General features: G+C 44.3%; 53 protein-coding genes and 13 tRNA genes (1 of these 66 running past the window's edge). 51 read left to right on the top strand and 15 right to left on the bottom strand.

Annotation, left to right across the window (positions count from 1 at the left end; translation table 11 throughout):
- Positions 1-192, bottom strand: partial view of a M48 family metallopeptidase gene (locus tag B9A22_RS10980; RefSeq protein WP_084575770.1) — the 5' portion only. 537 nt of this gene lie to the left of the window's left edge; only the first 192 of its 729 coding nucleotides appear in the window; its start codon is at positions 190-192; its stop codon lies off the left edge, out of view.
- A gap of 220 nt (positions 193-412) precedes the next feature.
- Between B9A22_RS10980 and B9A22_RS10975 the strand changes: the two genes are divergently transcribed.
- Together B9A22_RS10975 and B9A22_RS10970 are read left to right on the top strand one after the other, a co-directional pair.
- Positions 413-497, top strand: a tRNA-Leu gene (locus B9A22_RS10975).
- A 312-nt stretch (positions 498-809) separates the two neighbouring features.
- Positions 810-1,631 carry a hypothetical protein gene (locus tag B9A22_RS10970; protein ID WP_084575769.1) on the top strand — a complete coding sequence of 274 codons (822 nt, stop codon included), beginning with the start codon at positions 810-812 and terminating at the stop codon, positions 1,629-1,631.
- Between the two features lie 230 nt (positions 1,632-1,861).
- Here B9A22_RS10970 and B9A22_RS10965 read toward each other — a convergent pair whose 3' ends face one another.
- Both B9A22_RS10965 and B9A22_RS10960 read right to left on the bottom strand, forming a co-directional pair.
- The gene (locus tag B9A22_RS10965) at positions 1,862-2,320 is read right to left on the bottom strand and encodes a hypothetical protein (RefSeq protein WP_084575768.1); all 459 of its coding nucleotides are present in this window, start codon (positions 2,318-2,320) and stop codon (positions 1,862-1,864) included.
- 15 nt (positions 2,321-2,335) lie between these two features.
- Positions 2,336-3,016: a hypothetical protein gene (locus B9A22_RS10960; RefSeq protein WP_217805935.1), complete on the bottom strand. Its 681-nt coding sequence runs from the start codon at positions 3,014-3,016 to the stop codon at positions 2,336-2,338.
- Between the two features lie 348 nt (positions 3,017-3,364).
- Between B9A22_RS10960 and B9A22_RS10955 the strand changes: the two genes are divergently transcribed.
- From B9A22_RS10955 to B9A22_RS10935, 5 genes are all read left to right on the top strand, one after another.
- Complete coding sequence (locus tag B9A22_RS10955) at positions 3,365-4,465, top strand: BMP family lipoprotein (protein WP_084575766.1); 1,101 nt, start codon at positions 3,365-3,367, stop codon at positions 4,463-4,465.
- Positions 4,466-4,642: 177 nt separating this feature from the next.
- Positions 4,643-6,163 (top strand): ABC transporter ATP-binding protein, encoded by a 1,521-nt coding sequence (locus tag B9A22_RS10950; protein ID WP_084575765.1) that lies wholly within the window; start codon positions 4,643-4,645, stop codon positions 6,161-6,163.
- The gene (locus B9A22_RS10945) at positions 6,164-7,213 is read left to right on the top strand and encodes an ABC transporter permease (RefSeq protein WP_245823954.1); all 1,050 of its coding nucleotides are present in this window, start codon (positions 6,164-6,166) and stop codon (positions 7,211-7,213) included.
- A gap of 113 nt (positions 7,214-7,326) precedes the next feature.
- Entirely contained in the window at positions 7,327-8,271 is a 945-nt protein-coding gene (locus B9A22_RS10940; RefSeq protein WP_084575764.1) for an ABC transporter permease, read from the top strand.
- Between the two features lie 30 nt (positions 8,272-8,301).
- Positions 8,302-8,853: a GDSL-type esterase/lipase family protein gene (locus B9A22_RS10935; protein WP_084575763.1), complete on the top strand. Its 552-nt coding sequence runs from the start codon at positions 8,302-8,304 to the stop codon at positions 8,851-8,853.
- On the opposite strand, the gene B9A22_RS10930 is transcribed toward B9A22_RS10935, so the two are convergent.
- The 4 genes from B9A22_RS10930 to B9A22_RS25830 all read right to left on the bottom strand — a co-directional run bounded on the left by B9A22_RS10930 (position 8,827) and on the right by B9A22_RS25830 (position 13,213).
- Entirely contained in the window at positions 8,827-10,065 is a 1,239-nt protein-coding gene (locus B9A22_RS10930) for an LL-diaminopimelate aminotransferase (protein WP_084575762.1), read from the bottom strand. The two genes, B9A22_RS10935 and B9A22_RS10930, sit on opposite strands and share 27 nt — an antisense overlap.
- Positions 10,066-10,093: 28 nt before the next feature.
- Complete coding sequence (gene lysA / locus B9A22_RS10925) at positions 10,094-11,362, bottom strand: diaminopimelate decarboxylase (protein WP_084575761.1); 1,269 nt, start codon at positions 11,360-11,362, stop codon at positions 10,094-10,096.
- 64 nt (positions 11,363-11,426) lie between these two features.
- A complete protein-coding gene (locus tag B9A22_RS10920) occupies positions 11,427-11,900 on the bottom strand; it encodes a MarR family winged helix-turn-helix transcriptional regulator (protein ID WP_245823953.1) in 474 nt (157 codons plus the stop codon).
- A gap of 71 nt (positions 11,901-11,971) precedes the next feature.
- Positions 11,972-13,213 (bottom strand): hypothetical protein, encoded by a 1,242-nt coding sequence (locus B9A22_RS25830; RefSeq protein WP_217805934.1) that lies wholly within the window; start codon positions 13,211-13,213, stop codon positions 11,972-11,974.
- A gap of 244 nt (positions 13,214-13,457) precedes the next feature.
- Here B9A22_RS25830 and B9A22_RS10905 point away from each other — a divergent pair, with 244 nt between their 5' ends.
- Positions 13,458-14,462 carry a DUF3231 family protein gene (locus B9A22_RS10905; protein WP_084575760.1) on the top strand — a complete coding sequence of 335 codons (1,005 nt, stop codon included), beginning with the start codon at positions 13,458-13,460 and terminating at the stop codon, positions 14,460-14,462.
- 124 nt (positions 14,463-14,586) lie between these two features.
- On the opposite strand, the gene B9A22_RS10900 is transcribed toward B9A22_RS10905, so the two are convergent.
- The gene (locus B9A22_RS10900) at positions 14,587-15,753 is read right to left on the bottom strand and encodes a twin-arginine translocation signal domain-containing protein (RefSeq protein ID WP_217805933.1); all 1,167 of its coding nucleotides are present in this window, start codon (positions 15,751-15,753) and stop codon (positions 14,587-14,589) included.
- A gap of 200 nt (positions 15,754-15,953) precedes the next feature.
- Here B9A22_RS10900 and B9A22_RS10895 point away from each other — a divergent pair, with 200 nt between their 5' ends.
- Genes B9A22_RS10895 through B9A22_RS10880 form a run of 4 tightly spaced genes read left to right on the top strand, consistent with a single transcriptional unit; the run spans position 15,954 to position 20,240 of the window.
- Positions 15,954-17,768 (top strand): alkaline phosphatase, encoded by a 1,815-nt coding sequence (locus B9A22_RS10895; protein ID WP_084575759.1) that lies wholly within the window; start codon positions 15,954-15,956, stop codon positions 17,766-17,768.
- A gap of 18 nt (positions 17,769-17,786) precedes the next feature.
- Positions 17,787-18,317, top strand: a complete 531-nt coding sequence (locus B9A22_RS10890) for a hypothetical protein (RefSeq protein ID WP_084575758.1) — start codon at positions 17,787-17,789, stop codon at positions 18,315-18,317.
- A gap of 29 nt (positions 18,318-18,346) precedes the next feature.
- A complete protein-coding gene (locus tag B9A22_RS10885; RefSeq protein ID WP_084575757.1) occupies positions 18,347-19,045 on the top strand; it encodes an ABC transporter ATP-binding protein in 699 nt (232 codons plus the stop codon).
- A complete protein-coding gene (locus tag B9A22_RS10880) occupies positions 19,020-20,240 on the top strand; it encodes an ABC transporter permease (protein WP_084575756.1) in 1,221 nt (406 codons plus the stop codon). Before B9A22_RS10885 ends, B9A22_RS10880 begins: the two co-directional genes overlap by 26 nt.
- Positions 20,241-20,693: 453 nt before the next feature.
- Here the strand turns inward: B9A22_RS10880 and B9A22_RS10875 are convergent, their stop codons facing one another.
- The 3 genes from B9A22_RS10875 to B9A22_RS10865 form a co-directional block, all read right to left on the bottom strand.
- A complete protein-coding gene (locus tag B9A22_RS10875; RefSeq protein ID WP_084575755.1) occupies positions 20,694-21,491 on the bottom strand; it encodes a polysaccharide deacetylase family protein in 798 nt (265 codons plus the stop codon).
- An 11-nt stretch (positions 21,492-21,502) separates the two neighbouring features.
- Positions 21,503-21,838 (bottom strand): GNAT family N-acetyltransferase, encoded by a 336-nt coding sequence (locus B9A22_RS10870; protein ID WP_176215486.1) that lies wholly within the window; start codon positions 21,836-21,838, stop codon positions 21,503-21,505.
- Positions 21,839-21,910: 72 nt separating this feature from the next.
- Positions 21,911-22,171 carry a DUF2164 domain-containing protein gene (locus B9A22_RS10865; RefSeq protein ID WP_084575753.1) on the bottom strand — a complete coding sequence of 87 codons (261 nt, stop codon included), beginning with the start codon at positions 22,169-22,171 and terminating at the stop codon, positions 21,911-21,913.
- A 227-nt stretch (positions 22,172-22,398) separates the two neighbouring features.
- Here B9A22_RS10865 and B9A22_RS10860 point away from each other — a divergent pair, with 227 nt between their 5' ends.
- The 27 genes from B9A22_RS10860 (at position 22,399) to B9A22_RS10730 (ending at position 48,233) form a co-directional block, all read left to right on the top strand.
- Positions 22,399-24,003: a sigma 54-interacting transcriptional regulator gene (locus tag B9A22_RS10860; RefSeq protein ID WP_084575752.1), complete on the top strand. Its 1,605-nt coding sequence runs from the start codon at positions 22,399-22,401 to the stop codon at positions 24,001-24,003.
- Between the two features lie 156 nt (positions 24,004-24,159).
- Complete coding sequence (locus tag B9A22_RS10855; protein WP_084575751.1) at positions 24,160-25,542, top strand: tryptophanase; 1,383 nt, start codon at positions 24,160-24,162, stop codon at positions 25,540-25,542.
- A gap of 108 nt (positions 25,543-25,650) precedes the next feature.
- A complete protein-coding gene (locus tag B9A22_RS10850) occupies positions 25,651-26,235 on the top strand; it encodes a MerR family transcriptional regulator (RefSeq protein ID WP_084575750.1) in 585 nt (194 codons plus the stop codon).
- A gap of 484 nt (positions 26,236-26,719) precedes the next feature.
- Complete coding sequence (locus tag B9A22_RS10845) at positions 26,720-27,862, top strand: two-component system sensor histidine kinase NtrB (protein ID WP_084575749.1); 1,143 nt, start codon at positions 26,720-26,722, stop codon at positions 27,860-27,862.
- 210 nt (positions 27,863-28,072) lie between these two features.
- Entirely contained in the window at positions 28,073-29,185 is a 1,113-nt protein-coding gene (locus tag B9A22_RS10840) for a L,D-transpeptidase family protein (RefSeq protein ID WP_176215485.1), read from the top strand.
- Between the two features lie 207 nt (positions 29,186-29,392).
- On the top strand, positions 29,393-32,032 hold the full coding sequence (polA, locus tag B9A22_RS10835; protein WP_084575747.1) for a DNA polymerase I: 2,640 nt from the start codon (positions 29,393-29,395) through the stop codon (positions 32,030-32,032).
- A gap of 14 nt (positions 32,033-32,046) precedes the next feature.
- The gene (gene mutM / locus B9A22_RS10830) at positions 32,047-32,871 is read left to right on the top strand and encodes a bifunctional DNA-formamidopyrimidine glycosylase/DNA-(apurinic or apyrimidinic site) lyase (protein WP_084575746.1); all 825 of its coding nucleotides are present in this window, start codon (positions 32,047-32,049) and stop codon (positions 32,869-32,871) included.
- Positions 32,872-32,886: 15 nt separating this feature from the next.
- On the top strand, positions 32,887-33,498 hold the full coding sequence (gene coaE / locus B9A22_RS10825) for a dephospho-CoA kinase (RefSeq protein WP_084575745.1): 612 nt from the start codon (positions 32,887-32,889) through the stop codon (positions 33,496-33,498).
- Positions 33,499-33,561: 63 nt separating this feature from the next.
- Positions 33,562-34,131: a lytic transglycosylase domain-containing protein gene (locus B9A22_RS10820; protein WP_084575744.1), complete on the top strand. Its 570-nt coding sequence runs from the start codon at positions 33,562-33,564 to the stop codon at positions 34,129-34,131.
- Positions 34,132-34,170: 39 nt separating this feature from the next.
- Positions 34,171-35,808 (top strand): peptide ABC transporter substrate-binding protein, encoded by a 1,638-nt coding sequence (locus B9A22_RS10815; protein WP_084575743.1) that lies wholly within the window; start codon positions 34,171-34,173, stop codon positions 35,806-35,808.
- 145 nt (positions 35,809-35,953) lie between these two features.
- Positions 35,954-36,039 (top strand) — tRNA-Leu (locus tag B9A22_RS10810).
- Positions 36,040-36,140: 101 nt separating this feature from the next.
- Positions 36,141-36,226: transfer RNA gene (locus tag B9A22_RS10805), tRNA-Leu, on the top strand.
- Between the two features lie 75 nt (positions 36,227-36,301).
- Positions 36,302-36,387 (top strand) — tRNA-Leu (locus B9A22_RS10800).
- Positions 36,388-36,499: 112 nt separating this feature from the next.
- Positions 36,500-36,585 (top strand) — tRNA-Leu (locus tag B9A22_RS10795).
- 202 nt (positions 36,586-36,787) lie between these two features.
- Complete coding sequence (locus tag B9A22_RS10790; protein WP_084575742.1) at positions 36,788-37,306, top strand: YeeE/YedE thiosulfate transporter family protein; 519 nt, start codon at positions 36,788-36,790, stop codon at positions 37,304-37,306.
- Positions 37,303-37,830 carry a DUF6691 family protein gene (locus tag B9A22_RS10785; protein ID WP_084575741.1) on the top strand — a complete coding sequence of 176 codons (528 nt, stop codon included), beginning with the start codon at positions 37,303-37,305 and terminating at the stop codon, positions 37,828-37,830. Before B9A22_RS10790 ends, B9A22_RS10785 begins: the two co-directional genes overlap by 4 nt.
- A gap of 319 nt (positions 37,831-38,149) precedes the next feature.
- Complete coding sequence (locus B9A22_RS10780) at positions 38,150-39,106, top strand: aspartate carbamoyltransferase catalytic subunit (protein ID WP_084575740.1); 957 nt, start codon at positions 38,150-38,152, stop codon at positions 39,104-39,106.
- Positions 39,090-40,379 (top strand): dihydroorotase, encoded by a 1,290-nt coding sequence (locus B9A22_RS10775; RefSeq protein ID WP_084575739.1) that lies wholly within the window; start codon positions 39,090-39,092, stop codon positions 40,377-40,379. Before B9A22_RS10780 ends, B9A22_RS10775 begins: the two co-directional genes overlap by 17 nt.
- Positions 40,376-41,452, top strand: coding sequence for a glutamine-hydrolyzing carbamoyl-phosphate synthase small subunit (gene carA / locus B9A22_RS10770; RefSeq protein ID WP_084575738.1), 1,077 nt, complete (start codon positions 40,376-40,378; stop codon positions 41,450-41,452). The genes B9A22_RS10775 and carA overlap by 4 nt, the downstream gene beginning before the upstream one ends.
- Positions 41,453-41,454: 2 nt before the next feature.
- On the top strand, positions 41,455-44,676 hold the full coding sequence (carB, locus tag B9A22_RS10765) for a carbamoyl-phosphate synthase large subunit (RefSeq protein ID WP_084575737.1): 3,222 nt from the start codon (positions 41,455-41,457) through the stop codon (positions 44,674-44,676).
- Positions 44,669-45,436 carry a dihydroorotate dehydrogenase electron transfer subunit gene (locus B9A22_RS10760; RefSeq protein ID WP_084575736.1) on the top strand — a complete coding sequence of 256 codons (768 nt, stop codon included), beginning with the start codon at positions 44,669-44,671 and terminating at the stop codon, positions 45,434-45,436. Before carB ends, B9A22_RS10760 begins: the two co-directional genes overlap by 8 nt.
- Positions 45,433-46,356, top strand: coding sequence for a dihydroorotate dehydrogenase (locus B9A22_RS10755; RefSeq protein WP_084575735.1), 924 nt, complete (start codon positions 45,433-45,435; stop codon positions 46,354-46,356). Before B9A22_RS10760 ends, B9A22_RS10755 begins: the two co-directional genes overlap by 4 nt.
- Before the next feature lie 29 nt (positions 46,357-46,385).
- Positions 46,386-47,105, top strand: coding sequence for an orotidine-5'-phosphate decarboxylase (gene pyrF, locus B9A22_RS10750; RefSeq protein WP_084575734.1), 720 nt, complete (start codon positions 46,386-46,388; stop codon positions 47,103-47,105).
- Positions 47,105-47,677, top strand: a complete 573-nt coding sequence (gene pyrE, locus B9A22_RS10745) for an orotate phosphoribosyltransferase (protein WP_084575733.1) — start codon at positions 47,105-47,107, stop codon at positions 47,675-47,677. Before pyrF ends, pyrE begins: the two co-directional genes overlap by 1 nt.
- Before the next feature lie 316 nt (positions 47,678-47,993).
- Positions 47,994-48,070: transfer RNA gene (locus tag B9A22_RS10740), tRNA-Asp, on the top strand.
- 9 nt (positions 48,071-48,079) lie between these two features.
- A tRNA-Gly gene (locus B9A22_RS10735) sits at positions 48,080-48,154 on the top strand.
- Positions 48,155-48,157: 3 nt separating this feature from the next.
- A tRNA-Trp gene (locus B9A22_RS10730) sits at positions 48,158-48,233 on the top strand.
- 42 nt (positions 48,234-48,275) lie between these two features.
- Here the strand turns inward: B9A22_RS10730 and B9A22_RS10725 are convergent.
- The 3 genes from B9A22_RS10725 to B9A22_RS10715 are packed head-to-tail and all read right to left on the bottom strand — an operon-like array spanning position 48,276 to position 50,954.
- Positions 48,276-49,076, bottom strand: a complete 801-nt coding sequence (locus tag B9A22_RS10725) for an ABC transporter ATP-binding protein (RefSeq protein ID WP_084575732.1) — start codon at positions 49,074-49,076, stop codon at positions 48,276-48,278.
- Between the two features lie 23 nt (positions 49,077-49,099).
- Positions 49,100-49,846 (bottom strand): ABC transporter permease, encoded by a 747-nt coding sequence (locus tag B9A22_RS10720; protein ID WP_084575731.1) that lies wholly within the window; start codon positions 49,844-49,846, stop codon positions 49,100-49,102.
- A 31-nt stretch (positions 49,847-49,877) separates the two neighbouring features.
- The gene (locus B9A22_RS10715; protein ID WP_084575730.1) at positions 49,878-50,954 is read right to left on the bottom strand and encodes an ABC transporter substrate-binding protein; all 1,077 of its coding nucleotides are present in this window, start codon (positions 50,952-50,954) and stop codon (positions 49,878-49,880) included.
- A 235-nt stretch (positions 50,955-51,189) separates the two neighbouring features.
- On the opposite strand from B9A22_RS10715, the gene B9A22_RS10710 reads away from it, so the two are divergent.
- The 7 genes from B9A22_RS10710 (at position 51,190) to B9A22_RS10680 (ending at position 52,857) form a co-directional block, all read left to right on the top strand.
- On the top strand, positions 51,190-51,852 hold the full coding sequence (locus B9A22_RS10710) for a hypothetical protein (RefSeq protein WP_084575729.1): 663 nt from the start codon (positions 51,190-51,192) through the stop codon (positions 51,850-51,852).
- A 36-nt stretch (positions 51,853-51,888) separates the two neighbouring features.
- Complete coding sequence (locus B9A22_RS10705) at positions 51,889-52,251, top strand: response regulator (protein ID WP_084575728.1); 363 nt, start codon at positions 51,889-51,891, stop codon at positions 52,249-52,251.
- 148 nt (positions 52,252-52,399) lie between these two features.
- Positions 52,400-52,476 (top strand) — tRNA-Asp (locus tag B9A22_RS10700).
- Positions 52,477-52,484: 8 nt separating this feature from the next.
- Positions 52,485-52,560 (top strand) — tRNA-Phe (locus tag B9A22_RS10695).
- A 5-nt stretch (positions 52,561-52,565) separates the two neighbouring features.
- Positions 52,566-52,640 (top strand) — tRNA-Gly (locus tag B9A22_RS10690).
- Positions 52,641-52,647: 7 nt separating this feature from the next.
- A tRNA-Cys gene (locus tag B9A22_RS10685) sits at positions 52,648-52,722 on the top strand.
- A gap of 46 nt (positions 52,723-52,768) precedes the next feature.
- Positions 52,769-52,857 (top strand) — tRNA-Leu (locus B9A22_RS10680).
- Positions 52,858-52,985: 128 nt separating this feature from the next.
- Here the strand turns inward: B9A22_RS10680 and B9A22_RS10675 are convergent.
- Positions 52,986-53,177: a hypothetical protein gene (locus tag B9A22_RS10675; protein ID WP_084575727.1), complete on the bottom strand. Its 192-nt coding sequence runs from the start codon at positions 53,175-53,177 to the stop codon at positions 52,986-52,988.
- A 62-nt stretch (positions 53,178-53,239) separates the two neighbouring features.
- Between B9A22_RS10675 and B9A22_RS10670 the strand changes: the two genes are divergently transcribed.
- The 5 genes from B9A22_RS10670 to B9A22_RS10650 form a co-directional block, all read left to right on the top strand.
- Positions 53,240-53,686 (top strand): MarR family winged helix-turn-helix transcriptional regulator, encoded by a 447-nt coding sequence (locus tag B9A22_RS10670; RefSeq protein WP_084575726.1) that lies wholly within the window; start codon positions 53,240-53,242, stop codon positions 53,684-53,686.
- A 127-nt stretch (positions 53,687-53,813) separates the two neighbouring features.
- Positions 53,814-54,230 (top strand): DoxX family protein, encoded by a 417-nt coding sequence (locus tag B9A22_RS10665; RefSeq protein ID WP_084575725.1) that lies wholly within the window; start codon positions 53,814-53,816, stop codon positions 54,228-54,230.
- A 242-nt stretch (positions 54,231-54,472) separates the two neighbouring features.
- A complete protein-coding gene (locus B9A22_RS10660) occupies positions 54,473-55,519 on the top strand; it encodes a Fe(3+) ABC transporter substrate-binding protein (protein WP_084575905.1) in 1,047 nt (348 codons plus the stop codon).
- Between the two features lie 114 nt (positions 55,520-55,633).
- Positions 55,634-57,217, top strand: a complete 1,584-nt coding sequence (locus tag B9A22_RS10655; RefSeq protein WP_217805868.1) for an ABC transporter permease — start codon at positions 55,634-55,636, stop codon at positions 57,215-57,217.
- A gap of 17 nt (positions 57,218-57,234) precedes the next feature.
- Positions 57,235-57,671, top strand: a 437-nt coding sequence (locus tag B9A22_RS10650) for an ABC transporter ATP-binding protein (protein WP_176215373.1), incomplete at its 3' end; no start/stop codon positions are given.

The raw sequence follows: 57,671 nt of genomic DNA, 5'->3' as shown, positions 1-57,671 counted from the left end.
TTTGTCAAGGCGGGCAGTAAGCCATTTTTTCTTTGTAGTAAAGATATGCTCAATTTCATCACTTGTTAGTTTTCCGGGTGTAACAATCTCCACAGTGGCAGTCGGAAGTACCCGTATCTGAATGGCTTTTCGGCGTCTATCTAACCGTATCGTGTAAAGAAGGTTTTGTCCATTGAATTTGATTGTTGGCATTATGTAGTTCCATTCCTTCGTGTTTTATTAAGTTAGCCGTACCAACCCATCGTCATTGCGAGCATTAGCGTGGCAATCTCTATTCATCAGAATATATTTGCCAACAATCTATATTATCCTTTTAGCGTACTAAAAATTATCGATATAAAACGTACTTGACAATAATGAGAACAAATGATATCATAATTAATGTCCGCTACAGGATGTAAACTTAATAAATGCCGGAGTGATGGAATGGCAGACGTGCTTGACTCAAAATCAAGTGTCCTCGTGACGTGTCGGTTCGAGTCCGACCTCCGGCACCATCAGAAAGCATTTGTAAGCCTTATTGTTGAAAAAACAGTAGGGCTTTTTTGCTTTTAACGAACTTGATACCTGTCAACTAACGTTAGGAGGGTATTTAAGTGACAATTGAGCAGGCTATTTCGAAAGAGACGCGGAAAGAGACGCGTCTTTCTTTTTTTGCTACACAATTAATGTTATAGAGCCGGAGAAGATGACGTAATAAACATATTTTATATACATATTATGGGAGGATAATATAGTTGCATAGCGAATGGTAAACAATGATAAATGAATATTCGAAGAATACATAAGACAAAATGGAGGGAATTACCATGAAGAGAATTTTATTAAAGGTATTAACTGGGGTTATATTTATGGCTTTTTTACTTTTCTGTCATACGGCAAGTGTTGATGCGGCGCGATATACCAAAACTTTAAATGAGAATATAAGAATATCGCCGCCTGGAGTCATAGTGTCAACCTGGTCTAATATACCTAAGTTTAAGAAAGGAACCGTTGTTATCCTTAATGAGTATGGTGAGGTTCTTGAGGGCATATTAGCTGAAACCATAAGCTTGCCATATGAAACTGGTACATCCCAGGATTCTATCAGGTCAGCATCATATACGCCTGTTCCATTTTATGTTTACACTAATACAGTTAAGGAACCAACAAACAGGGATCTCCCTTTTAAAGGTGGCACAAAAGTTACATTCAATGATAAGGGTGAAGTTATTAAGGGTATAATAAGTGGTTCTAATAAAAGCATCGACCTAAATCAAGCAAACCATATACTAGTATCTGATGGCGAAATAAGTTTTCATAAAAATGGGATGTTAGCAACTTGTACGTTATCCAGTGATTCCTATCTACGGCCCGTCGGGTGGCTACAAATTCTAACTGAAAACTATACTGATAACTCGGCATGTCCGGGGTTTGTTGAATTTAAGGCTGGGAAAGCAATTGTTCTAAATGAGAAAGGCGAAGTAGTCAATGGTACATTAAATAAAGACACCAAGTTGCTTACAGTGCCGAGCGTACTTCGGCCTGACAGTAGTGGTATTAAAGTTTATGAAGCGGGTACAACTGTAGAATTTGATGATAAAGGCATTGTTGTAAAAGCTTCGAAAAGTAGTACTAGCGCAGTCAATTAGTATTGTATGATAGTTACAGTAATCTAGGCTGAATACGTTTTGTTCAACAATTAAAAGATATTGAAAATAATAACTTGATAATCACTAAGGGGCTGATTTATTGGCCTCTTTTCTTTATGCTTTTGTGACCGCTAAGCAGAACCACCGTCCCGTGCGCCAAGAGATATTGTTGCACTCACTCCGCCAGAGTTACACAAAAGCATTGGTATAGCCAAAAATGAAGTCGTCTTTTAGGATGGCTCCGGAACTCGGCCCACTGTTAGAATCCGATATTCCCACATAGTCTCCATAACCGGGATAGACTGTTCTTCCAAGCACTGGACGATGATAGTGATTTCGGGTAATTTTTTCGGAAGATGCCGGTGCGTGCCCTTGTTGATGAGAAGATATATTCCAAAAGCGATAGTAAAGCCAGTAGCGGCAGCCATTAATCCTGCAAAGATGGGCCCCCATGGCAAAATAAACCCGATACTCGTACCAATGACAGCGCTTCCCGTAGCACAGGACACGCCTACCTCGAAACCTTTGGCATAGAGGTCGCGTGCTTTGGTAATAAACCGGACTGGGGGAGTGGGCTCCGTATCCATAGGGATTACCAGGATATGCTTTCTGGCAATTCCGTTATGCTCCAATACAGCTAATACTTGTTCTAACTCAAGGGAATGCTCAAAAGTTCCAATAATCAACAATTTGTCAGCACCTACTTAGGGGAAGAGGCGCACTTCGGAATTCCGGTAGCGATCAACGAGATGCTGGCGTTGCTCCAGCCGAAAAAGCCGGTTATGTTCCAAGGCTGTATAAAAGGCATGATAAATCGATCCTCCCCAAACGGAAGGCATAAATAACAGCCAGTGCGGGTTAAGTACGGCAATCGATTCTTGGGCATTGTTATGTAACAGATACAAAAGGGATGTATGCGCATGGGATAAGGAAAGGTAAATCCACCACCAAATTATTCCGTAAAATGCCAGTAACCATTGATGATTGTACAGTTGACCCAGACAGGGAAAAAAGAAAGAATAAAAGCCTGCCATCCATGGATTTCTTTGCTCCAGATATTGAATCTCAAACGGATGAATGATTGTACAACGTAATGGTTCATTTTCGAGCTCTGCAAGCTGACACATTTTGTTTTGCACCAGAGTAGATCGATAACTGTCCCATATTGCATAAAAATAGATGATGACATAGCCCAAGAGCCAATGTGTTTTGATGACGGCTTTGGCCATTTCAAATTGCCCGCAAAAGGAATAAATAATTGCTTCGTTTATATGAATTAGTGTATTTGTAGTTACTTCGGATAAAGTTAATAAGGTAGCCCGTGCATATTGATTAAGCAAATAGTGGCCAAAACCGGGATATAAAGCGGACAACCAAGCTACCATGTAAGGATTCTGCCGATGGAAATAAGTAACGCCATACAGGCTGATGGTCATAAGGGGACGGCGGGGTTGGTTGTGCATAGTGATAGTACCTTCTTAATGAAAATTTGTTTTTACAAGTGCTATGTTTGTCTTACTATATTCTGCCAGTTATCTTTGTGATTATTCTCCTGCTATTGGTATTAGGGTTATTTCGCGGTGGCAGAATGGGTGACAGTCCCTAGCGAAAGATAGGGGGAAATATATAATTTCCTATCGAATACTTTTATTGGAATATTGAGGAAATGTAGAAGGATTCATTGTGCAGATGGAGAAATTAATCATAGCTTATGATTAAGGGGGTAACAAGACATGAGTAAAAGAAGGTTGCCTTTATTACTATTGATTCTTAGTTTATCTATTATGCTTGCCGGTTGTTCCAGTACGCAGCAGTCCCAAGCTCCGGCTGCTGGGAGTCTTATGGTGGGGATGATTACAGATGCAGGTACAATTGATGACAGGTCATTTAATCAAGGAACGTGGGAGGGCATTGCCAAGGCGGGAACAGATTTTAATTTTAAGCCCAAATATCTGCGTCCGGCTGGTACGACAACAGCCGATTATGACAAAGAGATTGCCAATCTAAATGATGCTGGTTATAAATTGATCATTACTCCTGGATTCAAATTTGAGAATTCGATTTATACAGCTCAAGAAAAATACAAGGACACCAAATTCGTAATCTTGGATGGAGTTCCGCATCCGGGCAACGATTACAGTAAGGTTAACATTGGGCCGAATACAGTATCTATTAACTTTGCCGAACATGAATCCGGTTTCTTGGCAGGTGTTGCGGCTGCTTTGCAGCTTAAAACCGGCGAATTTGGTTATATTGGCGGTATGGAGATACCGGCAGTGCAGCGTTTTAACTGGGGCTTTCAGCAAGGTATAAAGTACGCCAATGCTAACTTTGGTACCAAAATTAATATAAAAGCCGAAAATTTTCTTTACCAAGGAACCTTTCATGATGTTGCGGCAGGTCAACAATTGGCTGCTCAAATGTATGACAGGGGTGTCAATGTTATCTTTGCTGCGGCTGGCAGCGTAGGTATAGGAGTAATAAATGAAGCGATAGCGCGGACAAAAAGCGGACGCTCGGCTTGGGTTATTGGCGTCGATGTAGACCAATACGCACAAGGCTATTATGACGAAGGTAAGACAAAATCGGTTATTTTGACTTCAGCGATGAAGTGCGTTAATCAAGCTGCTTATGATATGGTTAAAAGTGTCAAAGATGGTAATTTCCCTGGCGGTAAATCACTTGTTTTCAATGCGAAAAATGATGGTGTGGGTATTCCTGCTAAAAATCCAAATCTTGGCGAAGACGTTTCCAGCAAGGTCAAAGAAGTGTTTGCCAGCTTGAAAGAAGGTAAACTAACTGTTGCCGATAAAGGTGAGGGGTTATTACGTTAATTTCAAGCTGTAATAGCTGCTTATAACCCCAAACTTCTTGAAAGTACTAGGTAGAATAGGTCCGGATTAGGGAGAGAGCTCAGCTTGAGTGAGCAGTCTCTTATCCGGACCTAGTTTTATCCTGTGACTACTTTATAAAATGAGAAGCTATTTCTTCAGAATAGGAGGTTGTCAGGCGTGGAGTATGTCGTAGAAATGCTAGGCATCCGCAAAGAGTTTGTTGGGATTGTCGCAAATGATGATATTACGTTAGCCGTCCGGCGCGGTGAAATACACGCATTATTGGGGGAAAATGGAGCAGGCAAATCTACGTTGATGAATATTTTATTCGGATTATATCGGCCGGATAGCGGCAGAATCCGGGTGCGCGGACAAGAAGTCCGGATTGCTAATCCTAAAGCAGCCAATGATTTGGGGATTGGCATGGTTCACCAGCATTTTCAATTGGTTCATAACTTTACTGTTACGGAAAACATTATTTTGGGGATTGAGCCCAACAGGTGTGGCATTGTCAATACTCAGTCGGCAAGCAGGCGGATAAAAGAATTATCTGAGCGTTACGGACTAAATGTTGACCCAGATGCCAAAATCGAGGATATTTCGGTAGGCATGCAACAGCGTGTAGAAATTTTAAAAATGTTGTACCGTGAGGCCGAGGTTTTGATTTTTGATGAGCCGACAGCTGTGCTAACACCGCAGGAAATTACCGACCTTATCGGGATTATGAAAAAGCTTGCCGCAGAGGGAAAGGCCATTATACTCATTACTCACAAGCTAAAGGAAATTAAAGCGGCGGCGATGCGTTGTACGGTGATAAGGCGGGGGCGCTATGTTGGCACTGTTGATGTAGCTTCATGCAGTAAAGAAGAGATGGCCGAGATGATGGTCGGGCGTCAAGTCTTTTTAAAAGTGGAAAAAGAGGCGCGTTCTCCGGGTGAAGTTTTATTGGAAATCAAGGATTTGACAGTGCTTAACCAGACCAAGATGCTTGCAGTTAAGAAATTTTCGTTAAATGTACGTGCCGGAGAAATTGTCGGTATTGCCGGTGTAGATGGCAATGGGCAGGCAGAAATGGTAGCTGCCATAACCGGTCTTGGAAAGATACATGCAGGTCAGATCCTAGTGCAGGGCAAAGATATTTCTTCCTTAAGTATTAAAGAGCGGATCGATGCCGGGTTGGCACATGTGCCGGAAGACCGTCATAAACGAGGCCTGGTGCTTGACTATAGCATTGAAGATAATCTGGTGCTTGAAGTTTATGACCGGCCGCCATTTTCAAAAAACTGTTTGCTAAAGCGTCCTGCTATTCGACATTATGCTAAAGAGATTATGCAACAGTTCGATGTCCGTGCCGCACAAGGTGCTGTTACGCTTGCCAGATCGTTGTCAGGCGGTAACCAGCAAAAAGCCATCATTGGACGGGAAATAAGTCTAAACCCTAAGGTGCTGATTGCAGTACAACCGACAAGAGGTCTTGATGTTGGCTCAATTGAGTATATTCATAGACGGTTAATAGCGCAGCGGGATGCCGGATATGCCGTGCTGTTAGTATCCTTGGAACTAGAGGAAGTTTTGAATCTTTCGGACCGTATTGCCGTTATCAGTCAAGGTGAATTAGTTGGTTTGGTTGAGGCCGATACTGCAAATGAAAATGACCTTGGTATGATGATGGCTGGTATTCGAAAGGAGGCAGACTAATTGACTACGATAAATTGGCAAAGTCAAAAAGAAGCTGTCATTTTGCTGCTGACCATTCTCTTAGGCTTGGTAGCCGGAGCCGGGTTTATGATTTTGACCGGTCATGATTGGGTAACCGGCTATGAGTTTTTATTTCGGGGCGGTTTAATGAGCTTGGAACGGGTCGGGAACACAATTGCAACAGCTGTGCCCTTGATATTTACCGGGCTGTCGGTAGCTTTCGCTTTTAAAACAGGCCTTTTTAATATCGGAGCAGCAGGTCAAATGTTAATCGGCGGCTTTTGCGCTACTGCAGTGGGATTAACATTCGACTTTCCTAAGCCGCTCTTGTTAACTGTTATGATTTTGACGGCGCTGGTATGTGGTGGATTATGGGCGGCAATCCCAGGCTGGCTGAAAGCCAAGTTTAATGTACATGAAGTGGTTTCTACCATTATGCTTAACTGGATAGCCTACTGGCTGGTATACTATCTGGTTCCAGCCTACTTCAAAGGTTCCTTTGAAACAGAATCCAGGAATATCCCGGTGTCTGCCTCACTGCGTACAGAGTGGCTTTCGCAGCTGTTTGACGGCTCGTATATTAATATAGGGATATTTTTGGCAATTGCCGCTGTTTTGCTTAGTGTATTTATATTGCAGCGAACAACGCTTGGTTTTGAATTAAAGGCTGTGGGGTTCAATCAACATGCGGCAGAATACGCAGGTATTAATGCTGGCCGTAGTATTGTTCTTTCTATGGTGATCGCCGGGGCCCTGGCCGGATTGGGTGGGATGACGCTATACTGCGGTTATGCTACCAACCTTCAAATCGGGATATTGCCGTCACAAGGAATTGACGGTATTGCGGTAGCTTTATTAGGAGCCAATTCACCGTGGGGAGTATTGGCAGCCGCGTTATTTTTTGGGTTGTTATATTCCGGCAAAGGTTTTATGAACGCTATGACCAGCATACCGCCGGAAATTGCCGACACCATCATTGCCACAATTATTTATTTTGCCGCCACAAGTGTACTTATTGAAAAAGGTATTGATAAGGTTATAAAGAGATAAGAAAAGACTTGGCTTGTGCCAAGCCCTTCAGGGCGCCAGCAGAAGCCTTAGTCGTTCTTATGTCAACAGAATTGCGTTATAAATTTTGGTAGACCAAAAAGGAGGGGCCTGATGTGTGGCAGATTTTGCAGCAGATTTCACCCTATGCAATAGCGTTTGCCATTCCTTTGCTTATTACCGCGATTGGCGGTCTGTATTCCGAGCGGAGCGGTGTGGTTAATATCGGGCTGGAGGGCCTGATGGTTATCGGTTCTTTTGCGGCAGCTATCACAATATCGGTTTTGCAGCCGATTATGCACAGCCAGGCTCTTTGGATTGGCCTTTTAGCGGCGGTACTGGCAGGCGCACTTTTTTCCCTTTTGCATGCGTTTGCCAGCATTAGTTTACAAGCCAATCAGGTAATCAGCGGGACAGCCATTAACATGATTGCCGGTGCGATTACGGTGTTTATCGCACGCAATGTAACAGGCAGCGGCAACATTCAGATTAACCCATTTACCCGGTTTGACATACCTGTACTTAATGAGGTGCCGGTGGTCGGCAAATTATTATTTTCTAATACCTACGCAACAACCTGGCTTACGCTGTTCATTTTGACGGTTGCCTATTTTGTCTTATACAGGACAGTCTTCGGGCTGCGTCTTAGAGCTTGTGGGGAACATCCACAGGCTGTTGCTTCGGCAGGGGTTAATGTTCAGTTTATACGTTATGCTGCGGTCATCATATCAGGTGCATGTGCCGGGCTAGGCGGTGCCATTATTCTTACAACTTATTCGGGTGAGTTTAACGGTACGGTATTTGGGTTAGGCTTTTTAGCTTTGGCGGCACTGATTTTCGGGCAATGGAAACCGCTTGGTATTTTAGGGGCTACCGCTTTTTTTGGTTATGCCAGCACAATAGCAACATCTGCGCAGGCTATCCCGGCTTTGGCGCAGATACCTGGCGTAGCACTTAAAACCTTCCCCTATATTGTTACACTGCTAGTACTTGTCTTGTTTTCAAAAACCTCACAACCACCGCGTGCATCCGGTCAACCCTTTGACCATGGAAAGCGATAAGGGATTATCAAAGGAAGTGATCCAACAATTATGAAAGTAGTTGCAATAGGTGATTCTATTACGTACGGGTTTCCGTATACACCTGACTCAGCATGGGGCAATTTGGTTAATAAAGAGTTGGGTATTCCTATTATCAATAAAGGTGTTAATGGCGACACAAGTGCGGGAATGCTGGCACGGTTTAGTAATGATGTTGTCAGGTGCTCACCATCGCATGTAATCATAATGGGTGGGACTAATGATGCTTGCGCCGGTGTGGCGGCTGAAGAGGTTTATGATAATATTTCCCGTATGGTGGATCTCGCTGTGCAAAATGGAATTATACCAATCATCGGCATACCAATACCCTGTAATTATTCTAAAGATGAACGTATTCTTGGTCTATACCGCGCAGATATGCGAGAATATGGCATGGCTAATAACATATGCATGATTGATTTTTATAGTGCGTTTATGGAAGCCGGAGGTAGGCAGACCAAATTAGAGCTTTATGCCGACGTACTTCACCCAAATGAAGAAGGGTATAGAGTGATGGCAAAGGTTGCATTGAATTTATTAAAAGACAAAATCAGTGCTGGATAAACGCTGTTTTATCTCAGCAATAACCCGGTGTTCCTCTTCAACATCTGCGGCTTCAAACGTGACTGAGAATCGTATATAGGCGCCGGCGTCATCCCAGGGAACGGTGGAAATTAATTTCTCAGTGATGAGATATTCGGAAAACTCCTCTGCTGAATTAAATACACGCCCATCTTTTGTTCCTTGCGGTATGCGGACATAGAGATAAAAAGAGGCCTTGGGCTTTCTTACGGAAAATCCAACACTAGTCAAGGTTTCGACCAGCATGTCATGACGACGGGAGTACTTTAAGGCCGTTTTCTCTGTGATTTCCGGGTGGTGCAAGCAGTAGGCTCCTGCTTTTTGGATTGCAGCGAATTGGCCTGAATCATTGTTGTCTTTCACGGCAGCAAAGCCTTTGACAACTAGCTCGTTACCACAAATGAAGGCTATTCGCCAACCGGTCATGTTATAGGCTTTGGATAAGGAGTGGATTTCTACGCCTACCTCTTTGGCGCCGTCTACTGACAGGAAGCTCAGCGGTTTCTCGCCGCCAAAAGTGAGGGCTGCATAGGCCGCATCAGAGACGACGATGATTTGGTTTTCACGGGCGAATTGGACTACTTTTTCGTAGAATTCTTTAGTTGCAATGGCACCGGTTGGGTTGTTTGGATAATTGATATATAATAATTTGGCTTTGCGGCGTTGTTCGGCAGTGAGTGAATCCAAGTTGGGAAGGAATGCATTTTCTTCTAGTAGTGGCAAGTTTATAACTTCGCCATACAAAGCTTTGGTCGTGGTACCCATAATTGGATAACCAGGAACCGTCATAATGGTAATGTCGCCAGGGTTTATAAATGCTAACGGCAGGAGTGCCAAAATAGGTTTGGAACCAATGCCATGGTTTACTTCAGTTAAAGGATCTAAAGCGGAAACATTATATACTGACTCCATATAGCTGACAGCTGCAGCTTTGAAATCTTGAATGCCGTTATCGGTATAGCCCCGATTTTCTTTTTGTTGGGCTTGATTGTATAATATTTCAATAACCTCTGGCTCAGCCATCCAATCCGGCTCGCCGACTCCCAAATCAATCAGTTTCATTTCTGGATTCTTTGCTATTGCGGCTCTTTTGGCCCTTTTTATTTTTTCAAACTTATATAAAACTGTATCTTTACCAAACTGATTTCCCCCAATGCGTTGAGCAAATGTCTGTTGAATAAAGCTTTCTTGCATTGATTTACTCCTTTCACATTTCAAATTTTTAATAATGAGCGTTGCTGTTATAATGCCGTACCAAGTCTTCCAGTGTTTCTCTTTGCCGGATCAACACATCGTCACCTTGGGTTGTGATTAGGACTTCGGCAGGGCGGAGGCGGTTGTTGTAATTAGATGCCATGGAATAACCATAGGCGCCAGCATCCAGCACCCCGATAATGTCTTCTTCAAATACTTCTGGGAGTTTTCGCTCTTCGGCAATGATATCGCCGCTTTCGCAGATATTTCCGACAATAGTGACTGCTTCCTGGCATCTTGATTGCATATTACTGCTGCGGTAGATTTCAATATCGTGATAGGAATTGTATAGAACCGGCCGCATGAGTACATTAAATCCTAGATCTGTGCCAATATATTTTGTCATATAATTCGTCTTAACCGTATGGACCTTGCCCAGGAGAATACCGCACTCGGCTACTAAATAACGGCCAGGCTCGACTTTAAAATTCATTTGTTTACCGTAGGTGTTGACCCATTTGGTAAGGATTACTTCTAATTTTTCGCTCAACTCAGCCAAATCAAGGCGCTGTTCATTTTCATATTTGTGATAGGGTATGCCAAACCCGCCGCCGAGGTCGATAAATTCCAGATCTGGAAATTGCGTTGCTACATCCAGCAGTGCCTGAACACCGCTGATATACGAATGGGTATCCATGAAGTGCGATCCGATATGTTGGTTAATTCCGATAAGGCGTAGATGATACTTTTGGAGAATATCCTTTACCTCTGGTATGAATGCAGTTTCAATTCCAAATTTGGTTTTTTCGCCGCCAGTGACCACTTTTTTGTGGTGCCCGGCGCCAACCCCTGTATTAAACCGGGCAACGACAGTGCTGTGCGGGTTGATTTTTCCATATAATTCTAGTTGTGACAGCGAATCAACGCTTACCTGGATGCCCTGATTAATGGCATAGTTCATTTCCTCTGCTGAGACGTTGTTGCCAATGTAGAGAATTTGTGCGGGTTGAAACCCTGCCTGCAGTTGCACATAGATTTCACCAGGTGACATCGCGTCAACACAACAGCCTTCATCTTTAATGATTTTGAGTAATGACAGATTGCTATTGGCCTTTGCCGAGTAATTCACGATAAAATTCGGACCTCTCATTAGTCGCTTGATATCCCGGCAACGTTCACGGAGTATTCGCTCACTGTAAATGTATAGCGGGCCCCCGTATTTTTCAATAAGCTCAACTGGGTTTAGTTTTCCATAGAAATTTGCCTCCTGGGTTACTTTGGCTTGAATATACTGCATGAGTTTATGTCCCTCCTTATGATTTTTATGATATTTGTATAATACAAATATATTCGAAAAAAATTTATAGACTGCGGCGAGTTGACCGTTCTACTGCTGACAGCAGCAGTTCAACTGCGCTCATTACTTCACGCACATGGCCGGGGGGGAGGTAGGATATTACGTTCTTATAATAGTCGCGGATAGTTTCCTGTAATTTGTAGGCTTCCTGTTTTCCTTTTTCAGTTAGAGATGCCTCAACAATTCGTTTGTCATGACTAAGGCGGTTTCGCACGAGGAGTTGGTCGCGCACTAGAATATCCATAATTCTGGTAATAGTACTTATCTCCAAATTCATTTTAGCGCTGATTTCGTTAATGGTTAGCGTCTCGTTTTTGAGAATTTCCAACAGTATATGGCATTGTGAACTGGTAAATCCATGGATTTTGATTTGTTCGCGTTCAAATAGTTGGCAAATTCGTACTGTCCGCTGCAGCAGTTCGCCGATGTCTTCGACACAGCGATTATATTTATCTAGGTCATTAATATGATTTGGCATTTATTGGATCGCCCCTTTAAAATATTTGTAACATACAAATGTTGTTTTGTCAATGATGATTTTTATGACAATTATGCAGTTACCTTGCCAACCCCGAAAGCAGTATTGCTTCGCAGAACTTTCTCAACTAAAGCACTTTGATATTTCTCGCAGCTAACTATCAGCACCAGCTCTGATTCCTTGGCTTTTCTTTCAGTGGATATTATTCTCTTAGTTAACAGATAATCCAAGATGAACCCCATGGCTGATCCGGCAATTAGACCAATTAGGCCCCATATTATCGGTCCCCAGGACCAGATAAAACCATATATTACTCCCAGCGTCATGCCGGTGGTCCCAAACACGGAGGCAGTATCAAAGATACTTACCCCGTCGGCGCGGTGGATGGTATCTAAGATGGCAAAGTCCTTATGCTCCTGTACGAGAGGAATAGCTAGTATCTTATCTTTGGCTATGCCTTTCTCTTCCAATTCTGTGATTGCCAGCTCAACGAATTGTGAATGATCAAAAGTTGCCGCTATTAACACTTCGGCTGCCTCCTCTGTTTTCAAAAAGGGAAGATCAAGCGCAAACGCTTGGTATCTCTTCTGGAGAAATTCACGTAGCTCTATATCGAATATTTTGTTAAGTTCTACAGTAGAAGAGTATGCCTCGTAAATAGCATAGCCGTAAATCGAGGGCATGAACAGCAGCCATTGCGGATCAGCAACGGCGATAGCCTGGGCAAAGTCTCCCAAAAAGGTAAAATGCAGGACTTCAAATATTCTCGAATAGTAGGCGCATAGAAACCAAAAACCAATCAAGAAATAGCCGGTAGCCATTCGCAGAACATACATATGTCCCAATCCCGGCAGCACGAGGCTCCAGAAAGCACTCACCCACGGCACCCTTATGTCTAAGTAGTTGATGCTAAACGGTATCATTTTGAATACATCAATCGGAGCTTTTTCTCTGGCAGCAAGCACCGCCAGCTTATTGGTGTTCACGGTAAGGTTGTAGGAATCCCATACGCCATAAACATAAATGAGAACATAGCCCAGAAGCCAACGGGTATCAAGGACCTCTTTTGCCATTTCAAAACGCCCAGTGAACGAGTATACTATCGCCAGGTTTAAATGCGACTGCATATTAATGATAATCTCGAGAATTACCAGCACGTAGCCTTTGACATAACTGCCGACCATCATTTGACCAAAGCCCGCAAACGACATTGCCCACCATACAGCAACCAACGGATGTCTGACATGCATCTGCATGGTATCGAACCTTGATAGGTCCAATCTTTTGCGGCGTGGGGTATAGTTATCGCTCATGCTAGTCTCTCCTTATCACAAGGCACATGGATCTATTTAATCGGTTAATTTTTTGTTGTATAGACTTTATTGTTTCAATGATAAATTAACCTACCCAAACTCGTTTTATTATCCCCGCCTATGGGGGAAATAACCAAATCAGCAGCCACAGATTGGAAAAAGATAGCTTCAGTCGAATAATTGCGGTTACCACAGCAAAAGATAAAGATAGTACTCTTTACTTCGGCAAAGGAGTGTATTCGAGTTGGAACAACAAAATCTGCGGCTCACCTCGGTTGAAATTGGGACTTTATGGCTCGACTATATGAGTGATAGTATGGCGGTGTGTACGCTGAAATACTTTTTGGAGAAAGTGAAGGATCAGGATGTACGGCCTCTCGTTCAATTCGCGCTTGGCTTATCAGAGCAGCATGTGCAAGCCATAGCGGAAATATTTAAGCAGGAGGGAATGGCAGTACCTACAGGATATTCAGATGAAGATGTTGATGTACAAGCACCACCACTATTTACCGATATTTTTTATCTGCGCTATCTGAGGCATCTCTCCGCCGCGGGGATGGCGGCGTATGCATTGGGTTTAAACCTGGCAGTACGTTCAGACGTGCGCCAGTATTTCGGGCATTGTATCGATTCCACCAAGGAATTGAGTGATAAGGTTACGCAGACTTTGTTGTCAAAGGGGGTGTACATTAGAGCGCCGTATATTCCGGTACCTAAGCAGGTTCAGTTTGTCGAGTCTCCAGGTTTTATGGGTAGTATATTGGGCGAGAACCGTCCGTTGAACGCCCTGGAACTGTCTCACCTGTTCGCAAATATATCAACCAACGCCATGGGCCGCGTGATTCTCATCGGATTTGCGCAAGTCGCGCAGTCGCAGGATGTCCGCGAGTTCTTTTTGAGAGGGCAAGATATATCACAAAAACATATTGAAGTGTTTAGCTCACTGCTTCAACAGGATGACCTGTCGGCTCCGGCGATATGGGACTCGGAGGTAACGGATTCGACTATTGCTCCCTTCTCCGACAAGCTGATGATGCAACAAGTGACTCTCTTGATTGCGATGAGTATGGCAAATTACGGAGCAGCATTGGGAGCAAGTACAAGGGTAGATGTCGCGGGTGAGTATGGTCGTCTCATGGCTGAGATTGCACAGTTTGGGGAAGATGGAGCGCAGATTATGATTAAATACGGTTGGCTGGAGCAACCCCCACAGGCGGCTGACCGTAAAGAATTGGCATTGAGTAGATAGTATAAAAGTGGCTGCCTCAATATCAAATTGAGGCAGCCACTTTTACATTTTCCGCAATTATTATCCACTAAGTCTCACTTCATTGACTGGGCTCGGGGCGCAAATCACTCCGCTCTTAAACCCCTTACGGTGTTACGATTGACTTCACGGTGTCGACAAGTGCAGCTTGGCTGTCAACTGTCCAAATTAAATAAAGCTGCTCCAGTGTAGCCTGAGAAAAAACGTAGTTTCTAAAGGCATAGAATTTTTGGCTCTGTAGGTCGGCGTCAGTCATCTGATATTCCTGTTTAGCAATTTCGCCAAGCTTGGCAATCATCCACTTGGCAACAGGAACAGACAATACCCAATCGTGATCGCCTAAGTGGGTAATAAAACCTTCAGTGCGGCGGGGCAAGGGCAGAGTCTTACCATCTTCGGTCAATAAACCGAAAGAAACAGCGTCTTGATTTGCCAAAATCGCTGCTGCATTTAGCCAACTAACAACTTCACGCTCGTCATCAGGGGTTCCGGGATGATTGTGGGCGCAAGCTTGGGCAACAATAACTTCTGCCGGGAAGCGGCGGTGGATTAGCTCGGCAAGGCTGAGAACATGGTGGGCGCCTTGACCGGCGATCGGAAATTCTGTGCGGGAGGCGCCATTTTTCTGCCACTGGAAAACCCAGGGCTTATGCAGGTCATGAAGCGACTGGGCGGCAATTACTACGTCCCGGCTCATGGGAAAGCCATAAATATCTTTGTAAGCGTTAAAAAAGCCAAGGGCTGCTTTGACATTTACGGCAACATGAGTGGCAAGTCCGCCCGGATAGGAGTGATGGCTGCCATAGCCACTTCCTGGCGCTGCGTAGAAAGGAATTACTGCCTTACTTGGGTTGTTACATGGCGGCAGAAAGTCATCGTAGGCCGCAGTAGGTTTTAGCCATCCTGCTGCCACCAGGCGCTGCTTTGCCTGCTCTTTCTCGGCATTTGACGGGTAGAGTTCCAACAGGCGGGGTGCAGGATTTTGTAGTATTTCAATTGTCGAACGGCGAAGTTTGATGTCTTGAATTTCATTGGCTGTTTTTAGTAAATAGTCATAGGACGATTTCACGTAAGAGGATTTTTCGGCCATGGTTATTGGATCCATTGCCAGACAATCCTTAAGTGAGATTTTAGCGGCTTTGATTGACGGGGCCTTTGCAGTTATAGAAAGGGGGAGTGTAGTTGCGGCTAATGCAGCCATCGCGCCTGCCGACATTTTAATAAAGTCACGCCGGTTACAGTCAAGTGTCATGTCTTTAATTAAGTTGTTCACAGCTATCCCTCCAATTTTATGGACTAGAAATATTTTAGTTGATTACTGCCCGCTCAGTGTTAAGTGAAAGTAAATAAAATGTAAATTATGGAAAAATGAGATGGTTTAACATAAAATTAACCATTATTTAACTTTGTGCACCTTGAGGCCTGTCATAATAGGAATAGGGAAAAAACCAATTATTCACGGAGGTGCAACTAGTGTACAAACCAAGTATGTCTGTATTAAGCCAATCCCGTTTTTTGCGGGTTGTGGTGGCGCTGGCGGTTATTGCCTCATTTCTGACAGGAACGACGGTAACTTATGCTGCTTATAGTGCGCCCCAAGTCTCGAATGTTAATGTTTTACCGATCGACCGGGCCAAGTTCCTGATTGGACAAAAATTTGACTTTGCTATTGAGGTCAAAACAGATGCTCCAGCTAAAGCAATAGAAGTTTTGGTAAACGGGATGAAAGCTGAAAAATACTTTGGCAAAGAGGCTGCTATCAAGTTTGACAACATGAGTACATACCGTATAAACGACGTTGCTTTTACCCAAGCTGGCAAAGTAGCAGTAGTTGTTAATGTAAAAACCGAGCAGGGCATGGAGAAGCGTTTCATCAATTATGATGTGACTGCCGAGAAGGCCAGAAAACAGGCTAAGAATGTAATCCTCTTTGTTGGGGACGGTATGAGCCTGCAAGCCCGTCAAATCGGCCGCATTCTATCTAAAGGGATTACCGAAGGTAAATATAACGGTCTCCTGGAAATGGATACCATGTCCAATGTGGCTATTGTTACTACCTCAGGCAATGATTCGTTAGTCACAGATTCGGCAAACAGTGCTTCAGCCTATGCCACCGGCCATAAAACCGCTGTGAACGCAATGGGTGTATATGCTGACAGCAGCAAAGATCCATTAGATGATCCCAAGGTGGAAAATATTATTGAGCTGGCAAAACGGACTCGCGGGATGAGTACTGGTATCGTTTCTACAGCTAATATAACTGATGCTACGCCGGCAGCCATGTTGGCACATACCCGCAGACGCAGTGAGCAAAACTACATCGCTCAGGATATGCTTAATCCTGCGCACCGCCCTGATGTCATTCTCGGCGGCGGTTCTCGCCACTTTTTACCAAAGAGTGTGCCAGGCTCAAAACGTACCGATGATAGGAATCTGATTGCAGAGTTCAAGGAGCAGGGATATACAGTTGCAACAAACAAGACTGAGTTAAAGACGGCTTCACCGGGTAAGTTGCTTGGTCTTTTCCAACTTGATAATATGGACGTGTATATTGACCGCGAGGTAACTAAAAATCCGGCTGTTCTCGGTAAGTTTACTGATCAGCCGAACCTTATGGATATGACGAAAACTGCGATTGACACCCTAAGCAAAAATTCTAATGGCTTTTTCTTAATGGTGGAAGGAGCCTGCGTTGATAAACAACTGCATACTATGGATTGGCAGCGGGCTGCTTATGATACCATCGAGCTGGACAAAGCGGTAGGCATTGCCAAAGAGTTTGCCAAAAAGAACGGCGACACACTAATCATAGTTGTAGCTGACCATGCACATGGTGCCAGCATTACCGGTACTTATCATGAATTGGATGGAAAAACCGGCCGCGACGCAGTCCGTATTTATGGCGATGCAGGCTGGACGACTTTTGCCGATACTGACGGCGATGGTTTCCCGGATGATCCCAATCCGAGCGTGACTTTGGCTGTTCAATTTGCCAATCACCCGGATTACTACGAGAACTACCGATTCCAGGGAGTGCCCACTTCGCCAGCCATCATGGCTAACGGTAAGGCTGTAGCCAATCCGAAACGAGCTCCCCAGGGGAGTGAACTTAAAGTCGGTAACATTCCTACCTCAGATCCGTCAGAGGTTCATGCTGCCGATGATGTACCGCTGACTGCCGAAGGTCCTGGCGCCGAGTACTTCAAAGGTGTTCTGGACAATACGGAAGTGTTTTATGGAATTGCGCGTGCCCTAGGCTTAGACGGTCGTAAAACTGCAAAAAAATAGTAGCCGGAGGCAACAGAAATGGTAAAACTGGCCAGGTGTATGTGTGCAATAATCCTTGCCATCATTGTGGCCGGGCTGCCGCTGCCCTGGACGGGGCAAGAAGGGACGGTTCCCCGAGCGGAATCGTCCCTGTTTTGTACTCCCGCCCAGGCGGCACCAGCTTGGCTGCCATGGTTTGGAGAGCAGGCTACAGCCTTAGAATTTAATGAAATGTACAGCGGCGCTTCGGCATTGGGGCTCGAATTATCGCCTAAGCTTAAAAGCCTTGATGGTAAGGTGGTTAAGATTAGCGGCTTTATGGCTCCTCCGCTCAAGCCAACCTTGAGTTTTTTTGTTCTGACAAAAGTACCTATGGCAATATGTCCGTTTTGCTCAACAGATGCCGACTGGCCGAATGATATTGTGGTGGTAAAGCTTTCACAGCCAGTAACTGCGTTATCTTTTGACCGCCCCATTACTGTCACCGGCAGGTTGGAGCTAGGGTATCAGATGGACGACGAGACTGGTTTTGTCAGCCTGGTGAGGGTATATGCGGATAGTATTGAATAGCTTTTATTAAACGTGAAGGAGCTGGCGTCATGTTGGAGTTAAATCAAGTCCGCAAAGATTATCGAGACCAGTCGCAAACAGTAACAGCTGTTGTTATTGATAAACTTTGTGTCAAAGCAGGAGCGCAGCTGGCATTGGTCGGACCGAGTGGTTCAGGTAAAACGACCTTGCTGCATCTCATCTCCGGATTGCTAACCCCGACTAGTGGCGAAATCATTTTTGCTGGTACCAATATTTCAGGTATGTCTGAAAGGTGGCGTGATAGCTGGCGCGCCACTACTGTGGGGTATGTTTTTCAGAGGCTAAACCTTCTTCCCAGCCTGAATATCGTAGATAATCTGCTGCTACCCATGAGCTTTGCTGGCGTGATTCCTGAGCAGGAGCGACGTCAATGGGCGATAAAGCTGCTGGGAATTGTAGGTTTGGCTGACAGAATTAACAGCAGGCCGCAGCGATTGAGCATGGGCGAGCAACAGCGGGTTGCTATTGCCAGAGCAATTGTCAATAAGCCGCGTCTAATTTTGGCTGATGAGCCTACGGCCAGCCTTGATCATGATAACAGTATACTGGTCATTGAACTCCTCAGACAGCTAGCGCAGGAGAATAACAGTATATTGCTGGTAGCCACACATGATCGGCAAGTTATAGATCAATTTCCCCAGGTATACTCGCTTGGGCGGACAGAAGGGAAGGTGAATACCGGTGCGGTTTGCGGTAGCTTGGCGTAATCTTCTGGCAAAACCGGTACAGAACAGTCTAACCGTAGTTGTGGCTGCCATGTCAATTGCTATGATGGTAACAGTAACCTTGCTGGCTGGTGGCATTCAAGCCGGGCTTGTGCGGGCCACCGAGCCGTTTGATCTAATCGCAGGAGCTAAAGGCAGCCCTAATCAGCTGGTTTTAAATACTGTTTTTCTGCAAGATACGCCTATCGGGAATATTGATTATGCTGTTTATGGCAAAATTGCAAATAATCCATTAGTCGCTGCCGCCATACCGCTGGCTTTTGGTGACAACTATAAAGGCTACAACATCATTGGGGCCGGGAATGGTATTTTTAAGCATCAGGCTAAAACAGGCCAGCCAGAATGGCTGCAAATGGCAGAAGGGCGACCGTTTACTGAGCCGTTTGAGGCTGTAATCGGTGCAAGAGCAGCACAGGCCTTGGGTTTAAAATTTGGCGATGAGTTTAAATCAGTCCACGGTTCAATTGCTGGAGGCGAGAGCCATGACCGGCCTTACCGTGTTGTAGGGTTACTACAATCGGTAAACGGACCCTATGATCATGCCATCTTGGTTTCGATTGCCAGCATCTGGGAGGCCCATGAAAAACATGAGCCTGGCCTTGCCGCAGCAGAAAATACTGAGAGCCATGACGATCATGATCACGAGCAAGCAGTTACCGCCATTCTTATAAAGCCTAAAGGGTATAGTGAAGCTATGCGTCTTTATCAGCAGTTTCAGCGGGAACCGGCAGCACAAATTGTCTTTCCAGCTCAGGTAATTGTTCAGCTATTTGCCATACTTGGGCAAGGTGAACAGGCGTTAAAAACCGTTGCCTATATAATAGTCGCGATGGGGCTGATGATAATGGTGTTATCGATTTACTGGTCAGCGTTGAGCCGGGCTCGGGAGCGGGCTATCTTACGTGCTCTTGGTGCCAGTACCCATGATGTCTTTGCTATTATTTTTACTGAAGGAGCTATCATTTCTTTGACCGGGGTCATTGTTGGCAGCCTGCTCGGGCATGGTGTATACGCGCTCTTGGCTGGGGCAGCGGCAAGCAAGACAGCTATTGCGCTAACTACCGGCATTACCTCTGCTGAGGTGTATATTGCTGTCGGCGGAGCCATAGTTGGTATGATAGCTGGGCTTATTCCGGCAGTATTGACGTATCGGACAGACATTGTTCAAAACCTGTAGTACTTAATGTCCAAAACAAATGGCAGGAGTTATCTCACTTGTGGTGAATATTGACTTTATTATTTAATTTAGGAGGAGATTACAATGGCTAACTGTAATGAAGAAAACTGCAACTGTCCGAAGCTCCAGTGTGAAAGACATGGGAAGTGCTGTGAGTGTATTAACTTTCACCGCGACCGAGGTGATAAGGTCTGTTGTATGAGAGATAACACTGAAGCCAGTAAATAATTTTAAGACCGCTCCGGGCAGATGCGAGCCCGGGCGGTCTTAATAATCCTGTAAGAAAGTATAACTTTCCGTCTGGATAAGGGCAGCATCGACTTCCGCTGTCGCCAAAGGCTCGGCGCAAGCCGTGCTTTCTTTATCCTGTAAGAAAGTATAACTTTCCGTCTGGATAAGGCAACATCGGCTTCCGCTGTCGCCAGAGGCTCGGCGCAAGCCGTGTTTTCTTTATTATTCTGCGGATTCTGGCGAATATTCCAAGAGTTGGGTTTTGGGTTGGTTGGCATTAAGAAGGATAAAGAGGGCACTGAAGTCGGTAGTACTGTATATCGGTATTCGCCGCAATAAGTAGACATTGTCCTGTTTAGAACTATTCAGGCCCGGAAGTGTGGTAAAAGCAGCCTGATAGCCGGCTGCTACAACTGCATCCCAGGTAGTAAGATTAAAATATCCGTAAGGATAGGAAAATAAATCTGCTTCATAAGTGGTGACATTAGTAAGTTTCTTTTTGATGTCTCCAACTTCATGGTTTAAGGCTGTGCCTGTTAGTGTGGTTAAGTCACGATGGGTCACCGAATGGCCGCCAAAAGTAATACCATAGGCAGACATCTCCTGTACTTGATGGCTTGACAGCCGTTTGTCCCGGTCAAGGTTTACGCCAACCATGAAGATGACAGCACGAAATTCCATACTTTTTAATATCGGAAAGGCGTTGGCATAATTATCCTCATAGCCGTCATCAAAAGTAATAAGAATGGGTTTGGCTGGTAATGTGACAGGTTCATCTCTCATATACGCTATTAGTTTTCCTGGCGGAATGGTCTGAAACCCAGCATTCTTGAGCATTGCCATCTGTCGTTCAAATTCCGCCGGGGTTACCGTCAATTTGGGCAGATCACTGCTATCATCGCTCACATGATGATATAGTAGAACCGGAATGCCATTTTGATATTGGGCAGCTGCCACATTAGCGCCCAGAACAATATAAAGTACCATAAGTAAACAAATAAGTTGACGCCATAATTTCAATGTATCACCTTCTATAAAACCTTCCGTTCCATAAACTCAATTTCATTTGTCGGAACAAAAATTTCAAAACCTGCATCATAATAAAAATCCGGTGTTCTAGTGAATAAAGTAAGTCTCTTCATGTTGGCTAATTCAGGGTGATTAATAATAGTCTGAAGCATCCACTTGCCCAGACCCCGCCCGCGATAATCACTCAGTATAAACACGTCGGCTAGAAACCCGAAAGTGGCTAGGTCACTCACAACGCGTGCAAACCCAACTTGCTCTGTACCTTGATAAACTCCGAAACAATATGTGGAGTTATCAATTGTTTTTTGGATAAGTTCCCGGCTTCGGCCTAGTCCCAATAAGATTCGCAGGAAATAAATTTAAAGATTACATCGACATCCAGCAAGGATTTGTCGGTTGAAATATGAAATTCATTCTTTTGCCACATATTTTTTACTCCTCTTGATAGATTTTTCTAGTCCATAAATATCTTCAAGCTTCTCACTCATTAGGCTATGGGCGTCGTTTAGTGCCTGATTGTAGATATGAGGGCCGATGTTTGTTAGTACAAAGTCTAGTAGCAATGTTGCCGCTAAGTCTGTTATCTCCTCATCCTTCTCAGTGAAGAAGTAGCTTTTAATGTCCTCAATAGAGGATTGTTTTTGCTCTTTTGTTAGTTGTATTTCTTTCATTTCTACCTCGCAGTATGTAATGATGGATACTCATATATGGACAATTTGTATGGATATTGAGGGGCAAATAGTATGGTTCGACTTTATTATTATACCAAAAAATGGGTGGTTATGCTATCTATGTCTTTTCATTGGTTTAAGACAGAACGCTGCTCAGAAGAGGAGTTCCTTTTGAAAGTAGTGAATTTATTTTTACCTAGGCAAAATGAAAGGTGGCAACAAACCACATGCGGGAATACGTTATTCAGATTGATTTTGTAGACCGGCCTGGCTTGGGTTATGAAATATTTAAGCTTACAGAGCAGAACGCTATTGATAAAATCGCTATGGAAGTCTTGCCTGAACATGGAATGGTGATTAAGTTTCGCTGTGATTTAGATAGCAAAGCTCAGTCTTTGATTAACGACATAAGCTTAGTGACCGGGGTTAAAGCTGTCAAATATCGTGACCAAATGCCCTGTGAGGAGAGAGAAGCTGAACTGAAGACCATTCTTAACTCTGTTGGTGAAGGAATTTTGGCTGTAGACAAAGATGGAAAGATTACACACATCAATGAGGTTGCCTGCAGAATTTTTCAGTGTGACCCGCTAGTGTTAATTGGCTTAGGGGTGGAGACATTATTGGATGACAAACATCCTATTCTTGACACTTTAAAATCTGGCAAAACCTATAGGTTGAAAGAGGGACGGATAAATAAAAAAGGCAGGAGTATCCGTTATTTAACAAGTGGTGAACCAGTAATCAATGCTAAAGGACAAATCATCGGGGCAGTTGCCACAATAACCGACTTTAGGCAGGTCGAGGCAATTATTTCTAAGGTAGATAAAATTAGACATCTGACGACTTTTGATGAGATAGTATTTCAAAGTGATAAGATGCGTCAACTTATAGGAGCTGCGCGAACGGTAGCTAAAAGTAGTTCGACTGTTTTACTCCGTGGGGAAAGTGGTACCGGTAAGGAGTTATTTGCAAGCGCGCTTCACACAGAAGGTCCAAGGCACCAAGCCCCATTTATCGCGGTAAACTGTACGGCTTTACCAGATTCTCTTTTGGAAAGTGAATTATTTGGCTATGAAGAAGGTGCTTTTACCGGTGCTGTCAAGAGTGGGAAGAAAGGTCTGTTTGAGCAGGCCAACGGCGGCACATTGTTTTTGGATGAGATTGGAGAGTTGCCACCTCAGGTACAAGCGAGACTGCTGCGTGTTTTACAGGAGGGGACAATCCGCAGAGTGGGAGGCGGCAATGAGATGCGCGTTGATGTTCGCATTATCGCTGCAACCCACCGCAATCTTGAGGAAATGGTGCGAAACGGGGAATTTAGAGAGGATTTATACTATCGGCTAAACGTAATTCCGTTAACAATTCCGCCGCTAAGGGAAAGAAAAGAGGATATTTTTCTAATCTCACAACGGTTGATCCGAAAAATTTGCACGAAATTAAATAAGCCTGAGATTCGATTAGCGAGGGAAAGTATTGAAGCTTTGATGAATCAGGAATGGCCGGGAAATATACGACAACTAGAAAATACGCTGGAACGCGTAATTAATTTGATAGATGCTACTGAAATTCAACCGCATCACCTTTCGGTATGGGCTGACATAGGGACGACGTCTAATGGAGGAGTAAAAAATGCATTGCCAAGAAAAAATATAGTACAGCTTGAAATCCCTTGTGAAGGCAAGGGGGCCAGATTAAAAGATATTGTGGCCGAGGTTGAAAAAGAGATTATCACGAGGGTTTTAGAAAAATACCCGTCGTCCCGATTGGCAGGACAGATGTTAGGGGTATCTAATACCACCATTTTAAATAAAATGCGAAGCTACGGGTTGTAGAGAATGAGAAGATTTCTTTCTGTGTGAGAAGAAAACTTGACAAGAAAATTTATCAACAACCTAATTTTGATTATATTTCGCGGGTTTCAGGATTGGCATAAAACTTGCTGTTAAGTATGTAAACATATTTTTAGCAACAACCAAGGAGGAATACCCGTGGAAAGAACAGCAGAACCTTATCGCATAAAAATGGTGGAACCAATTCGTAAGATTCCGAAGGAAGAAAGAATTCTAGCCCTAAAGGAAGCCGGATATAATCCGTTCGCCTTGAATTCTGAAGATGTATATATTGATCTGTTAACAGATAGTGGTACAGGGGCAATGAGTGATCGCCAGTGGTCGGCCATGATGCTGGGGGATGAAGCATATGCTGGCAGTAAGTCTTTCCATAAAGTTAGAAACGCTGTTAAAGATATCTTTAACTACAACCATGTAATTCCTACTCACCAAGGAAGAGGTGCCGAGCAGGTTCTCTTTCCACACCTGATTCAACATAAGGGACAGTACATATTAGGTAATATGCATTTTGACACAACTATGGCGTGGATTGAGCTTAATGGTGGAATTCCGGTTAATTTAGTGATTGAAGATGCATTTGATACTCAAAAGGAACATTCGTTTAAAGGTAACTTTGACTTAGAACGTTTGGAAAATTTCATTGTGGAAAAAGGCGCGGAGAATATTGCTTTTATTATTGTAACGATTACCTGTAATTCTGCTGGTGGACAGCCTGTTTCTATGGAAAATGTCCGCGGTGTAAAACGGATTGCAGACAAGTTTGGTATCAGAATTAACTTTGATTCTGCTCGTTTTGCAGAAAACGCTTACTTCATAAAAAAACGTGAGCCTGGTTACGCTGATAAGAGCATTGAGTCAATTGTACGTGAAATGTATGAAATGGGCGATTTCTTAACGATGAGTGCTAAGAAGGATGCCATTGTAAATATGGGTGGTATGATTGCCATTAAGGATGATGCCAATCTCTTCGCTGCTGCAAGCGCTTCTTGCGTACCAATGGAAGGGTTTGTAACATATGGCGGTTTGTCTGGCCGTGATATGGAATGTTTGGCTGTGGGGCTTCATGAGGGGCTGGATGTTGACTACCTGGAGAACCGGATTGGCCAAGTTGAGTATCTAGGTGAAGAACTGCGGAAGCGTGGAATTCCTATTCAATGGCCAGTAGGTGGGCATGCGGTATTCGTCGATGCTGGGAAATTTCTGCCGCACATTCCTGCGGAGCAATTCCCGGCTCAGGCGCTTTGTAACGAACTTTATCTTGAAGCAGGGGTTCGCCCTGTAGAGGTTGGATCATTGCTCTTGGGGCGGGACCCTGAAACCGGACAACAGAAAAAAGCCGGTGTGGAGTTCATGAGGTTGACTATTCCCCGCAGAGTATATACTGATCGCCATATGGATGTGGTGGTGGATGCTTTAGCTAAGATTTGGGAGCGGCGTGAGCAGGTTAAGGGATTAGAATTTACGTATGAGCCAAAAGTGCTACGTCACTTCCTCTGTCGTTTAAAGCCCATTGAAAAGTAAATAATAATTTAATTGGAATATTTTTACAAAATTTCATAAAAATAGCAGGAAAATCACCCCTTGGCAGCGAATGTAATCGCAACAACAAAAACGCAAGGGGTGGTTTTCATGACAGAATTGCTTAGCATCAAAGATATATCGCAAGAGCTAGGCATACCGCAAAGTACACTTCGGTATTATCGCGACATATTTATGGATTATTTACCGGCTATGGGTGAGGGCAAGCGAAAACGGTTTTATCCCGAAGCTGTTGAGGTGTTTCAAGCGATCGCCAAATGCATGCACCAAAACAAAAGCGCTGATGAAATAACCAATGAACTAAATAATCGTTTTAGCAGATTTATTGAGGTTGACCCAGAACCGCAGGAAAGCAGCGCAACATATTCGCAAACTAACGAAATAAGTCAAACACAGGCATTATCGACAATTTCGCCAATTGACGGTTCTGCGCTTATGGCTGTTATTGCATCGCAAAACCAAGCTTTGCAACAAATTGCGGCCACAATTAATATGGTTAACGGACAACAGGAAGAATTGAGCAGCTTAAAGCAAGAAGTAACCAGGCTTGAGGAGCGCTTAGAGACAGAACTGACAGATCACTTTCAATTGGTTGAAGCGCGTTTACGCCAAATAACCGAGGACAAGGGAAACAATAAGCCTAAATCGTTTTGGCAGCGTCTGTTTTCCTGTTAGAAAGTATAACTTTCCGTCTGGATAAGGCCAACATCGGCTTCCGCTTTCGCCAAAGGCTCGGCGTAAGCCGTGTTTTCTTTATATTGATAGTGAAAAAAGGTAAATTATAAAAGGCAGTGAGCTAAGGGGAAACCTGGCCACTGTCTTTTTGTGATGATAGGCCAATATAATTATTGGTAAAAAATGTAAATAAAATAACTTAAATTACAAATAATGGTAATTAATAAGACTTCCTACCTAATGCTGCTAGAGAATAAACTCATTCGTAGTGATAAAGCAGCTAGTTATGTCGAATTAAGCGGTTTGTAAAAAGTAGGCAGGTCAAGGGATAACTGACGTTGAGTGTTTATTTCGACACTCTAGGCTTAAAATTGTGTCGGTTTTTTACGAAAAGTAATTGCTCTATTTTTGCAGGAGATACAATATTTTACAAGAATGTTTAACAACACGAAAATTAAAAGATGGTCACTGGAGGCGATCGACAATGTCTGCGGCTGAAGCTCTTGACAATAAAATAGTATACTTACACCGAGAAGATGACTATCAAGATTCTTTCGAGACTACGACAGGGATTATATTTATAGATAGTGAACTCCGCTTGAAAAATCTTAACCGTGAAGCTGAAAAAATTTGTGGTGTTGATAGGGGCAAGTCAGTAGGGCGAAGGGTCGAAGAGGTTTTTAGGCATCATGGTGAAAAATTTTTGCAGGTATTTTATCTGGATGAGTACGAAGATTTGAGTACTGTTAACTTAAAGTTAAAAGTAAAAGATCAGTTCATCTATGCGCACATAGATACATTACGGCTGCGGGGCACCGCTGGTGAAGCAAACGGTTTAATTGTTATTATTCAAGACCTGTCAGCCGTTAGAGCTGCCATTAAGCAGATTCAGATAACGCAGATGCTAATGTCTTTGGGTGAATTAGCAGCAGGGGTGGCACACCATGTGCGCACGCCACTCACTACCATCAGCGGATACTTACAGGTTATGCTTGGCCGTTTAGAAGATGATCGGTACACAGTAGGGCGTGACGTGCTTGAGATGATGCTGGACGAGGTGTCATGTATCAATAAAGTAGTCAAAGAACTGGTGTTATTTGCTAAGCCTCCTGTAAATAAAGAAGCTGATATTGATATAAATCGAACAATTGAAGAGGCGCTGCTCTTAACGTTTAAGGAGCTTGGCGGCGAAAAGATAGCCATTGATAAGCAATTGGCCCCTAATCTACCAGCACTCAATGTTGACAGCAATTTAATCAAACAAGCGATTGTCAATATTATGCAAAACGCTATAGAAGCCATGCCGGGAGAAGGTGTGCTTTCTGTAAAATCTTGGATTAACTCTGAGCTTAGTATGTTGGTTATTGCAATTGGTGACACAGGCCCAGGGGTGGTTCCTGAGATTCTTCCCAGGGTATTTGAACCGTTTTATACTACAAAGCTTGAACATATGGGACTGGGACTGCCGGTTGCTCACCGGATAATAGGAGAACATGGGGGCTTTATCAATATTAACCCAGTTAATACGGCAGGCACAGGTGCTCATATTCATATATATCTGCCAATCGTTGACGAGCGCCACCGCCGTCTGCGGGTGGTACATCAGCAGATACTTAATCTGCAGTAGTGTATGCAAAAAAAAGTCCTAGGAATTATTTTTTGGGTCATATCTCCTTAGGCCTTCTTCATATTATGGTATTGTTACTGAAAATAATGTGAAGAAGGGATGCTAGTGTTACTCCTCCGGGTTCTTGTCTGCTGTTACATCTTTTTATTTGGGACGGTTTCTGCTGGTTATACCAAGGCAAATACAGATATGGTTGCATCAAGGATCACTGTGAATTTGCCAAGTCGGACGATTGAACTGTTTTCCGGCAATAATCTAGTAAAAGAATACCCCATAGCCATCGGTAAACCATCGACACCTACACCACTAGGATACTATAGTATCGTATACAAAGAGGTAAATCCAGCATGGTATCCGCCAGACCAAAAAGGAAAGATGGTACCATCAGGCCCGGCAAACCCGCTTGGATACAGGTGGATGGGCATTTGGAACAACTATGGGATTCACGGTACGAATGCGCCGTGGTCAATCGGTACAGTAGTATCCAATGGTTGTATTCGCATGTACGAAGCAGACGCGGAAGAACTGTTTGATATGGTGAGTTACGGTACGCCAGTACTGATAACCTATGAACGGGTAAAAATTAGGACAAATTCAAAAGGGCAGATCCTTCTTTCAATCTATCCTGATGTTTACGGATATGGCAGCATAGCTATACAGGATGTTCGCAACAAACTCAGCGCCTATCGGGTAAATGCTTTGGTTACTGATGAATTTTTACGTAAGATGCTTAATGAGCCAAATGATAGTCAAATTGCTATTGCCAATCAATTTAAAGTTAAGGTGAATGCCAAGCTGATAAACGAGCCGGGGATGGTTGTTCAGGATGTGCAATATGTACCTGTTTACCCAGTTGCCGAAGTATTAAAACAAAAGATAAACTGGAATGAAAAGGCAAAAACAGTGCAGTGTGGGCTCAGTACTGTACCGGGGATTATGAGCGATAATATGGTATATGTGTCTACTGTAAATTTATCAGCGTTATTCGGTAGTGAGCAGAGTTGGAAGGCAGAAGAAAATACACTGAGTTTGAATAAGATGGTCGTACTTTTAAATGAAACCCCAGTAAATCTTGAGATAAATAAAGTACAAGGAATCTTGGCGGTTCCGGCGCTTCGACTAGCTGAAACGATGGGCCGCAAGGTCAAATGGAGTGAAGAAACCCAGGTATTAACTGTAAGTAACAATGGGCAAAGTGCTAAAGTGCCTATAACTATGATCGGAACAGTTCCTTATATAAAAATAACCAACATAAGCCAATATTTTGATGCCTATGTGTATTGGAATGAAGAGGCCAAGACCATAGAATTGACGTATCCGTGAATAAATGATATCCGGTATTTACAAAATTAGATTGCCATGCTAAGCTCGCAATGACCAGTGGTGTTGCGGGAATAGTAGGGTAATCTCTTTTTTTTTATTAGATATTACATAAGCTAGACTGTATTTAGGAAAATAAGAGAAGGGATTTGGGCTTTAATAGCCAATAAGAATAGATTGGACTATATTCGAATGTTAGGTGGTGGGCTTATGCCCCAAAGGTTTATTATAATTGATGGCAGCAGTCTGGTACATCGGGCGTTTCATGCACTGCCAATGCTGCGCACAGCCGATGGGCTGTATACCAATGCTGTATATGGATTTACGACTATGCTTGTTAAGTTGCTGACAGACTATAAACCTGATTTATTGGCTGTGGCTTTTGATAAAGGCCGGGTGACCTTCCGGACTGAAACCTATCAGCAGTATAAGGCTGGGCGTCAGGCTACACCCGGCGAACTGTCCGAGCAGTTTCCACTGATACGTGAATTATTAGATGCGTTTGGGATAACAACCATTGAAGAAAAAGGGTATGAAGCTGATGATATCTTAGGAACACTTGCTGAAAAGGCCTCTAAACAAGGCTGTGAGGTGCTTATCGTAACTGGTGACCGTGATGCATTGCAGCTTATTGGACCTGAAACTAAGGTGTTGCTTACTAAAAAAGGTATCTCGGAAATGGAAACAATGGATACTGCTGCTCTTAAGGAAAAGTATGGGCTGACGCCTAGTCAGATTATTGATATGAAAGGTCTAATGGGAGATACTTCTGATAATATTCCCGGGGTACCTGGCATTGGCGAAAAAACAGCAATCAAATTGTTAGCCCAATTCGGTTCGATGGAAAACGTTCTGGCAAACATTGATCGTGTATCAGGAAAAAAGGTACAGGAAAACTTACGGCAGTATGCCGAGCAGGCAATCTTATCTAAGCACCTTGCTACGATTGTGTGTGATATGTCCCTGGAATTTATTCCGGAGATCTTCAGGATTAATCCCAATAGAGAAATTGTAAAAGAACTGTTTACTAAATTTGAGTTCAAAAATATGCTGACCAAGTTTGATGTTTTGTTCCCGGGCAGCGGTCAAGCCTCAGACCCAGTTGAAACTAAAACGCTTGAGCTTACACCGCCAATCATTGCTGCCAGCCGTGCCGAGGTTGAGGCTGTTTATATGGAAGCGAAACAAGCAGGCCATTTATGCTGCTATCCACTAACGGCGGACCATTCGCCATTAGCCAGTTTGACCGGCCTTGCCGTCACTTGTATTGGCAAAACGGTATACATTCCAGCAGAGGCTGAAGGCTGGTGTGTTGTTTTTGATTTACTGGCCGACAGTGGTATCACTCTTGCTACATATGATGCCAAGAGGCTATATAATGCCTGCAGGCTGAGAGGAACAGTACTCAGATGTTCTGTGGCTGACACGCTCATTGCCGCCTATTTACTTGATCCTACCGCAGCTGCCTATCCGCTGGATGTTTTAGTAGAAAAGTATTTGGGTCAGACAATTATCTTACCTGTAGGCGATAAAAATTTAACAACTAAACCGGAATATGCAGCTTGGGCTAGCAGTAATATTGAACAATTGAGGGATGCGCTTTCCTGCAAACTGGCAGATGCCGGCCTGGATAAGCTGTTTGAACAGGTTGAAATGCCGCTTATCGAATCTTTGTCAGCCATGGAGGTTGCCGGCATCAAGGTTGACCGAGAGTACCTTAAAGAGATGGCCGTTAGTATTGCTGGTAAAGTTGATCTGCTATTAGAAGAAATATATCTATTAGCCGGTGAAGAATTTAATGTTAATTCTACTAAGCAGCTCGGCGTTATTTTATTTGAAAAACTTAAACTTCCTATTATTAAAAAGACAAAAACCGGTTATTCTACAGACGCTGAAGTGTTAGAAAAACTGGCAGGACAGAACCCGCTGATTGATAAACTGCTGGAATATCGCATGTTGACTAAACTCAAATCTACCTATCTTGACGGCCTGGAAACCCTAATACATGCTGAAACAGGCAGAATACACACCACGTTTAATCAAACAGTAACAGCAACTGGCAGACTGAGCAGTTCAGAGCCTAATCTGCAGAATATTCCTATCCGCTCAGATATTGGGCGGAGAATAAGGGAACTATTTATTCCTGGTGACGGCTATGAATATATCATGTCTGCTGATTATTCCCAAATCGAGCTTAGGGTTCTTGCCCATATGGCAGGTGATGCCAGTCTGCTTGAGGCCTTCCGTCATAATCAGGACATTCATACCAAGACAGCTGCTGAAGTTTTTGGCGTTGCTATGGAGGAGGTAACTCCTGAACTGAGGGCCAGAGCCAAGGCGGTTAATTTCGGTATTGTTTATGGTATTAGTGATTATGGCTTGTCGCGAGATATTGGTGTCAGTCGGAAAGAGGCAGGCTACTATATTGACAGCTATTTTGCCAAGTATCAGGGTGTAAAACGATATATTGACGAGGTAGTTGCCGGTGCTCACCAGGATGGGTATGTGACAACCTTGTTTGGGCGGCGACGGCATTTGCCTGATATTAACAGCAGCAACTTTAATCAGCGATCGTTTGCTGAACGTACTGCTATGAATACTCCTATCCAGGGCGCAGCTGCTGATATTATCAAAATTGCTATGAACCATGTTTATCGTGCCCTCACTGAGGCGGGACTCAAAAGCAGATTGCTCCTACAGGTTCATGACGAACTGGTGCTGGAAGTTACTGCAGATGAGCTTGAACGGGTGGCGGTACTTGTAAAAGAGTCTATGGAGCAAGCAGTGGAACTTGCGGTGCCGCTCTTAGCCGAAGTAAAAACGGGAAGAAATTGGGCCAAAGCTAAATAAGAGGAGTGTGCGTTATGCCCGAGATGCCTGAAGTTGAAACCATTCGTCGGACGCTTACCGGTAAAGTAGAGGGGCGCAAAATTATCCGCGTTGAGATTGGTTTGCCGCGCCTGATTAAGTGGCCAACCGCACCTGAATTTCAGGCGATTATTACCGACCGGACAATTGTTACATTAGGCCGGCGGGGTAAATATCTACTTTTCTATTTGGATAACAATTTCGTGCTGGTCGTTCATCTGCGGATGACTGGACGCTTGTATTATGTAAAACCAGGCACAGTTTATGATCGGTTTACGCATATCATATTTGATTTAGATAATGGTGACGCTTTGCTGTATGCTGATACCCGTACGCTGGGAACGCTTTATCTACTCCCGCAGGAAGAGCTGTGGCGCATTGCCGGCCTGTCTTCTATGGGGCCGGAACCGTTGTCAGATGAATTTACCTTAGATTATTTTACGACCATGCTAAGCAAACGTCAGGCCAAAATTAAACCTGTGCTGCTGAACCAGAAATTGATTGGTGGTCTTGGTAATATTTATGTAGATGAAGCGCTGGCTATTGCCGGCATAGATCCGGAACGCATAGCAAACAGTATAAGTGATGTTGAAGCCAAGTATCTCTATCAGGCGGTTAATCAAGTGATTGCTGATGGGATAGCCCATGGTGGAACAACCTTTCGGGATTATCGCGACGGTGCAGGCCAAAGTGGTAGTCATCAACATCACCTGAATGTGTATGGCCGGGCCAACGAACCGTGCCACCGCTGTGGTACTGCCATCGCCCGCAAAGAGGTGGCCGGGCGCGGAACTCACTATTGCCCTAACTGTCAAAAATAGCAGGGGGGTACATATATGTATTTAATTGGACTCACCGGTTCAATTGCCAGCGGAAAAAGTACGGTAAGTAAAATGCTGCGTGAGCTGGGTGCTTATATTGTTGACACCGATAAAATTTCCCATGAGATTATCCAGCCAGGTAAACCGGCTTGGAAAGAGATTATTGAGACATTTGGCAAAAACATTACCGAAGAGAATGGCCAAATTAACCGCAAGCGTCTGGGGCAAATCGTCTTTGCGGACACTAGGGCCAGGGAGCGATTAGAGTGTATTACTCACCCACGGATTGAGGAGGCAGCAATGGCTGCTATTGCCGAGGCAGAGGACCAGGGCTATGACATCATTGTTCTGGATGTGCCGCTGTTAATCGAGGTTGGGTGGCATACCCGGGTCAATGCTGTGTGGGTAGTATATGTTGATGAGAAAACACAAGTTGTCAGGTTAATGATGCGTGACGATAGTACTTATGAGGATGCTATGGCCAGGATTAAGGCTCAACTTTCGTTACATGAAAAATTAAAATACGCTGACGTTGTCATTAATAATAGTAAGACTATTGATAACACTACAGTACAAGTATTGAAGGCCTGGCACGAAATAAACGCCGTACAATGTACTAATGAATAGCAGCATTTTTTGCCTTGCAGGCACATATTTTTAAACAGTGATTTTTATTGCGGAGTGATTTTATTGCGTATCTGGACTTGGCTGAAAGTCCTGATGATCGGTCTTTTATTATTTGTCACAGGGATTTATACTGTGTTCACGAGCGACTGGTTTCAGAAAAAATATATGTATCCTTTTTTATATCAGGAAGCGGTATATACCTATGCGCTCGAATATGACCTTAATCCTTTTTTAATCGCCGGTGTTATTCGAACAGAAAGTAAATTTTTTGCCGAGGCCCGTTCCCCTAAAGGCGCTATAGGGTTAATGCAAATTATGCCTGAGACAGGCCGCTGGATTGCCGAACAGCGTGAGCAAAAGAATTTTATGATCGCTGATCTGAATGATCCTGATTTAAATATCCGGTTTGGCACCTGGTATCTGGCGTCATTAAAGAAAGAATTCGCTGGGAATGAGGTGCTCTATCTTGCTGCGTATAATGGCGGGCGGGGTAATGTAAAACAATGGATGCAGCGTTACGAGTGGTCAAAAGATTTTGATGACATTGAGCAAATTCCTTTTAAAGAGACCAGGGAGTATGTCGAAAGAGTACTCAATAGTAAAAAACGATATCAGGAATTATATGGAAGATGATTTTAGATTAACAAGGGTAACGAGGAGAATGTTTTATAAATGATGCGTAAGTTTATAATTCTATTTTTAATAGTAATAGCTGTTGTCACTGTGGGATGCAGCCAACGAGAAGAAACTCCATCGCCTGAGAAAAAAAATGTGGCTATTCAGCAAGGTGGGCAGCTTAAGTATGGAAGTTTGCAAGAACCAAACACACTCAATCCTCTCCTGTCAGATTTGTTAGCTACAGCCGAAGTAGGAAAATTGGTGTTTAGTGGTCTGCTAATCACTGGCGACAAAGGTGAATGGCTGCCAGATCTGGCTGTAGATGTGCCAACAACCGCCAACGGCGGTGTAAGCCCTGATGGTCTAACGGTAACCTACCGACTCCGTCCAGGGGTAATGTGGCATGATGGCACACCATTTACCGCTGAAGACGTCAAGTTCACCTGGCAGTTAATTATGAATCGTAAAGTAAACATTGTTTCGCGTGACGGCTATGACCGGATTAGCTCAATTGATACTCCTGACAAGCAGACCGTTATAGTAAAATTCCGGGAGTACTATGCCCCCTACTTGACGCTGTTTACCACAATATTGCCCAAACATAAGCTTGAAAGTGCTGGCGATATAAATAAGGCATCTTTCAACAGGGCTCCGATAGGTACTGGTCCGTTTAAATTTAAGGAATGGCAGATAGCCGAAGCAATTACCTTTGAAGCTAATCCGGGCTATTATCGCGGAAAACCGCGTTTAGACAGTATTGTTTACAAAGTTATCCCAGACCCTAACCTTCTCCTGACCCAATTAAAAGCAGGCGAAGTAGACATTGTTAGCAGTATTGGCTTTTCATACTTAGATCAAGTAAAAGCCATAGACGGAATGCGGACAGTTATTACGTCTACAATGGTCTGGGAACATATGGACTTTAATCTCGATAACCCACTATTTCAAGACGTTCGTGTTCGTAAGGCCATCACAAGTACAATCGACCGACAAGCCATTGTTAGCAGTGTGCTTAAAGGTGCAGCAAGCCCAGCCTATGGCGATCAATCGCCGTTATCTTGGGCCTATAATCCAATGCAGCAGCCCCCCGCAAGGGATATAAACGCCGCCCGTGATTTGCTCGCTCAAGCCGGCTGGCAACCAGGACCTGACGGAGTTCTGACTAAGGACAATAAGAAATTGGCTTTTTCATTGGCTACTCCGACTGGAAATAAACAACGGGAACAGACTGCGCAAAAAATCGCTGAGCAGCTTAAAGAGATTGGTATTTTAGTTGAGGTTCGGCCAATTGATGCACCGCTGTTTTTTAGTGATGTTCTGAAAAATAGGCGGTTTGAAACGGCGGTATATGCCTGGGTTGCCGGTGTAGATCCGGATAATCTCAATCTTTGGCATTCCCGCAAAATTCCAAGTCGTGCAAATGCTTATGACGGACAAAATTATCCTGGTTGGCGTAATCAGGAAGTGGACAAACTGATTGAGCTGGGCGTTCGAACAATCGATATTACGGCCCGGAAGGATATTTATTTTCGTATTCAAGATTTTATTCGAGAAGATTGTCCGGTTGTGCCTCTGTATTTCAGAGGGAATATTGATGTTGTGAAGGTGTCGGTTACTAACTATCAGCCTAATCCAACACCCTCGGGAAATCTCTGGAACGCTTGGCAGTGGGGCTTTGCCGCTGCTAAGTAATTTGTCCGATGACTAACCCGCTCTAAGACTCCCTCAAGTGGGCGTTGAGAGCGGCTAAGTCTACTTTATAAATTAAGAGCTTGACGATGTTTTGTTGTTATGATAAGATACATTATGTTGCGTTAACGTAACACAATATAATGATGCGGTCGTGGCGGAACGGCAGACGCGCTAGCCTCAGGAGCTAGTGGGGGCAACCTCGTGGTGGTTCAAATCCACTCGACCGCACCAATTTAAGCAGAGAACCAAGTTTTTAGGAGCGAGAGCGACGCGGAAACTTGTGTGAATCGCTTAGTTCCAAGCGATAGCGCGGAACATCCTATATATAATACGCGGTAGTGGCGGAACGGCAGACGCACCAGCTTGAGGGGCTGGCGGGGGCAACCTCGTGATGGTTCAAATCCATTCTACCGCACCAATTAGATATTAATGGAAATTTTCTTGACGAAATAAATGCTTTATCGTATAATTTTATTGTTATCAGCATAAAGATGCGGTCGTGGCGGAACGGCAGACGCGCTAGCCTCAGGAGCTAGTGGGGGCAACCTCGTGGTGGTTCAAATCCACTCGACCGCACCATAAGCAGCGATAAGCAGAGAACCATATTATTGCGAGCTGTAAAGCGAAACAAGAATATGAGTGAATCGCTTAGTTCTGAGTGGAGCGAAGAACATCAATTATATATTTACATGCGGTTGTGGCGGAATCGGCAGACGCACCATCTTGAGGGGGTGGCGCTCACAAGGCGTGTGAGTTCAAGTCTCACCAACCGCACCAAATTAAATTGTGAAAAGGCTTTGAGTAAAATCAAAAGCCTTTTTTATTTTGTTTTAGAGAAAATAATAAATATTTTTTTGGAGATATTGTCAAAAAAAAACTTTTACTACTATAATAATAATAAGACCCCCGCCCCGTAGGGATGGCGATAATCGGTGCTTCTTAACAGAGTGACAAAAATATGGAAAAGGAGTGATTTGTCATGAAGCAAGATCAAGGCTGGAATCCATACTTGGCCGGTGCATTAAGTGGTTTGGTGTCTATTGGTTCAGTTTGGTTGGCAGGCAAGTATCTTGGTGCGTCCACCACGTTTGTTCGGACCACCGGCATGGTTGAAAAACTTTTTAGTCCTGAGCGTGTGTCAGGGATGCCTTATTTTATCAAAGAAATCCCTATGATTGATTGGCAGTGGATGATGGTTATCGGTATTGCCGTAGGTTCCTTCATAGCGGCTATCTCTTCAGGAAGTTTTCGCTGGCAAGCGCTGCCACCTCTCTGGGAGAAAAATTTTGGATCGCGAATCTCATTTCGGGTGATAGTAGCTTTTACTGGCGGTATAATTGCAATGTTTGGTGCCCGTTTAGCAGATGGTTGTCCCAGTGGTCATGGATTAAGTGGTTCCCTGCAACTTGCTGTAAGTGGGTATATTGCTTTAGCCTGTTTTTTTATTGGTGGTTTGATTACAGCCAATCTTCTATACCGGGGTGGTGGTAAGTCATGACAGAACTTGTTTATGGTTTCATAACTGGTGTGTTATTCGGCTTTTTCCTCCAAAAAGGTCGTGTTCTTCGCTATGACAAGCAATTAGCGGCTTTGCTTCTTAAAGATATGACTATTGTAAAATTTATGCTGTCACATATCGTTGTCGCCATGGTAGGGGTATATTTCTTATATGACCTGGGGATGGTTAAATTGGCGATCAAGCCAACCATCTTAGGCGGAGTTATTGTGGGCGGTCTCATTTTCGGTCTAGGGTGGGGGCTGGTTGGCTACTGTCCAGGCACTTCACTAGGGGCGTTGGGCGAGGGTCGTTTGGATGCCTTATGGGGAATTTTTGGGATGCTTGTTGGGGCGGCGCTATATGCGGAAGCGTATCCCTTTTTAAAAACCAGTGTGCTTACCTGGGGTGACTATGGTAAAATTACCATCCCACAAGTTTTAGCGGTCAATCACTGGTTTATCATTGTTCCTTTTGTGGCTGCAACGATTTTTTTCTTTCGTTGGCTTGAACGCAAGGGGTTATAGGAAGGCATACTTGTAGATTACTATTGACAACCCTTGGCGAATTCTGTTATTATCTAACCAATAAGAATATGGCCTTTAAGCTGGTCCTGTGAGGCTGGCAAGGGGGACGGTAAGGAATATCAACGCCTTCTTGTACGCTTTTCACGGCAAGAAGGCTTTTATTATATCTGATAATAACAAATACTATCCTTTAAGTTGGCCCAGAGAGGTCTGCAAGGATGTTGTCAAGTTGATTATGCTTATTTGGCATGGCCATTGATACAACTCCTTGCTTATTCGGGCAAGGAGTTTGTTTTTTTAAATCAAGGGGGAGTGTGTGATGAGTAAAGCTCAAGTATCGCTGCGAAACAAGGATATCCTTGGTCTTGAGACTATGTCTGCAGCCGAAATGGACCTAATTCTTGATACTGCTAAAGAAATGAAAAACATCATCGACCGCGATATCAAAAAAGCGCCAACACTGCGCGGTAAATCAATCGTTAATCTGTTTTTTGAGAACAGCACCCGGACGCGGACCTCGTTTGAATTGGCTGGCAAATATCTTGGCGCTGACGTTGTTAACATTTCTACAAGCTCAAGCAGTGTTGCCAAAGGGGAAAGCCTGCGTGATACCCTCCTCACCGTCGAAGCCATGGGGGTAGACATTGTCGTTATGCGCCATGAGGCCGAAGGCTCAGCGCAATTTGCCGCAAGCGTCGTGAAACCGGTAATTATTAATGCTGGTGATGGCGCACATGAACATCCGACTCAGGGATTGTTGGATATGTTTACCATTAAACAATATAAAGGAAAGATTGCTGGACTTAAAGTGGCTATCATTGGTGATATCTTACATAGCCGGGTAGCTCGCTCAAACATCTGGGGACTTCTTGCAATGGGGGCTGAAGTCCATATTGCCGGACCGCAAACACTGCTGCCACGCGGTATTGAAAAAACCGGTATACATGTCCATAACCGCGTTGAAGAAGCGCTCGATCAGGCTGATGTCGTGAATGTACTTCGCATTCAGCGTGAGCGCCAGCAAAAAGGACTGTTCCCGTCAGCGCGGGAGTATGCCCGTATATTTGGTGTTAACGCCAAACGGTTAGCTCTAGCTAAAGAAGATGTGCTCTTAATGCATCCGGGTCCAATGAATCGAGGGCTTGAAATTGCTCCAGACATAGCCTATGGCGAGCAGTCTGCTATACAAGAGCAGGTAAAAAACGGGCTGGCAATCAGAATGGCACTGCTATTTTTGGTGTTGATGGGAGGGACTCACATTGAAGCTGCTAATTAAAGGCGGGCGAATTATTAACCCGGCAGATAACATGGATACAGTAGGCGATATATTAATCGAAGATGGCAGGATCGCTGAGATTGGCCAAAATCTTGCAATCGATGGGGCTGAGATTCTTGATGCTGCTGGCTTGGTAGTAACACCAGGTTTTGTTGATATGCACGTACATTTGAGAGAGCCGGGCCTGGAAGCCAAGGAAGACATTGCTTCAGGAACACGTGCAGCAGCAGCGGGTGGTTTCACTACAGTGGCCTGCATGCCGAACACTAAACCGGTTGTCGATAACTCAATCCTGGTATCTGGTTTAATCCAGCGAGGGCAAACAGAAGGCGTTGTCAACCTCAAAATAATTGGTGCGCTCAGCAAAGGCTTGGAAGGTAAGGAGCTTGCTGAGATCGGTGATATGATTCAGGCAGGGGTGGTAGCTATTTCCGATGATGGTGGTCATCTGGACAGTACCCGTCTCTTAAAGACTGGCCTTGAATATACAGGAATGTTTGGGCGGCCTGTAATTACTCATTCAGAGGATGAAGAACTTGCCAGTGAAGGTTTCATGCATGAGGGTGAGGTATCGGCCATGCTGGGACTTAAAGGTCGGCCGTCTGTTGCTGAAGATATTGCGGTAGCCAAAGATATTATGCTGGCTGAATATACAAACTCGCCTATCCACATCGCTCATGTAAGCAGTAAAGGGGCGGTTGAGCTTATCCGCCAAGCCAAACAGCGGGGTGTAAAAGTAACGGCTGAAGTAACACCCCATCATTTGACACTGACTGATGATGAACTAAAAACGTTTAATACAGCCTTTAAAGTAAATCCGCCACTCCGGTCAGCTGACCATGTTGAGGCGCTAGTCGCCGGGTTAAAAGACGGTACACTGGATGCAATTGCTACCGACCACGCACCCCATGCTTTTGAAGAAAAGGATGTTGAGTTCCGTTACGCTCCTAGCGGCTTTGCTGGACTGGAAACAGCGTTGGGGGTTGTGCTGACAGGATTATATCACACTGGGAAGCTAACACTATTAGAAGTAATTGAAAAGATGTCATATAGGCCTGCCAAAATTCTCGGCCTGGAGAGTGGAGTCCTGAAAGTTGGCGCTCCGGCAGACATTACAATCATTGATACTGAATATCAATGGACTGTAGACTGCATAAAATTTTATACCCGTGGCAAACATTCGCCATTTGAAGGCAGGAATTTAAGGGGTAAATCGCTAATTACTATAGTGAACGGCAGTATAATTATGCAAAATGGCGAGGTGCTTAAATGATTGGCAAACTGATATTGGAAGACGGCAGCGTTTTCCAAGGGATGCTTGCTTCCGGTACTAAAGCAGTTGGGGAAGTAGTATTCAATACCGGTATGACCGGTTACCAAGAAGTATTAACAGATCCGTCTTACTGTGGACAAATTGTAACAATGACCTACCCGCTTATCGGCAACTATGGAGTTGCTGACATATTTGAACAAGCCAGACAATCGTTTGTGCGCGGTTTTGTAGTCAGCGAGCTTTGCGGTAAACCGAGCAGCTGGCAGGCAGAAGGTTCCTTGATTTCTTATCTACAAGCAAGGGATATTCCCTGTATATATGGCGTAGACACCCGGGCTATCACCAGACGGATACGTTCACATGGAACCATGAAGGGCGTTATCGTGTCAGCTGATGCGCAGGAAAGCGAGATTGCTGAGCTGTTTGGCAGACCGCCTTTTATTGAGGTTGTCAATGAAGTTACAACTAAGGAAGTATACCGGATACCAGGCAATGGGCCCCGCATAGCGGTTATGGATTTTGGTATTAAACGCAATATCTTAAACTCCATGGCTCAAGCTGGTTGTGACCTTACTGTGCTGCCTGCTCATACTTGTGCAGCCGAGGTGCTGGCGCTTAATCCTGACGGCATATTCTTGTCTAATGGACCTGGCGACCCGAAAGATGCGCCTGTGGCGACAGTTCGCGAACTGATTGGCAAAAAGCCGATTTTTGGCATCTGCCTTGGTCATCAGTTGTTAGCGTTGGCTTTAGGCGGCGATACCTATAAACTGAAGTTTGGTCATCGTGGTTCCAACCATCCGGTAAAGGATTTATCAACAAGCCGGGTATATATAACATCTCAAAATCACGGATATGCGATCGAAGAGAAGTCGCTTGCTGAGCTTGACGTGACAGTCACTCATCGCGCCGTTAATGATGAGACTATTGAAGGTATGCGGCACAACAGCTTGCCGGTATTCTCTGTGCAGTATCACCCCGAAGCCGCTCCAGGGCCGGATGATAGCACCTACTTGTTTGAAGACTTTATGAGAATACTCAACAAAGAAATGAATAAGGCAAGGGGGAACTAACGGTGCCGAAAAAACAAAAGCTGCGTAAGGTTATGGTAATCGGTTCAGGCCCGATAGTGATTGGCCAAGCTGCCGAATTTGATTATGCCGGCACTCAGGCGTGTCAGGCACTTAAAGAAGAAGGTTTTGAGGTGGTGCTGGTCAACAGCAATCCGGCGACCATCATGACAGATACCAATATTGCTGATTGGGTATATATTGAGCCCCTTACCCCTGAATATTTAGAAGAGATTATCGCAAAAGAACGTCCGGACGGCCTTTTAGCTACCTTAGGCGGTCAGGCTGGCCTTAACCTGGCAGTTAAACTGGCTGAAAACGGTGTTCTGGAAAAATATCAGGTAGAGCTGCTGGGTACTCCGATCGAAGCCATTAAAAAGGCGGAAGACAGAGAATTATTCAAAGCCACTATGGAGGAACTCGGCCAGCCTATTCCTGAGAGTACGATTGTTGAAGATATTGAGAGTGCGCTCAAATTTGCCCAGGAAATAGGTTATCCACTGATTGTGCGTCCTGCATATACCCTGGGGGGGACAGGCGGCGGCATTGCCCACAGTGACGAGGAACTTATTGATACAGTAAATAGAGGACTGAAGCACAGCCTGATTGGCCAAGCCCTTATTGAGCGCAGTGTGGCAGGCTGGAAGGAAATCGAGTACGAAGTCATCCGTGACGCTGCTGATAACTGCATCACAGTATGTAACATGGAGAATTTTGACCCTGTTGGCATTCATACTGGCGACAGTATTGTTGTTGCGCCATCACAGACCTTGACTGATTATGAATACCAGATGCTGAGAAGCTCCTCGCTCAAAATCATCCGCTCCTTGGGAATTGAAGGCGGTTGTAACGTACAGTACGCCCTTGACCCTAAAAGCAGCAAATATATAGTCATTGAGGTTAACCCGCGGGTAAGCCGCTCTAGTGCCTTGGCCTCCAAGGCCACAGGCTACCCAATCGCTAAAGTCGCTACTAAAATTGCTATTGGCTATACCCTAGATGAGATTACCAATACAGTAACAGGCAAAACCAAGGCATGCTTTGAACCGGCGCTTGATTACGTGGTAGTTAAGTTTCCACGTTGGCCGTTTGATAAATTTAACTTTGCCGACCGGATTCTTGGCACTCAAATGAAGGCCACTGGCGAGGTTATGTCCATTGATCGTAATTTTGAAGGTGCGTTATTGAAGGCTGTGCGTTCGCTTGAGATTGGCATTAACCGTCTGTATATTCCCGAATTTGCCAAGCTGAGTGATCAGGAAATAAAGGAAAAGATCAGCCTTGCCAATGATGAGCGAGCCTTTGTTATTGCCGAGGCCATACGCCGGGGTGTAACAGTAGCTGAAATTCATGAGATAACAGCCATTGATAACTTTTTCTTAGACAAGATTGAAAACATTGTGGACATGGAACGGCAAATCAGCAAAGAATTGTCGAATGAAGTGCTGCTTGCTGCCAAGAAAATAGGTTTTGCCGATAAGACCATTGCTGAGCTTACTGGCAAAACAGTCTTCCAAATCAGGAAAATGCGCAAACAGGCCAATATTATTCCAAGTTATAAGATGGTAGACACCTGCGCGGCCGAGTTTGAGGCTGTTACACCGTACTACTATTCGACCTATGCGCAAGAAGATGAGGTTGTGACAACCGATAAGCGCAAAGTTATGGTGCTGGGTTCAGGCCCCATTCGTATCGGTCAAGGCATAGAATTTGACTATTGCTCGGTGCACTCAGTCTGGGCGCTTAGAGAAATGGGTATCGAATCGGTTATTGTCAATAATAACCCTGAAACGGTTTCTACTGACTTTGACACCTCAGATCGTCTGTACTTTGAACCGCTTACACCCGAAGATGTACTGAATATTATTGATAAAGAAAAACCTGATGGTGTCATCGTCCAGTTCGGCGGACAGACGGCCATTAACCTTGCGGGACCACTAGTAAGAGCTGGTGTCAAAGTTTTTGGCACAAGTGTGGAAGGGATTGACCGGGCTGAAGACCGGGAAAAATTTGAAGAACTCTTAGGGCAACTTAATATTCCACGGCCTAAAGGTGAAACGGTTACTGATGCTGCTATGGCTCCAGCGGCGGCTGCGCGTATCGGCTATCCGGTTGTCGTTCGTCCGTCCTATGTACTTGGCGGACGGGCCATGGAAATTGTCTACAACGAAGCTGAGTTAAAGGATTATATGGTGCGGGCTGTTAAAGCATCACCTGAACATCCGGTTCTGGTTGACCGCTATATGCAGGGTACTGAGGTTGAGGTTGACGCCATAGCTGACGGCGATGATTTCCTTATCCCAGGCATTATGGAACATATCGAGCGTGCCGGTGTACACTCTGGCGATAGTATCGCCGTATATCCACCCCAGACGCTGTCGCAAAACGTAATAGATACAATTGTCGACTATACTGGACGCCTGGCGAAAGGGCTTCAGGTAAAAGGCTTAATCAATATCCAATATGTAATTGTGGATGACGAAGTATATGTAATTGAAGTAAATCCACGGTCTAGCCGGACAATCCCTTTCTTGAGCAAAATTACCGATGTGCCAATGGTCGATGTGGCTACCCGCATAGCACTTGGCGATACCCTAAAAGGGATGGGATACGTTCCTGGGCTTATGCCAGCCAGAGAGTACATTGCGGTAAAGGTGCCGGTATTCTCTTTCGCTAAAATGCAGCAAGTAGATATCTCGCTTGGACCAGAAATGAAATCAACCGGTGAGGTCATGGGGATTGACTATCAATATGCCAGAGCTTTATATAAAGGCATTTTGGGTGCCGGAATGAATGTGCCGCAAGAGGGAACAGTACTTATTACTGTTGCCGATAAAGACAAACCCGAGGCTGGGGAAATCGCAAGAGAGTTTGCCAAAATTGGTTATGAGCTTATTGCTACCAGCGGTACTGCTGAGTACCTCCGGTCACTGGGCTTAAGGGTAAGCACGGTGCCTAAGCTGCATGAACAGCAGCCTCAGATTATTGAGATGATCAAGGCTGGCAAAATAAATATGGTTATTAATACCTTAACTAAGGGACGGGACTTTGAAAGTGACGGTTTCAAAATCAGAAGGGCTGCAGTAGAACATTCGCTCTTATGTCTGACCTCAATGGATACAGCCACCGCTGTTCTTGATGTACTGAGCATCATTCGCCAAAGAAAGTTCCTCTATGTGCTGGCACTGCAGGACTATGTAGGCGGAGGCGAAAGAGTCCGTGAGTAAAACCTGTGTAACAGCTCAAGTAATTGAACACAGTACCATTGTTGGGGATGTATTTGAGTTGGTAGTGACTGCACCCGAGATTGCCAGTATCACCCGTCCTGGCCAGTTTGTCCATATCCGGCTGGCCGATACCCTTGATCCGCTTCTGCGGCGGCCGTTTAGTATTGCCGACTGTGATGCAGCCAAGGGAACTCTCACTATCATCTACCGGGTTGTTGGTCGAGGGACGGCTTTAATGACAAAGCTTCGACCAGGAGACAATATTGATTGTATGGGGCCGCTGGGCAATGGGTTTGCTTTAACCGGCCAGCGCCCCCTCTTAGTAGGGGGCGGCATGGGTCTAGCGCCTCTCGTTATGCTGGCCAAAGCTTTTTGTTCACGCCCAGCCACTGTGCTGATGGGCGGACGCAATGAACAGGAATTATTTTGGCCTAGCATTTACACATCGGTGTGTCAGAATATCCATATTACATCCGACGACGGCAGTGTCGGCCACCGTGGCTTTACGGTCGATATCCTGCCTGAATTATTAAAACAAGATAAGTTTGATATTATCTACGCCTGCGGTCCGCACGCCATGCTTAAGGGTGTGGCTGAGGCTGCGGCCCGCAACGGTATTCCTTGTCAGGTCTCTTTGGAAGAATATATGGCTTGCGGCGTTGGCGCCTGCTTGTCCTGTACCTGTGCCAGCAGCAGTGGCAAGCGGCATAAGGTGTGCACTGACGGGCCGGTATTCTGGGCCGGGGAGGTGGCGTGGTGAGCATAACCGACAACATGCTTTCTGTTGATATTGCTGGGATAAAGATGAAGACGCCGGTTATGACAGCGTCAGGAACCTTCGGCTTTGGACTTGAATATAGCGACTTTGTTGATTTAAACCAGGTTGGTGCCATAGTAGTTAAAGGGACAACGCTTGCACCTAAGGCAGGTAATAGCGGTCGGCGCATGGCAGAAACTCCGGCAGGCATGCTTAACTCTATTGGCCTGGAAAACCCTGGTGTTGAGGAATTTGTTACTGAAACAATGCCTAAATTGGCCAAGTATCAAGTGCCTGTCATTGTCAATATCTCTGGTAATACTGTAGAAGAATATGGCGAATTGGCAGCACGACTTAATCAGTCTGGCATAGCTGGTCTGGAAGTCAATATTTCCTGTCCCAATGTTAAGCAAGGCGGAATTGCTTTTGGCACTTGCCCAGACAGTGCGACTGAAGTAGTACGAGCGGTAAAAGCTAAGACGAACCTGCCTGTCATTGTTAAATTGTCACCCAATGTTACAGATGTTGTGTTGATGGCTAGGGCTGTCGAAGCGGCTGGTGCTGATGCTATTTCCATGATTAACACGCTGCTGGGTATGGCGATTGACATTCGGACCTGGCGGCCTGTCCTGGGTAATACGGTCGGCGGCTTGTCCGGCCCGGCTGTTAAGCCGGTTGCTGTGCGGATGGTATGGCAGGTGGCAAAAGCCGTTAATGTACCGGTTATTGGCATGGGCGGGATTATGTCAGCAGAGGATGCTATTGAATTCATGCTGGCTGGAGCGAGTGCAGTGGCTGTTGGTACTGCCAATTTTGTTAACCCATACATCTCAGTTGAAATGGCTGAAGGAATCAGAGACTACCTTACTAAACGCGGTTTAACACAGGTAAGCGAGCTTATTGGCAAAGTCAATTGTAACTAAAAGAATCGCGTAAGATGGAGGTTTGCTAAATGGATCAAGTTCGTAATCGTTTGATTGTAGCCCTTGATGTCGCCACCATGGCTGAAGTACGGCAATTAGTCGAGACATTAGGGGACGCCGTCAGTTATTATAAAGTAGGTATGCAGCTTTTTTACAGCGTAGGCATGGAATGCCTGACCTTTTTGCGCGAAGCAGGTAAAGACGTTTTTCTTGACTTAAAAATGCATGACATTCCGAATACTGTGGCTCAAGGTGCTGCGTCACTGACTCGGTTGGGGGTAGCCATGATTAACGTCCAGGCATCAGGCGGCCCAGCCATGATGCGGGCGGCTGTAGAGAAGGTAGCCGAAACAGCTGCTAGTCTTGAGATTCCTCGCCCTAAGCTGATTGCCGTTACTGTGCTGACAAGTATGGATCAGGCAGAATGGGCTTCACTTAGGTCTGCTGCCAGCATTCCCGACCAAGTTGTACATTTGGCAAGAATGGCCAAGGAGGCTGGGTTAGACGGTGTGGTAGCATCGCCACAGGAAGCTGAGCTTATCCGGGAAGCGTGCGGCAAAGATTTTTCGATCATTACACCAGGTGTTCGCCCCCAAGGAGCGGCCTTAAATGACCAAAGCCGGGTAGCTACGCCAGCCGATGCATTAAAAGCTGGAGCACACTATCTGGTAGTAGGTCGGCCGATTACTGCGGCAAGGGATCCGCGCGAGGCTGCACTGGCGATTTTAGAAGAAATGAGGAAGGCATAATGAATGAAGCAGAAGTTCGGCAATTATTTGTTGAGACAGGCGCTATATTAGAAGGGCATTTTTTACTGACCTCAGGCTTACATAGTCCGTTATATGTAGAGAAGTTTCAGGTATTGCAGTACCCTAAACATACCGAAAAGCTTTGTGCAGCGCTCGCTGAACGCTTTAAGAATGATAACATTGAGCTTGTGATCGGCCCTGTGACTGGTGGGATTATCCTGGCTCATGAAGTTGGCAAGCATCTTGGCACTCGCGCTATTTTCACTGAGCGTGAAAATGGTAAGATGGCATTAAGACGTGGGTTTGTCATTGAACAAGGCCAGCGTGTACTCATTGTCGAAGATATTGTTACTACAGGCGGCTCTGTGCAAGAAGTAGTTGACGTAGTGCGCGCGCAAGGCGGCATTCCTGTGGCCGTGGGTATACTGGTTGACCGCAGCGGTGGTAAGGCAGGTTTCGGTATTCCGTCCCAGGCGCTCCTACACCTGACTGTTCCTACTTATCAACCGGAAAACTGTCCACTTTGTAAAGAAGGTGTAGCCATAACAAAGCGTGGCAGCCGTAAGCTGTAAGGTTGTGTTATAGAGACACTGCTGTTTAGAAAAGTCAGATTGTTTCGTCGTACCTCCTCGCAATGACCCTGAATTTTAGTCATTGTGAGGAAGGCGCGTGGCAATCTCGCTTTTCTGTCTACTTTATGTTAATTTATATTGCTTTTAATTACCGGTAGTCAGCCGTTTATTTACTTAAAATCTATAGTAAACAGCCAATATATAGCCAAAAAGAGAGCTAGAAGAAAATAATTTTCTTAAATAAACGCCAGTTGCTATTGATATTATGTCGAAAGCATGGTATTATTAGAACTCGTCAGGGAGAAATAATTAACACGGCCCCGTGGTGTAGCGGTCTAACATGCCGCCCTGTCACGGCGGAGATCGACGGTTCAAATCCGTTCGGGGTCGCCATCCTGATTTGCGGAAGTAGCTCAGCGGTAGAGCATCGCCTTGCCAAGGCGAGGGTCGCGAGTTCGAATCTCGTTTTCCGCTCCATATAGGGGTATAGCTCAATTGGTAGAGTAGCGGTCTCCAAAACCGTTGGTTGAGGGTTCAAGTCCTTCTGCCCCTGCCACAAAAAAAGATGAAAAGAACGCCTTTATGGCGTTCTTTTTTATTAGCTGTCAGCCAGCTCCAACTCTTTCACCTTTAATACCTCTTCGCGCAGTGTCAGCCAAATAGTCTGGAACAGTTCATTATAGCGAAGCGTAGTCCGGATCGAAGCGATATCACGCGGGCGAGGCAGATCAACGTCTACAATTGATTTTACGGTGCCAGGATGTGCTGTCATAATCATGATGCGATCACTGAGGCATAAGGCTTCATCAATGCTATGGGTGATAAAAACGGTCGTTTTTTTGCTTAATTCCCAAATGCGCAGTAGTTCCTGTTGGAGAAGGATTCTATTTTGCTCATCAAGCGCACCGAAGGGCTCATCCATCAGCAGGATTTCGGGGTTGTTGGCAAATGCACGGGCTACGCTTACCCGCTGCTTCATACCGCCTGAAAGTTGATGGGGATATGCTTTAGCAAATTTAGTTAGACCAATCATCCGGATATATTTTTCAGCAATTTTATAACGCTCTTTTTTAGGAATGCCCCGGAGCTTAAGGCCGTACGCAACATTGTCAATTACTGTGAGCCAGGGGAATACCGACTGTTCTTGAAACACCATAGAGTTTACCGGACGGTCGCCTGTTGTAATTGTAACATCAACTGTACCAATAGATGCGGTGTCTAAGCCAGCGAGGATGCGGAGCAGCGTAGTTTTACCACAGCCACTGGGCCCGACAATAGAAAAGAACTCGCCATCACCGATAGAAACGTTGATGTCAGTAAGAGCGGTCACCTGACCACGGCTTGTAATAAACGTTTTTCCGATATTGTTTAAGACAATGCTGGTGCTGTCGTAAGGCATAACCGCACCTCCTTAAAATCTCCTTAGCTGGCCTGCTTCCACGGAAGCACCAGACGTTCCAGCCAATCAAGTATAAGAGAAAAGATATAGCCAAGCACTGATAGCGTAATCAGCGCAACAAACATCTGCTCAATATCAAACATGTCATAGGCGCGCCATATCATCCAGCCTACGCCGGCTTTGGCAGCCGACATCTCAGCGGCAACAATCAGGATAAGAGCCATCCCCATGCCAAGCTTGAGTCCGGCAAATATCATAGGCAGCGCTCCAGGTAAAGCTACTGTGAGGTAGAAATCCTTGCGGCTGGCACCGAAATTTTTGGCGACTTCCAGATAGATTTTGTCAATGTTTAATACCCCAGCCATAGTATTAATGGCTACCAGATAGAATACGCCGATAGCGATTGTAAATATCTTAGAGGTTTCTCCTAGGCCAAAGATTAGGAGAATCAACGGCATAATGGCTAATTTAGGAATTGGATATGTAGCTGCGATCATGGGCTCGACCGCTGAACGGACAAGGGGGGATAGCCCCATGCTCATGCCCAGGAGAATTCCTGGAAGAGCTCCGGCGATAAAACCCCAGATGACCCTTAGAACGCTCACCCAGGTATTGTAAAGAAGGTCGCCGGAAATTAGCAATGGGAAAAAAGCCTGAAGAATTAGCGACGGGCTTGAGAGCAGGCGGGTGTCAACAAACCCCAAACGGGCTGCCGCTTCCCAAAGAAATAAGAGGGTTAATGGCGAAAGTATAGAAATAGTTGTTTTCACCTAAATCAGCTCCCGGTATACAACATAGGGTTTATTGATATTTGCCTAAGGTCTTCACGGCAAAATCTACATACTTGTTATCAACAGCATCTTCCAGTTTAATTTCAGACTTAAGCAGGTTATTTTCTTTGTACCACGCTAAATCAGCAGCAATTCCATTCATCCGGAGGTAGCCGTCAGGATTAAGCCCGGTAGGGAACATTTTTTCATATAAGGCTGGGTCTTTGATAACCGAATATTTGCAGAGCATGTTGATTACTTCAGATTTGTTTTTATTTTTGAAAAAAGCATCATTGTAGTCACGCATAGATTTTACATAAGCAGTCATAAAGCGATTAGCTACATCTGGACGTGTGGTCATACTAGTACCGTATACTAACAGGGCGATTTGGGCATCTGGGTCATATTCAGACGGATCTTTCCAGGGGTCAACAATACCTTTGGCAATGCCTTGGGTTACAAAGGGCTCAATGACCATGGCGGCATCAATGCTCTTATTGCCCAGGGAAACTAGCATATCAGGGAATGCGCGGATTACCTGCATATCAATATCTTTGGTCGTTAAGCCGCCTTTGGCTAAAACCCGTGCCAGGCATATCTCATCTAAAGAAGCCGTACCAACCACAGCAATTTTTTTGCCGCGCAGGTCTGCAAAGTCTTTCAAGTCATTAGCAAGATCTTTTCTCACGACTAAGCGATAGTATCCCTGTCCGGGAACGTTAATACCTTTGTCGGCCACGATTTTAACCGGTATATCGCGGGACATGGCATTTAAAAGCCCAGCGGCAGTTACGGTTGCGCCGACATCTAATTGTCCGGCGGCCAACTGATTAATCATCTCCTGACCTGAATTGAATTGTATCGGATCAATTTTGATGCCAAGGTCCTGATAATAGCCTTTGGCCATACCGATAAGAATACCTGCATCAGAAATAACCTGCTTCATGCCAACCTTTACCACAGTTTCCTGCGGCAGTGCAGTTAATCCAGGAGCCCAGGCAATCCCTTTTGCCGGTGAAACCTGGGTAGTAGGCGCCAGACTGCAAGCCGTAATGAAAAAGGTGAATACAAGTAAGACTGACACCAGTCCTCCCCAACGTTTTAACATATTGTTCCCTCCTTGTGATTTTAGAATTTGTTCTCCTGTAAGAAAGTATAACTTTCCGTCTGGATAAGGCAACAGCGGCTTCCGCTTTCGCCAGAGGCTCGGCGCAAGCCGTGTTTTCTTTACGTAGGAGCTACTTCATACTATTCTGAGTTTATTTTTTGGTTACTTGGCAGGCAGGTTTTTTTTAGGGTAGCCAAGAATATAGTCATATCGGTTAATAGGAGAGGACTACTATATGGAAAAAATTGTTAAACAAGTAACAGAGTGGGAGTTTTTGCAAAATCTTCCCTTAGAGATGTGCGGCTTCACGCTCATTAACGAGTTAATGACATGCGGCTCCCAGTACCGTATTTTTACATATAATAATCAAAAAGCTAGGCGTAGCTTTACTGTTTTATATGATAAAGCTACTAAAGACTTTTTAGTTCGTACGGTAATTGGATTAACAGAGTTTTGCGATATCAGCTTTTTTACCGCAAACATAGCAGCGCTGGAAAAGCTATTGAGAGAACGGATGGAAAAAACACTTTGCGGTTTAGCTCAATTTGATGCAAACTGCTTATGTGCGCAATTTGCATCAAAGAAAATTCTCGAGTGGCCTTATGCGCTCCAGCTGCCTAAGAATTTAGCCGGATTTGAACTTTTTATAACACCGCAAGAACCATTTAAAGGATTGAACGGTTCTTATGTTATAATAGACTATAGTGACTTTGCTACAGAGAGTAACCTGGTTGTAAATTACAATATATTTCGCGATCAATTCTTTAGTGAAATACGCCTCAGACGAACGCCAATTCCGACGGCTGAATTCGATGCCAAGACGCTGCCTGAACTTGAGGGAAGGTTAAATGATAATCTGAATCCAATGCTTGAGAAATTACGGTTAAAGCTACAATGATAGTTAGGTAGAGCGCTAAACGCAGGAGGTTACTTGATGGCAAAGATTTTAGTTTGCGATGATTCTTCATTCATGCGAATGATGTTGAAAAAGCTGTTAACAGATAATGGTCATGAGATCGTTGGCGAAGCGGGTGACGGAAAACAAGCAGTACAATTATACCGCCAGTACAAACCAGATTTGGTTACTATGGATATTACTATGCCGATAATGGACGGCATTGAAGCAGTAAAGCATATTCATGAGGAAGACCCACTAGCCCGTATTATCATGGTCACAGCCATTGGTCAACGAAGTATCATTACGGACGCTCTCAAAGCAGGTGCATCAAGCTTTATCATAAAGCCCTTTGAGCCTGATCAGGTAGCAGAAACAGTAAATAAGGTTTTGGCAGGATAAAATCCGATTTTCTAAAGTACTTGACGGGTTATTTCTATTGAGATATAATATATTCCGTCAGTGTATAGCTGGTATAAAAATTGGGATTTTATTCAGTATTGACTTTAATAAAAGACTGATATATACTAGATTATGCGATTTATTAAGCGGCCCTGTGGTGTAGCGGTCTAACATGCCGCCCTGTCACGGCGGAGATCGACGGTTCAAATCCGTTCAGGGTCGCCAATTTACACGCCTCGGTAGCTCAGTCGGTAGAGCAGAGGACTGAAAATCCTCGTGTCGGCAGTTCGATTCTGCCCTGAGGCACCATTTGCGCGGAAGTAGCTCAGCGGTAGAGCATCGCCTTGCCAAGGCGAGGGTCGCGAGTTCGAATCTCGTTTTCCGCTCCATTGTTGTGGCGACATAGCCAAGTGGTAAGGCAGAGGTCTGCAAAACCTCTATTCCCCAGTTCAAATCTGGGTGTCGCCTCCATCTAACATAATAAGAGCCACATATGTGGTTTTTTAATTAATTACATGCCGGGGTGGCGGAACTGGCAGACGCAACGGACTTAAAATCCGTCGGAAAGAAATTTCCGTACCGGTTCGATTCCGGTCCTCGGCACCAGTATGAAGAAAACTTCGCAGTCATTGCGAAGTCTTTTTCATTTTCATAGTCCGATGGGTCCTGAAGACATTTTGACAACACAATGCTCTAACTCCGAATTTTGGGCCGTCTATCTTGACGGTCCTATTTTATTTTTCTGCACTTTTTCTACTCCAGATCTCCGATAATTTCTCGGCAATCCCCTCCTGCATTTTTGCAGTATCATGTGTATATTTATCCTTTGTGAAAGCTTCCGCTGTCGCCAAAGGCTCGTCGCAAGTCGTGTTTTCTTTATCACGAAATTCCTGTTTAGATACTGACTCCTTCTTGACATTTGGCATTATATATTTTAAAATTATCTTGAAGTAAAGAGAATCGATAGTAAGTCGCTAGGAGAGAGAGAATGAGCCAAGATAGCTACGAGCAGAGCCTAGCATTAAAACTGTTCACTGTTCTAGCTCGCACCCACAACACGCTTATGGAATTAGACCGGCGTGATATCAGGCGTTACGGATTGAACCAGACTGAGTTCGCAGTACTTGAACTCCTGTATCACAAAGGGCCCCACCCACTCCAGCAAATAGGTGAGAAGATATTAATTACCAGTGGCAGTATCACATATGTAATTAATAAACTTGAGAAGAAGGGTTTACTTGAGCGTAAACCTTGTGAGGAAGATCGGCGAATTGTGTACGCAACTTTGACAGAACATGGAAAGGCGTTATTGGCTGAAATCTTCCCACAGCATGCGGAAACTTTAACAAAAGCATTTCAGGGGCTAACGGTAGAAGAAAAACAGTTTGCGATTGATTTAGTAAAAAAAATCGGCCTCTGGGCGGAGAGTCACTAAAAATTTAACCAAATATCTTTAATTTAAGATAAATTCAAGGTTTGAGGAGGATTAGCGGAGCGAATAAGTGGTGTATCTATGGTTTTTATAAATTACACTTTGGAATAACATCAGGAGGTAGAAAAAAATGATATTAGGAAACTGGGACAAGCATAGAGAGTTAGGGATATTACTATTGCGTGTGGGAATTGGATTAATGTTTGTTTTTCATGGCTGGCCAAAAATTTTTGGTGGAACTGAGACTTGGGTAAAACTCGGGATGGCTATGAAGTTTTTGGGTGTTGGCTTTGCACCGGCATTTTGGGGATTTATGTCTGCCGCTACTGAATTTTTTGGAGGAATTCTAATTGCTGTCGGCTTCTTAACCCGTCCAGTTGCTATGATGCTAGCTTTTAACATGGTTGTTGCTGTTGTATTAAAGTTTAGTACTGGAGCTGGGTTGGGTGGCGCTTCGCAAGCTATCGAGGTCGGCATTGTATTTCTTAGTTTGATATTGATTGGACCTGGCCGGTACAGTATCGATGGGCGTTGTCAAAAGCAGTAAGCTCTGTAGACCTTGGAATTCGTAGTTCCAAGGTCTACATTTTCATAACTAGCGTAAATTTTTTTTGTTGAATTCCCATATTGAACAATGCTAATTCAAACTTTAAAATAATGACATTTTAAAAAGGATACCTAGTTGACCAATAATGACATTTTATGTTATCATTTAGTCACGATAATGAAATTCATTATCAGTTAATTGTGTCGGAGGTATTGTAGAAAGTGAAGAAGCCTATTACTCTAATGTTATCACTACTAATGTCAGCATCTCTTGTGTTTGCCGGTTGCGCCTCCACAAAGCAGTCAGCTGTGCCCCAAACCAGTCAGCCTGAATCCAAAGAAGTCAATGTTTACACAGCTAGGCATTATCCTGGTGTGGATGATGCAATTTACAAAGCTTTCACAGATAAAACTGGCATTAAGGTAAATCTTATTAAAGCCAGTGGTGAAGAACTTATCCAACGAATAAAAACTGAAGGCGCTAGTAGTAAAGCCGATATTTATATTACTTCTGATGCCGGCAATCTTCACCTAGCAAAAGAAGCTGGCCTGTTACAGCCTATCAAAAGCCCTGTGATAGAAAAGAATATTCCTGCAAACTTTATCGATAAAGATAAAATGTGGACAGGCTTGACGATGAGAGCCAGGGTGTTGGTATACGCTAAAGATAGGGTCAATAAAGAGGAACTGTCTACATATGAAGATCTAACTGCTACTAAATGGAAAGGCAAAATTGTAACAAGGTCGTCTAACAATATTTACAATCAATCAATGCTGGCTTCGTTCATAGAGCTGAATGGTGAAGACAAAGCCAAAGAGTGGGCTAAGGGTCTTGTGAGCAATTTTGCCAAACAGCCTGAAGGTGGCGACAGAGACCAAGCTAAGGCCATAGCCGCAGGTAAGGGCGATGTGGCGATTATGAACTCGTATTATCTTGGCCAAATGCTAAATTCAAAGGATGCGGAAGAAGTCAAAGCTGCTGAGAAACTTGGCGTATTCTTCCCCAATCAAAATACAACAGGTACACATGTTAACGTAAGCGGTGCCGGAATCGTCAAGACTTCCCAAAATGTTACCAACGCTGTGAAGTTACTTGAATTCTTATCAGAGGCCGATGCCCAAAAGACATTTGCCGAAGCAAGTACTGAATATCCGGTAAATCCTAACGTAGAGCCTTCAGCGCTTCTTAAGTCGTGGGGTACCTTCAAGAAGCAGGACATTAATCTTTCAAAATTAGGCGAAAACAACAAGAAAGCTGTTCAAATATTTAACGAGATTGGTTGGAAGTAAGAATAGAATTCACGAAAATGAACAAGCATGAGATTCTCCTCATGCTTGTTCGCTTTTCAATATTAATTGCAGATACTGTGAAAGGAATTATTAACATTGATAAGACCGAGTAAATTGATAAACGAATCGAATGCATGGAGTCTTTTGGCGTTTGCCGTAATAGCTGTTACCATAATTCCGGCACTGAATATTATATTTGGTGTTGTATCAACTGAGACAGAAAATTGGCCACATATCAAACAGTACTTGCTTCAGGAATATATAATAAATACCGCTATTCTTTTTGTATTCTCCGGATTTTTTGCTGCCTTACTTGGCGTCAGTCTTGCTTACATAATTACAGTTTTTGATTTTCCGTTACGAAAGTTTTTTAAGTGGGCGCTCATTTTACCGTTGTCAATACCAGCCTATATTGGAGCTTATACGTACAGCGGTATGGTCAGTTATACTGGCGTTATCACCAAAATACTGACCTTGCTTTTCGGCAAAATGATTTTGATTGACATTATGTCGGTACCAGGAACAATATTCATTTTTACCTTTTTCCTATTCCCCTATGTGTACATTATAAGCAGGGCATTTTTGGCAAAGTACACAGCATCACTTATTGAAAGCGCCAGAATGCTTGGCAAGAATTATATGCAAATATTTTTCAAAGTGATACTTCCAGTCTCGCGCGGTGTAATTGCCTCAGGCTGTGCTTTAGTTTTAATGGAAGTTGCCAACGATTACGGAGTTGTCAGTTATTTCGGGATTAACACTTTCAGTATTGCAATTTTCAAGGTATGGTTCGGGATGGGGGACATTAGCTCGGCTGTTCGGTTATGTATGTATTTGATGGGGTTTATTGTTTCAATTATCTTATTAGAAAAGATAGTAAGGGGTCAAAAGAAGTTTGCTATCGCTACTTCTAAGGTTAGAGTGTTGGCACTACATAGACTTCCCAAAACAAAAGCACTGGCAGTCAGCTTCTATTGTTTTATAATATTTAGTCTGGGATTTTTACTTCCTTTTTTTCAATTATTAGCATGGGCATCTATGACCTATGATGAAGTATTAGAACCCAGCTTTTTTGATGCTGCAGTCAATACTGTTGTTGCAGCAGTTATTTGTGCTGCTATAATTGTTTGCTGTTCTATAGTGATAACGAACAGCGCCCGAATCAGCCAGAACATGTTCGCCAGGACTGCGGCTAAACTTACCGTAGTAGGCTATTCGGTGCCAGGGGCTGTTATTTCTATCGGTGTTCTGATATTGTTTATGTGGTTAAATAAATTTACAGAGAGCGCGTGGGAATACTCTGTCATTACCAGTCTATACATGTTGTTTTTCGCATATATAGTCAGATTCTTAGCGGTGGGCTGCAATACACTTGAAAGTGGTTTTGAGAAAATAGGGAAGACGTTTTTTGAGGCATCCAGAACCTTAGGATGTGGTGTCACAGAAACATTCTTCAAAGTTGATTTTAAAATGATTATCCCTTCTTTAGTAGGTGCTTTTTCTTTGGTATTTGTGGATATGGCCAAAGAGCTGCCGCTAACGCTTATATTACGTCCATTCAATTATAATACACTTGCCACCAAGGTGTACGAATATGCTCATGATGAACGAATTCAGCATAGTGCTCCGGCCGCGCTAATCATCATAGCCATCTGTTCTATATCGGTTTACTATCTGTCCAAAGCAGAGAAGGAGTGAGTCAATTGTTTCTAGACTTGAAAAATGTATCATTTAAATATAAAGGTACAGATAAGTATGTTCTTAAGGACTTAAACATTAGTGTGGAAAAGGGAGAGATAGTTTCTATTGTCGGGTTAAGCGGCAGCGGAAAAAGCACTGTGCTACGACTTATAGCAGGCTTGGAAGTACCGGCATCCGGGAGTATAACAATAAATAATAGGGTAGTGGCTGATAAGAATAGTTTTGTTCCGCCAGAAAAAAGAAAAATCGGTATGGTTTTTCAAGACTATGCGCTGTTTCCTCATTTTACCGTTCATAGCAATATTGCTTTTGGCATATCAAATATCCCTAAAAAAGATCGCGATGAGCGGGTTAATCGACTATTAAGTCTAATTAATATGAACGAGTATAAAGATAGATATCCCTACCAGCTTAGCGGCGGTCAGCAGCAGAGAGTAGCAGTTGCAAGGGC

Source organism: Sporomusa malonica (genome assembly GCF_900176355.1).
Taxonomy (GTDB): Bacteria; Bacillota; Negativicutes; order Sporomusales; family Sporomusaceae; genus Sporomusa; species Sporomusa malonica.
The sequence above is the reverse complement of the archived record's forward strand: the minus strand, read 5'-3'. Positions and strand labels throughout refer to the sequence as shown.

Bases quoted from the DNA above. Each gene is read 5' to 3' on its own strand.
- B9A22_RS10970 (WP_084575769.1), top strand. From the start codon at position 810: ATGAAGAGAATTTTATTAAAGGTATTAACTGGGGTTATATTTATGGCT.
- B9A22_RS10960 (WP_217805935.1), bottom strand. From the start codon at position 3,016: ATGGTAGCTTGGTTGTCCGCTTTATATCCCGGTTTTGGCCACTATTTG.
- B9A22_RS10955 (WP_084575766.1), top strand. From the start codon at position 3,365: ATGAGTAAAAGAAGGTTGCCTTTATTACTATTGATTCTTAGTTTATCT.
- B9A22_RS10935 (WP_084575763.1), top strand. From the start codon at position 8,302: ATGAAAGTAGTTGCAATAGGTGATTCTATTACGTACGGGTTTCCGTAT.
- B9A22_RS10930 (WP_084575762.1), bottom strand. From the start codon at position 10,065: ATGCAAGAAAGCTTTATTCAACAGACATTTGCTCAACGCATTGGGGGA.
- lysA (WP_084575761.1), bottom strand. From the start codon at position 11,362: ATGCAGTATATTCAAGCCAAAGTAACCCAGGAGGCAAATTTCTATGGA.
- B9A22_RS10920 (WP_245823953.1), bottom strand. From the start codon at position 11,900: ATGCCAAATCATATTAATGACCTAGATAAATATAATCGCTGTGTCGAA.
- B9A22_RS25830 (WP_217805934.1), bottom strand. From the start codon at position 13,213: ATGAGCGATAACTATACCCCACGCCGCAAAAGATTGGACCTATCAAGG.
- B9A22_RS10890 (WP_084575758.1), top strand. From the start codon at position 17,787: ATGGTAAAACTGGCCAGGTGTATGTGTGCAATAATCCTTGCCATCATT.
- B9A22_RS10885 (WP_084575757.1), top strand. From the start codon at position 18,347: ATGTTGGAGTTAAATCAAGTCCGCAAAGATTATCGAGACCAGTCGCAA.
- B9A22_RS10865 (WP_084575753.1), bottom strand. From the start codon at position 22,171: ATGAAAGAAATACAACTAACAAAAGAGCAAAAACAATCCTCTATTGAG.
- B9A22_RS10860 (WP_084575752.1), top strand. From the start codon at position 22,399: ATGCGGGAATACGTTATTCAGATTGATTTTGTAGACCGGCCTGGCTTG.
- B9A22_RS10850 (WP_084575750.1), top strand. From the start codon at position 25,651: ATGACAGAATTGCTTAGCATCAAAGATATATCGCAAGAGCTAGGCATA.
- B9A22_RS10845 (WP_084575749.1), top strand. From the start codon at position 26,720: ATGTCTGCGGCTGAAGCTCTTGACAATAAAATAGTATACTTACACCGA.
- polA (WP_084575747.1), top strand. From the start codon at position 29,393: ATGCCCCAAAGGTTTATTATAATTGATGGCAGCAGTCTGGTACATCGG.
- mutM (WP_084575746.1), top strand. From the start codon at position 32,047: ATGCCCGAGATGCCTGAAGTTGAAACCATTCGTCGGACGCTTACCGGT.
- coaE (WP_084575745.1), top strand. From the start codon at position 32,887: ATGTATTTAATTGGACTCACCGGTTCAATTGCCAGCGGAAAAAGTACG.
- B9A22_RS10815 (WP_084575743.1), top strand. From the start codon at position 34,171: ATGATGCGTAAGTTTATAATTCTATTTTTAATAGTAATAGCTGTTGTC.
- B9A22_RS10790 (WP_084575742.1), top strand. From the start codon at position 36,788: ATGAAGCAAGATCAAGGCTGGAATCCATACTTGGCCGGTGCATTAAGT.
- B9A22_RS10785 (WP_084575741.1), top strand. From the start codon at position 37,303: ATGACAGAACTTGTTTATGGTTTCATAACTGGTGTGTTATTCGGCTTT.
- B9A22_RS10780 (WP_084575740.1), top strand. From the start codon at position 38,150: ATGAGTAAAGCTCAAGTATCGCTGCGAAACAAGGATATCCTTGGTCTT.
- carA (WP_084575738.1), top strand. From the start codon at position 40,376: ATGATTGGCAAACTGATATTGGAAGACGGCAGCGTTTTCCAAGGGATG.
- pyrF (WP_084575734.1), top strand. From the start codon at position 46,386: ATGGATCAAGTTCGTAATCGTTTGATTGTAGCCCTTGATGTCGCCACC.
- pyrE (WP_084575733.1), top strand. From the start codon at position 47,105: ATGAATGAAGCAGAAGTTCGGCAATTATTTGTTGAGACAGGCGCTATA.
- B9A22_RS10725 (WP_084575732.1), bottom strand. From the start codon at position 49,076: ATGCCTTACGACAGCACCAGCATTGTCTTAAACAATATCGGAAAAACG.
- B9A22_RS10715 (WP_084575730.1), bottom strand. From the start codon at position 50,954: ATGTTAAAACGTTGGGGAGGACTGGTGTCAGTCTTACTTGTATTCACC.
- B9A22_RS10710 (WP_084575729.1), top strand. From the start codon at position 51,190: ATGGAAAAAATTGTTAAACAAGTAACAGAGTGGGAGTTTTTGCAAAAT.
- B9A22_RS10705 (WP_084575728.1), top strand. From the start codon at position 51,889: ATGGCAAAGATTTTAGTTTGCGATGATTCTTCATTCATGCGAATGATG.
- B9A22_RS10675 (WP_084575727.1), bottom strand. From the start codon at position 53,177: ATGCCAAATGTCAAGAAGGAGTCAGTATCTAAACAGGAATTTCGTGAT.
- B9A22_RS10670 (WP_084575726.1), top strand. From the start codon at position 53,240: ATGAGCCAAGATAGCTACGAGCAGAGCCTAGCATTAAAACTGTTCACT.
- B9A22_RS10665 (WP_084575725.1), top strand. From the start codon at position 53,814: ATGATATTAGGAAACTGGGACAAGCATAGAGAGTTAGGGATATTACTA.
- B9A22_RS10660 (WP_084575905.1), top strand. From the start codon at position 54,473: ATGTTATCACTACTAATGTCAGCATCTCTTGTGTTTGCCGGTTGCGCC.